Origin of the sequence: Microbacterium sp. No. 7 (assembly GCF_001314225.1) — a bacterium.
In the GTDB taxonomy this organism is placed as follows: Bacteria; Actinomycetota; Actinomycetes; order Actinomycetales; family Microbacteriaceae; genus Microbacterium.
Genome location: NZ_CP012697.1, coordinates 341,958 through 397,747, shown reverse-complemented (window position 1 = coordinate 397,747; position 55,790 = coordinate 341,958). Strand labels below are relative to the sequence as shown.

Annotated in this window: 52 protein-coding genes and 1 pseudogene (2 of these 53 cut by a window edge); 18 read left to right on the top strand and 35 right to left on the bottom strand. The window is 72.7% G+C overall.

Annotation, left to right across the window (positions count from 1 at the left end; genetic code table 11):
* Positions 1-701: the 3' end of an FAD-dependent oxidoreductase gene (locus AOA12_RS01725; RefSeq protein ID WP_054679289.1), read on the top strand. 940 nt of this gene lie to the left of the window's left edge; the window shows 701 of its 1,641 coding nt (coding positions 941-1,641); the start codon falls outside the window, past its left edge; it ends in the stop codon at positions 699-701.
* Positions 702-842: 141 nt separating this feature from the next.
* Here the strand turns inward: AOA12_RS01725 and AOA12_RS01720 are convergent, their stop codons facing one another.
* The 4 genes from AOA12_RS01720 to AOA12_RS01705 all read right to left on the bottom strand — a co-directional run bounded on the left by AOA12_RS01720 (position 843) and on the right by AOA12_RS01705 (position 4,988).
* Positions 843-1,631 (bottom strand): alpha/beta fold hydrolase, encoded by a 789-nt coding sequence (locus AOA12_RS01720; protein ID WP_054679286.1) that lies wholly within the window; start codon positions 1,629-1,631, stop codon positions 843-845.
* 147 nt (positions 1,632-1,778) lie between these two features.
* Complete coding sequence (locus AOA12_RS01715) at positions 1,779-3,071, bottom strand: hypothetical protein (protein ID WP_054679283.1); 1,293 nt, start codon at positions 3,069-3,071, stop codon at positions 1,779-1,781.
* A 181-nt stretch (positions 3,072-3,252) separates the two neighbouring features.
* A complete protein-coding gene (locus tag AOA12_RS01710; protein ID WP_054679280.1) occupies positions 3,253-3,816 on the bottom strand; it encodes a TetR/AcrR family transcriptional regulator in 564 nt (187 codons plus the stop codon).
* Positions 3,813-4,988, bottom strand: coding sequence for a DUF998 domain-containing protein (locus AOA12_RS01705; protein WP_156366356.1), 1,176 nt, complete (start codon positions 4,986-4,988; stop codon positions 3,813-3,815). The genes AOA12_RS01710 and AOA12_RS01705 overlap by 4 nt, the downstream gene beginning before the upstream one ends.
* Positions 4,989-5,092: 104 nt before the next feature.
* On the opposite strand from AOA12_RS01705, the gene AOA12_RS01700 reads away from it, so the two are divergent.
* Together AOA12_RS01700 and AOA12_RS01695 are read left to right on the top strand one after the other, a co-directional pair.
* Positions 5,093-6,637: an MFS transporter gene (locus AOA12_RS01700; RefSeq protein WP_054679276.1), complete on the top strand. Its 1,545-nt coding sequence runs from the start codon at positions 5,093-5,095 to the stop codon at positions 6,635-6,637.
* Positions 6,638-6,954: 317 nt separating this feature from the next.
* The gene (locus tag AOA12_RS01695) at positions 6,955-7,701 is read left to right on the top strand and encodes a class I SAM-dependent methyltransferase (protein ID WP_054679273.1); all 747 of its coding nucleotides are present in this window, start codon (positions 6,955-6,957) and stop codon (positions 7,699-7,701) included.
* A 473-nt stretch (positions 7,702-8,174) separates the two neighbouring features.
* Here the strand turns inward: AOA12_RS01695 and AOA12_RS01690 are convergent, their stop codons facing one another.
* The 3 genes from AOA12_RS01690 to AOA12_RS01680 all read right to left on the bottom strand — a co-directional run bounded on the left by AOA12_RS01690 (position 8,175) and on the right by AOA12_RS01680 (position 12,741).
* Positions 8,175-9,344 carry a WxL protein peptidoglycan domain-containing protein gene (locus AOA12_RS01690; protein WP_054679271.1) on the bottom strand — a complete coding sequence of 390 codons (1,170 nt, stop codon included), beginning with the start codon at positions 9,342-9,344 and terminating at the stop codon, positions 8,175-8,177.
* A gap of 85 nt (positions 9,345-9,429) precedes the next feature.
* The gene (locus tag AOA12_RS01685; RefSeq protein WP_054679268.1) at positions 9,430-10,902 is read right to left on the bottom strand and encodes a choice-of-anchor M domain-containing protein; all 1,473 of its coding nucleotides are present in this window, start codon (positions 10,900-10,902) and stop codon (positions 9,430-9,432) included.
* A 72-nt stretch (positions 10,903-10,974) separates the two neighbouring features.
* A complete protein-coding gene (locus AOA12_RS01680) occupies positions 10,975-12,741 on the bottom strand; it encodes a TIGR03773 family transporter-associated surface protein (protein WP_082405855.1) in 1,767 nt (588 codons plus the stop codon).
* A gap of 111 nt (positions 12,742-12,852) precedes the next feature.
* Here AOA12_RS01680 and AOA12_RS01675 point away from each other — a divergent pair, with 111 nt between their 5' ends.
* From AOA12_RS01675 to AOA12_RS01660, 4 genes are all read left to right on the top strand, one after another.
* Complete coding sequence (locus AOA12_RS01675) at positions 12,853-14,511, top strand: anchored repeat ABC transporter, substrate-binding protein (protein WP_082405854.1); 1,659 nt, start codon at positions 12,853-12,855, stop codon at positions 14,509-14,511.
* 55 nt (positions 14,512-14,566) lie between these two features.
* Positions 14,567-15,556, top strand: a complete 990-nt coding sequence (locus AOA12_RS01670) for a choice-of-anchor M domain-containing protein (protein WP_054679262.1) — start codon at positions 14,567-14,569, stop codon at positions 15,554-15,556.
* Between the two features lie 505 nt (positions 15,557-16,061).
* Positions 16,062-16,943 carry an anchored repeat-type ABC transporter ATP-binding subunit gene (locus AOA12_RS01665; protein WP_082406455.1) on the top strand — a complete coding sequence of 294 codons (882 nt, stop codon included), beginning with the start codon at positions 16,062-16,064 and terminating at the stop codon, positions 16,941-16,943.
* On the top strand, positions 16,927-17,817 hold the full coding sequence (locus AOA12_RS01660; RefSeq protein ID WP_054679259.1) for an anchored repeat-type ABC transporter permease subunit: 891 nt from the start codon (positions 16,927-16,929) through the stop codon (positions 17,815-17,817). The genes AOA12_RS01665 and AOA12_RS01660 overlap by 17 nt, the downstream gene beginning before the upstream one ends.
* Positions 17,818-17,826: 9 nt before the next feature.
* On the opposite strand, the gene AOA12_RS01655 is transcribed toward AOA12_RS01660, so the two are convergent.
* The 3 genes and pseudogenes from AOA12_RS01655 to AOA12_RS22455 form a co-directional block, all read right to left on the bottom strand.
* Entirely contained in the window at positions 17,827-18,312 is a 486-nt protein-coding gene (locus AOA12_RS01655; protein ID WP_156366355.1) for a hypothetical protein, read from the bottom strand.
* Positions 18,313-18,462: 150 nt separating this feature from the next.
* The gene (locus AOA12_RS01650) at positions 18,463-18,705 is read right to left on the bottom strand and encodes a hypothetical protein (RefSeq protein ID WP_156366354.1); all 243 of its coding nucleotides are present in this window, start codon (positions 18,703-18,705) and stop codon (positions 18,463-18,465) included.
* A 143-nt stretch (positions 18,706-18,848) separates the two neighbouring features.
* Positions 18,849-18,953 (bottom strand): annotated as a pseudogene (locus AOA12_RS22455) (Bax inhibitor-1/YccA family membrane protein); the annotation flags it as partial.
* A gap of 427 nt (positions 18,954-19,380) precedes the next feature.
* On the opposite strand from AOA12_RS22455, the gene AOA12_RS22930 reads away from it, so the two are divergent.
* Complete coding sequence (locus AOA12_RS22930; protein ID WP_156366353.1) at positions 19,381-19,557, top strand: hypothetical protein; 177 nt, start codon at positions 19,381-19,383, stop codon at positions 19,555-19,557.
* Positions 19,558-19,733: 176 nt separating this feature from the next.
* Here the strand turns inward: AOA12_RS22930 and AOA12_RS01645 are convergent, their stop codons facing one another.
* On the bottom strand, positions 19,734-20,324 hold the full coding sequence (locus AOA12_RS01645) for a TetR/AcrR family transcriptional regulator (RefSeq protein WP_054679250.1): 591 nt from the start codon (positions 20,322-20,324) through the stop codon (positions 19,734-19,736).
* An 89-nt stretch (positions 20,325-20,413) separates the two neighbouring features.
* Here AOA12_RS01645 and AOA12_RS01640 point away from each other — a divergent pair, with 89 nt between their 5' ends.
* The gene (locus AOA12_RS01640; RefSeq protein WP_054679247.1) at positions 20,414-21,475 is read left to right on the top strand and encodes a hypothetical protein; all 1,062 of its coding nucleotides are present in this window, start codon (positions 20,414-20,416) and stop codon (positions 21,473-21,475) included.
* Positions 21,476-21,690: 215 nt separating this feature from the next.
* Here the strand turns inward: AOA12_RS01640 and AOA12_RS01635 are convergent, their stop codons facing one another.
* The 3 genes from AOA12_RS01635 to AOA12_RS01625 are packed head-to-tail and all read right to left on the bottom strand — an operon-like array spanning position 21,691 to position 24,477.
* Positions 21,691-22,764, bottom strand: a complete 1,074-nt coding sequence (locus AOA12_RS01635; RefSeq protein WP_156366352.1) for a hypothetical protein — start codon at positions 22,762-22,764, stop codon at positions 21,691-21,693.
* A gap of 58 nt (positions 22,765-22,822) precedes the next feature.
* Positions 22,823-23,443 carry an ATP-binding cassette domain-containing protein gene (locus tag AOA12_RS01630; RefSeq protein WP_054679241.1) on the bottom strand — a complete coding sequence of 207 codons (621 nt, stop codon included), beginning with the start codon at positions 23,441-23,443 and terminating at the stop codon, positions 22,823-22,825.
* Positions 23,434-24,477, bottom strand: coding sequence for a peptidoglycan-binding domain-containing protein (locus tag AOA12_RS01625; protein WP_054679238.1), 1,044 nt, complete (start codon positions 24,475-24,477; stop codon positions 23,434-23,436). The genes AOA12_RS01630 and AOA12_RS01625 overlap by 10 nt, the downstream gene beginning before the upstream one ends.
* Before the next feature lie 310 nt (positions 24,478-24,787).
* On the opposite strand from AOA12_RS01625, the gene AOA12_RS22925 reads away from it, so the two are divergent.
* Together AOA12_RS22925 and AOA12_RS22920 are read left to right on the top strand one after the other, a co-directional pair.
* A complete protein-coding gene (locus AOA12_RS22925; protein ID WP_156366351.1) occupies positions 24,788-24,928 on the top strand; it encodes a hypothetical protein in 141 nt (46 codons plus the stop codon).
* A 68-nt stretch (positions 24,929-24,996) separates the two neighbouring features.
* Entirely contained in the window at positions 24,997-25,572 is a 576-nt protein-coding gene (locus AOA12_RS22920; protein ID WP_156366350.1) for a hypothetical protein, read from the top strand.
* Between the two features lie 192 nt (positions 25,573-25,764).
* Here the strand turns inward: AOA12_RS22920 and AOA12_RS01615 are convergent, their stop codons facing one another.
* From AOA12_RS01615 to AOA12_RS01585, 7 genes are all read right to left on the bottom strand, one after another.
* Positions 25,765-26,436, bottom strand: coding sequence for a hypothetical protein (locus tag AOA12_RS01615; protein ID WP_156366349.1), 672 nt, complete (start codon positions 26,434-26,436; stop codon positions 25,765-25,767).
* 87 nt (positions 26,437-26,523) lie between these two features.
* Positions 26,524-26,829 (bottom strand): lactococcin 972 family bacteriocin, encoded by a 306-nt coding sequence (locus AOA12_RS01610; RefSeq protein WP_054679230.1) that lies wholly within the window; start codon positions 26,827-26,829, stop codon positions 26,524-26,526.
* Positions 26,830-26,934: 105 nt separating this feature from the next.
* Positions 26,935-27,273 (bottom strand): metal-sensitive transcriptional regulator, encoded by a 339-nt coding sequence (locus tag AOA12_RS01605; RefSeq protein WP_054679227.1) that lies wholly within the window; start codon positions 27,271-27,273, stop codon positions 26,935-26,937.
* A complete protein-coding gene (locus AOA12_RS01600; protein ID WP_054686740.1) occupies positions 27,270-29,615 on the bottom strand; it encodes a heavy metal translocating P-type ATPase in 2,346 nt (781 codons plus the stop codon). Before AOA12_RS01600 ends, AOA12_RS01605 begins: the two co-directional genes overlap by 4 nt.
* Before the next feature lie 138 nt (positions 29,616-29,753).
* A complete protein-coding gene (locus AOA12_RS01595) occupies positions 29,754-29,972 on the bottom strand; it encodes a hypothetical protein (RefSeq protein ID WP_156366348.1) in 219 nt (72 codons plus the stop codon).
* A complete protein-coding gene (locus AOA12_RS01590) occupies positions 29,969-30,178 on the bottom strand; it encodes a heavy-metal-associated domain-containing protein (RefSeq protein WP_054679220.1) in 210 nt (69 codons plus the stop codon). Before AOA12_RS01590 ends, AOA12_RS01595 begins: the two co-directional genes overlap by 4 nt.
* A 144-nt stretch (positions 30,179-30,322) precedes the next feature.
* Positions 30,323-31,258 (bottom strand): alcohol dehydrogenase catalytic domain-containing protein, encoded by a 936-nt coding sequence (locus tag AOA12_RS01585; RefSeq protein ID WP_054679217.1) that lies wholly within the window; start codon positions 31,256-31,258, stop codon positions 30,323-30,325.
* Positions 31,259-31,308: 50 nt separating this feature from the next.
* Between AOA12_RS01585 and AOA12_RS01580 the strand changes: the two genes are divergently transcribed.
* Positions 31,309-32,244, top strand: coding sequence for a LacI family DNA-binding transcriptional regulator (locus AOA12_RS01580; protein WP_054679213.1), 936 nt, complete (start codon positions 31,309-31,311; stop codon positions 32,242-32,244).
* A 14-nt stretch (positions 32,245-32,258) separates the two neighbouring features.
* Here AOA12_RS01580 and AOA12_RS01575 read toward each other — a convergent pair whose 3' ends face one another.
* A complete protein-coding gene (locus tag AOA12_RS01575) occupies positions 32,259-34,739 on the bottom strand; it encodes an MMPL family transporter (protein ID WP_054679210.1) in 2,481 nt (826 codons plus the stop codon).
* Between the two features lie 125 nt (positions 34,740-34,864).
* Here AOA12_RS01575 and AOA12_RS01570 point away from each other — a divergent pair, with 125 nt between their 5' ends.
* Positions 34,865-35,443 carry a TetR/AcrR family transcriptional regulator gene (locus AOA12_RS01570; RefSeq protein WP_054679207.1) on the top strand — a complete coding sequence of 193 codons (579 nt, stop codon included), beginning with the start codon at positions 34,865-34,867 and terminating at the stop codon, positions 35,441-35,443.
* Positions 35,440-35,853 carry a cupin domain-containing protein gene (locus tag AOA12_RS01565; RefSeq protein WP_054679204.1) on the top strand — a complete coding sequence of 138 codons (414 nt, stop codon included), beginning with the start codon at positions 35,440-35,442 and terminating at the stop codon, positions 35,851-35,853. Before AOA12_RS01570 ends, AOA12_RS01565 begins: the two co-directional genes overlap by 4 nt.
* A 143-nt stretch (positions 35,854-35,996) precedes the next feature.
* Here AOA12_RS01565 and AOA12_RS01560 read toward each other — a convergent pair whose 3' ends face one another.
* On the bottom strand, positions 35,997-37,244 hold the full coding sequence (locus AOA12_RS01560; RefSeq protein WP_054679200.1) for an NAD(P)/FAD-dependent oxidoreductase: 1,248 nt from the start codon (positions 37,242-37,244) through the stop codon (positions 35,997-35,999).
* A gap of 55 nt (positions 37,245-37,299) precedes the next feature.
* Between AOA12_RS01560 and AOA12_RS01555 the strand changes: the two genes are divergently transcribed.
* The 4 genes from AOA12_RS01555 to AOA12_RS01540 all read left to right on the top strand — a co-directional run bounded on the left by AOA12_RS01555 (position 37,300) and on the right by AOA12_RS01540 (position 39,309).
* A complete protein-coding gene (locus AOA12_RS01555; protein ID WP_082405853.1) occupies positions 37,300-37,896 on the top strand; it encodes an Lrp/AsnC family transcriptional regulator in 597 nt (198 codons plus the stop codon).
* Between the two features lie 238 nt (positions 37,897-38,134).
* Positions 38,135-38,545, top strand: a complete 411-nt coding sequence (locus AOA12_RS01550) for a (R)-mandelonitrile lyase (protein WP_054679196.1) — start codon at positions 38,135-38,137, stop codon at positions 38,543-38,545.
* Between the two features lie 159 nt (positions 38,546-38,704).
* Positions 38,705-39,115, top strand: coding sequence for a hypothetical protein (locus tag AOA12_RS01545; protein ID WP_054679193.1), 411 nt, complete (start codon positions 38,705-38,707; stop codon positions 39,113-39,115).
* Complete coding sequence (locus AOA12_RS01540; protein WP_054679190.1) at positions 39,112-39,309, top strand: hypothetical protein; 198 nt, start codon at positions 39,112-39,114, stop codon at positions 39,307-39,309. Before AOA12_RS01545 ends, AOA12_RS01540 begins: the two co-directional genes overlap by 4 nt.
* Positions 39,310-39,427: 118 nt before the next feature.
* Here AOA12_RS01540 and AOA12_RS01535 read toward each other — a convergent pair whose 3' ends face one another.
* The 12 genes from AOA12_RS01535 to AOA12_RS01480 all read right to left on the bottom strand — a co-directional run.
* Complete coding sequence (locus tag AOA12_RS01535) at positions 39,428-39,940, bottom strand: GNAT family N-acetyltransferase (RefSeq protein ID WP_054679186.1); 513 nt, start codon at positions 39,938-39,940, stop codon at positions 39,428-39,430.
* A gap of 35 nt (positions 39,941-39,975) precedes the next feature.
* Positions 39,976-41,640, bottom strand: coding sequence for an ABC transporter substrate-binding protein (locus AOA12_RS01530; protein ID WP_054679183.1), 1,665 nt, complete (start codon positions 41,638-41,640; stop codon positions 39,976-39,978).
* Between the two features lie 23 nt (positions 41,641-41,663).
* Positions 41,664-43,298, bottom strand: coding sequence for a dipeptide ABC transporter ATP-binding protein (locus tag AOA12_RS01525; RefSeq protein ID WP_054679180.1), 1,635 nt, complete (start codon positions 43,296-43,298; stop codon positions 41,664-41,666).
* Between the two features lie 2 nt (positions 43,299-43,300).
* Entirely contained in the window at positions 43,301-44,326 is a 1,026-nt protein-coding gene (locus AOA12_RS01520; RefSeq protein ID WP_082405852.1) for an ABC transporter permease, read from the bottom strand.
* Positions 44,323-45,255 carry an ABC transporter permease gene (locus AOA12_RS01515; RefSeq protein WP_054679174.1) on the bottom strand — a complete coding sequence of 311 codons (933 nt, stop codon included), beginning with the start codon at positions 45,253-45,255 and terminating at the stop codon, positions 44,323-44,325. Before AOA12_RS01515 ends, AOA12_RS01520 begins: the two co-directional genes overlap by 4 nt.
* A gap of 308 nt (positions 45,256-45,563) precedes the next feature.
* Positions 45,564-47,114, bottom strand: coding sequence for an MFS transporter (locus AOA12_RS01510; protein ID WP_156366346.1), 1,551 nt, complete (start codon positions 47,112-47,114; stop codon positions 45,564-45,566).
* Between the two features lie 187 nt (positions 47,115-47,301).
* The gene (locus AOA12_RS01505) at positions 47,302-48,192 is read right to left on the bottom strand and encodes a DUF1684 domain-containing protein (protein ID WP_054679168.1); all 891 of its coding nucleotides are present in this window, start codon (positions 48,190-48,192) and stop codon (positions 47,302-47,304) included.
* Positions 48,193-48,234: 42 nt separating this feature from the next.
* Complete coding sequence (locus AOA12_RS01500) at positions 48,235-49,614, bottom strand: NtaA/DmoA family FMN-dependent monooxygenase (protein WP_054679165.1); 1,380 nt, start codon at positions 49,612-49,614, stop codon at positions 48,235-48,237.
* 16 nt (positions 49,615-49,630) lie between these two features.
* The gene (locus AOA12_RS01495) at positions 49,631-50,920 is read right to left on the bottom strand and encodes an LLM class flavin-dependent oxidoreductase (RefSeq protein ID WP_054679162.1); all 1,290 of its coding nucleotides are present in this window, start codon (positions 50,918-50,920) and stop codon (positions 49,631-49,633) included.
* 460 nt (positions 50,921-51,380) lie between these two features.
* Positions 51,381-52,511 carry an LLM class flavin-dependent oxidoreductase gene (locus AOA12_RS01490; protein WP_054679159.1) on the bottom strand — a complete coding sequence of 377 codons (1,131 nt, stop codon included), beginning with the start codon at positions 52,509-52,511 and terminating at the stop codon, positions 51,381-51,383.
* Complete coding sequence (locus AOA12_RS01485) at positions 52,508-54,142, bottom strand: ABC transporter substrate-binding protein (RefSeq protein ID WP_054679155.1); 1,635 nt, start codon at positions 54,140-54,142, stop codon at positions 52,508-52,510. Before AOA12_RS01485 ends, AOA12_RS01490 begins: the two co-directional genes overlap by 4 nt.
* Positions 54,143-54,209: 67 nt before the next feature.
* On the bottom strand, positions 54,210-55,790 hold the 3' portion of the coding sequence (locus AOA12_RS01480; RefSeq protein WP_054679151.1) for a dipeptide ABC transporter ATP-binding protein. The gene runs 156 nt beyond the window's last position; only the last 1,581 of its 1,737 coding nucleotides appear in the window; its start codon lies off the right edge, out of view — the gene reads right to left on this strand; its stop codon occupies positions 54,210-54,212.

Sequence of the window (55,790 nt, the reverse complement as noted above, 5' to 3'; positions counted from 1 at the left end):
CGCCGCCCGTCGGCACGGCGATCGTGCGCGTCGGCGAGCTGACGGCGGCGCTGACCGGCGCGAACCGTGCGAGCCTGCGGGCCGCGGGCATCGCGTTCGAGACCATCCACCTGCACCCCAACCAGCACGCCGGCTACTTTCCGGGCGTCGCACGGCTCAGCATGGTGGTGCACTTCGGCGCCGACGACGGCCGCCTGCTGGGCGCGCAGATCGTGGGCACCGAGGGTGTCGACAAGCGCATCGACGTGATCGCGACGGCGATGCGCTTCGGGGCCGTCGTCGACGACCTGATCGACCTCGACCTCGCATACTCGCCGCCCTACGGCCAGGCGAAGGATGCCGTGAACCTCACCGGCCTGGTCGGTCAGAACGTGCGCACGGGCACGCTGCGGCTCTGGTACGCCGACGATCTCGAGGCCGTGCGGGCCGAGGCGCTCGTGCTCGACGTGCGCCGGGCCGACGAGGTCGCGAAGCGGGCGCTGCCCGATGCGCTGCACATCCCGCACACCGAGCTGCGCGAACGCCTCGACGAGGTGCGCGCCGCCGCGGCCGGACGTCCCGTGCGCGTGCTGTGCCAGTCGGGCGTGCGCTCGGCGATCGCGCACCGCGTTCTCACCCAGGCCGGCTTCGACTCCGCCTCGCTCTCGGGCGGCATGCTCACCCTGCACGCCACCCTCGGCGACCACCCCTTCCCCCCGTAGACCGCCCCACCCGTCGCCTCCCACCCGTCGCCCGTCGCCTCCCGCCGAGAGTGCATCCGGCGGCCGAGAGTGCATGCGCCATCCGCATTCTCGGCCGCCGGATGCACTCTCGGCGAACGGGGGCGGGCAGGGGCGGGGCGGCTAGGGCTCGGCGAGGAAGGCGAGGGCCTCGGCGCGGAAGATGCGGGAGCCGGGGGCGTTGAAGTGGTGGCGGTCGGGGATCTCGACGAACCGGCCGCGGGGGCATGCGGCGGCGAGCGCGCGCGATCCCTCGATGATCGCGTCGAGCGATCCTGTCGCGAACAGCACCGGCTGCTGCGGCACGGTGCCGACGGCGGGGTCGGCGGTCTGGCGCATCGCCTCGGCGAGGGCGAGCAGCGCACGCAGGTCGTTGCCCGGCACGCGCTCGACCAGCCGGATGTAGTTCTGCGTCACGGTGTGCTGCACGGGCGTTCCGCTCTCGACGTACGCGCGCACCTGCGCCAGATCGAGCCGGCCGAGCGGGATGCCGTCGGGCACCCCGCCGAGCACGACGCGCTCGAGGCGGTCGCCGAACTGCTGGGCGACCTCCCACCCGACGCGCGCGCCGAGCGAGTAGCCGAGGTAGAACGCCCGGTCGACGAGATACGTGTCGAGCACCGCCTCGACGTCGGCGACGAGCGGACGGATGCCGTAGGCGCGCGCATCGTGCGGCTTGTCGCTGCGGCCGTGGCCGCGCTGGTCCATGCCGATCACGCGGTATCCGGCGCTCGTGAGGTCGCGCACCCAGCCCGTCTCGACCCAGTTGTCGCGCGTGCTCGACGCGAAGCCGTGCACGGCGAGGACGGTGTCGCCCGCGAGGTCACCCCACGCGTACGTCGCGATGCGATGGCCCTCGGCCGACATGACGTACTGCGGCTCGGGGACATCGGTCAGGTGCGACGTGCTCATACATCGATTCTGCGCCCGCTCGCACCCTCCCGCGCCGTCATGACGGCGGCAATGAGCGAACACAACAGCGCCTCGTCGGGCACGCGTGATCGGAATCCGTTCTCGATACCAGAGCGGTGGCTCCGTCGAGTCGGCGCCTTGACACGGTCAGCAGGTTCCGGGGTCGACGAAGTTCACAAAGTCGTCGTGAGTGCCGTCCCTGCCACCGTAGAAGCCAATGGCCGAGCCGGCGTTCGCAGAGATCACGGTGTTCTTGTAGAAGAGAGTGCGCCCGTCGAGGAAGTAGTGGTTGCCGAGCGCGCGAGCAGTCGCCGGCACGGATCCAAAGGTCTCGAAGACATCGCCCTCGCGGTACGTGACCCAGGTGGAGCCGAGGAGCACGTCCGCGTAGTCCTGGTCGGGCGATCGGAAGCCGACCGCTGCGTTCGCATTCGTGGTGACGATGCTGTTCTTGAACCAGAGCGTGGTGCCATCGAGGAAGTACTTGTTGCCGATCGGCGCCGCGCTTGCCGGCACCGCCGGATAGACCTCATAGACCCCCGTTCCCGCGTACGACGCCCACGTCGAGTCGATGAGGACATCGGCGTAGTCGGCATTGCCGCCATGCCAACCCCGCGCCGCAACCACGTTCGTCGAGACGACGGTGTTCTTGAAGTACAGCGTGGTGTCGTCGAGAAAGTAGTTGTTCTCCAGCTTCTGCGCCGACGCGGGGACCGCCCCGTAGGTCGCGTCGACGTCCTTGCCTCGGTAGCTGGTCCAGACGCCTCCGACCAGCACCGAGGCGAAATCCATGTCGTTTCCGTGGAAGGCGATCGTGTCTGTGACACCGGTGGCCACCACGACGCCGCCGACGTGCTGGTCGTTCCCCCAGTACAGCGTGCCGTCGAGGAGGAAGTAGTTGTTGCCCAAAGGGGTGGCCGCCGCCGGGATGTTCGCGTACGTGGTATCGCGATCGAGACTGGTCCTGCGGAAGTTCTGCCACACCGTCGGGGCGCTCGAGGACCCCGTCACCGTCACTGCGGCGGTCGCGGTCGCATTCTCGGCGACGGCATGGAGTGCGTAGATGCCCGAGTTCGCGGGCGTCGCGAGATCCGTGAGCACGATCTGTCCTGCCGAGTCGGAGGTGAACTCCCGCGGTGCTGTGGTGCCGTCTGACCAGATGAGGCCGTCGGGCAGCGATACGGTGACCGGCACCGCGCTTGCGGCGGCATCCCCCCGGTGCACCAGCACGATGACAGGACCGACGGACGCGCACCCAGACGCCGAGTAGTCCGGTGAGGAGAAAACGACTGTGAGGGGAGCACTGGTCGTCGCCGCCGCGGCCGGCAGCGACACGGCTGCGGCGATGACCGGCATCGACCAGGCGGCACCGCGGATCACCGTCCGCCGTCTCATTCCCGGCGTCGGCGGGGTCTTCTCGGTCTCGTCGTGCATCGTCATCCGTCCCTCTCAACTCTGCGGTCGCTGTCGGGCGCTCTGCCGTACTCGCGAAAAGCGAACGCGGCGAACGCACGACTCACAAGCATTCACGGAGGCGGGAACGGGGAACACCTCCAGCATTGGGGGTTCTTCGAGGATTCTGCGGTGCCTTTCCCCCGAAGGCTGGGGAGGCACCCGGGCACTACCGCGCCGTCATGACGGCGGCGATGAGCGCACACAACAGCGCCTCGTCGGGCACGCCCTCGGTCGCGGCCTGCACGGTCGCGCCGTCCATGAGCATGACGATGCCGCGCGCCGCGGTCGCGCCGACGAACTCCGCGAGCAGCGCCGTGACGTCCTCGCCCCAGCGCTGGGCGATGGGGCGCAGAGCCGGGTCGGAGAGCGATGCGCTCACGAGCTCGCACGCGATGCGCACGCTCTCGGCGTCCGCCACGAAGTCGTGCAGATAGCGCGCGAGCACCTCGGGGGTGCATCCCTCGCGCTGCAGCAGCGCGCGCAGGGCGTCGATCTGCTCGACCATGTCGTCGGAGAGCTGCGCGAGCGCGCATTCGATGAGCTCGTCGAGCGTGGCGAAGTAGCGCGTCGTCGAGCCGAGCGACACGCCCGCGCGCTCCGCGACCAGGCGGTGCGTGACGCGGGCGATGCCGGCCTCGGTGATGAGGTCGGCCGCCGCGCGCACGATCTGCCGGCGGCGCCCCTCGGGGTCGTGCCGCCCGGGCGGGACACGGTCGACGGGCGTGCTCATGGCGCGTCCCCGGCATCCTGCGCGGCCCCGGCGTCCTGCGCGTACGCGGGATCCCGCGCAGCCTCGGGATCCCGCGCGGCCCCGGGATCCCGCGCGGCCTCGGGATCCTGCGCGTACGCGGCCGTCGCGCGCACGAAGACGAGCAGCCAGGCGAACAGCAGCCCCGCCGCGATGAACTCCATGCCGGTGAGGTTGTAGTAGCCGATCGGCACCCACAGCACCGCGGCGATCAGGATGCCGACGATCACGAGCACCGAGAAGCTCGCGACCTCCCGCGGCAGCCCCGGGAGGAAGCGCAGCGCGCAGAACACGAAGACGCCGAAGACCACGACCATGCCCGAGGCCGCGCCGACATGGACGACGAAGCTCACGGCATCCGGCACGAACCCGGCGATCGACAGGCAGATGCCGATGCCGGCGAACAGCCACGACAGCAGCGACACCGTGCGTCGCGGGGGCACGCCGCGCGCGACGAGGCCGCGCTCGATGTCGTGGCCGATGTAGCCCGCGAGGGCGGTGAGCACGATGCCCGTGACGATGAGGGCGAGGTTGAAGCGGTACCCGGAGAGGGCGGCGCTGTTGCCCAGCTGCGAGAAGTGCAGCTGCCACCACGACTCGTCGGGGGCGCTGAGCATGCTCGCCATCGTGCCGACGAACAGCACGAGGGTCGCGAGCGTCGCGAGCCCGTCGGACGTGACGCGCGCGCCCGAGAGCGAGGCCGCGTAGGCGAAGGCCGCCGCCGCGGCCCCGGCGAGCACGCCGCCGCCGAGCGGGTCGATCGTGAGGCCGATGAACCCGAGCTGGAACAGGTTCGCCGCCGCGAGCACGATGAAGTACGAGAGCATCACCATCGCGCCCGTCATCGCGATCACGTCGACGACGCGCTTCGCGAGCGGGAGCCGCTGCCGCCAGGCCGCGTGGCCCCGGCTCGTCTCGACCACGAACGTCGTGCCGAAGGCGACGCCCGCCGCGACCGCGGCGCTCCACGCCGCGATGTCGCCGATCGACCCCTCACCCGCGAGCGGACGGCGGTCGCCCCACGTGAGCAGCGCCGTCACGACGAAGGCGAGCGCGAAGGCGACGCCGGCCCAGCGCGTCGCGACCGACTGCAGCCGCGTGTCGTCGGACGCGGCGCGCGGCGCGATCTGGTGCGGGGTGTCCACGGTCATCATTATGTCGCTCCTGGGCACTTTCTCAGCCAGCGGTACAGATGTATCGGTACATTTGTACCGTTCCTTCGGCGGATGCCGTCCGCCGCACGCTCAGAAAGCCCCCCATGTCGACCTCCACTGTGCCCGTACCCTCCGACACCACCCTGTCGCGCCCGCGTCGCTGGGCCGCGCTCGCCGTGCTCACCGCGAGCCTGCTCGTGATCACGATGGACATGACGATCCTCAACATCGCCCTGCCGCAGATGGCGGGCGAGCTGCACCCCACGGCGCAGCAGCAGCTGTGGATCATCGACGTCTACTCGCTCGTGCTCGCGGGCCTGCTCGTCTCGTCGGCCGCGATCGCCGACCGCTGGGGCCGGCGGCGCATGCTGCTGCTCGGCTACTCGATCTTCGCCGTCGCCTCGATCCTCGTGCTGTTCGCCGACTCGGCGGCGATGGTCATCGGCATCCGCGCCCTGCTCGGCGTCGGCGGCGCCATGATCATGCCCACGACCCTCTCGCTCATCCGCGTCATCTTCACCTCGCCGCGCGAGCGCGCGACGGCGCTGAGCATCTGGGCCGCCGTGTCGGGCCTCGGCGCGGCCGTAGGGCCGCTCGTCGGCGGCGTGCTGCTCGAGCACTTCTCGTGGCATGCGGCGTTCCTCGTGAACGTGCCGCTCATGGTGATCGGCATCGTCGCGGGCCTCTTCTTCCTGCCCGAGTCGCGCGTCGCCAACCCGGGCCGCTGGGATGCCGTCGCCGCCGTGCTCTCGCTCGTCGGCATGGTCGCGCTCGTGTGGGGCATCAAGGAGTTCGGCAAGGAGGCGAGCTTCGCCGTCCCCGCCGCCTGGGCCGCCGTCGCCGTGGCCGCCGCCGCGATGAGCTGGTTCGTCGTGCGCTGCCTGCGCCGCGACGACCCGCTGCTCGAGCTGCGCCTGTTCCGCAGCCGCCCGTTCTCGGCGGGCATCATCGCCGCGCTCGGCGCGACGTTCTCGATGATCGCCGCGATGCTGCTCATCGCGCAGTGGCTGCAGCTCGTGAACGGGTCGAGCCCTGTCGAGGCCGGCGTGAGCCTCATCCCCGTCGCCATCGCGGGTGCGATCGCGTCGCTGCTCGCGCCCCCGCTCGCGCGGCTCATCGGTGCGCGCACGGTGCTCGCGGGCGGGCTCGCGCTCGCCGCGGCCGGCATGATCTGGATCGGCGTCGCGGGCGCCGGCCTCACGTTCGGCTCGGTGCTCGTCGCCCTCACCCTGGTGGGCGCCGGCACGGGATCGCTCGCGATCGGCTCGGCGATGATCATGTCGAGCACGCCCGAGGAGAAGGCGGGCAACGCGGGCGCCCTGGAGGAGACCTCGTACGAGCTCGGCGGAACGCTCGGCGTCGCGGTGCTCGGCTCGATCGCCGCGCTCGTCTACCGCGCGGAGTTGCAGGCGGATGCCGTGCTCGACGCACTCGACCCGGCCCTCGCCGAGCAGGCGACCGAGTCGCTCGGCGCGGCCGTCGCGATCGCCGACGGCGTCGGCTCGACCGAGCTCGCCGCGCGCGCCGGCGAGGCCTTCACCGCCTCGCTGCAGATCGCGGGCTACGCGGGCGGCGCGCTCATGCTCGCCGTGGCGGTGCTCGTGTTCGTGCTCACGCCCCGCGGCACCAACGTGACGGGCGGGCACTGAGGGGCGGGCGGCTGCGGCTGCGGCCGCGGCTACGGCTACGGCTGCGGCTGCGGCTGCGGGGCGGATCCTGGGCGCTTGTTGCCGCATCTGCGGCATCCATCCCGCAACAAGCGCCCACCACCCACGCGCGGCGGCGAATCCAGGGCGCCAGCTGCGGCGTCGACGGCACTCACCCCGCAACAAGCGCCCCCGATTCCCGCGACGCCGCGGACGTCCGACCCCGCGGGCCGGATGAGCCGACCGCACCGCCGCGGCGCTGACAGGTGGGCTCGGCGCGAACGGGCACGCTCGGCGAGCGACGTGCTACCTTATTGAGAATGATGTTCAATAAGGCGGATGCCGCCGGCGAATACGGTCCGCTCGCGGAGTTCCACGACCTGTTCATGGCGGAGCCGTGGGCGCGCATCGCGCCGAGCCTGCGGGAGCTGTTCGGCGGACTCGGCGCGACGGCCGTCGTCGCCGACATCGGCGCCGGCTCGGGCGTGGGCCTGCGGCACCTGGCGGCCGCGACGGCCGCGCGCATCGAGGCGTTCGAGCCCGATCTCGTGATGCGGGCGATCCTGCTCGCCCGGCTCGTCGACACGCCCGCCCTCGCGGCGCGCACGACGGTGCACGCCGCGACCGTGCCGCACGATCTCGACCTGCTGCCCGATCGCATCGACGGCTTCGTCTGCGCGCACATGCTCGGCCACCTCTCCGTGCTCGACCGCGTCGACCTGTTCGCGTGGCTCGGCCGGCACCTCGCCCCCGAGGGCGCGGGTCTCGTCACGATCGCACGCGACCGCGACGACGCCGCGGCGAACGGGGCGGCGGCCGGCGAAGCCGAGGTCGTCGAGAGCCTCCGCATCGGCACGCACGAGTACCGCGCGATCCACCGCGGCGACGGCGACACGTCCGTCAGCCGCTACGAGGTGCGCGACGCCGACGCGCTCGTGCGCGCCGCGGAGTTCTCGAGCTCCTGGCATCCGCTCGGCCTCGGCAAGCTCCGCGACGAGCTGCGCCTCAGCGCCCTCCACGCCGCCGAGATCGCCCCCGGCATCGTCGCCATCACCCACGCCCGCTGACCACCTGCACGCCCCACCACATCGGGGCGCTCGTCGCCGCATCCCAGCCGCACACGCGACCACAGCCGCCCACCATCCGCCAACGGCCACGAACGGTGGGCGCTCCTCGCCGGATGCCGCAGGCGCACGCGGCCACAACCGCCCACAAGCTCCGCACCCGACGACCCACCGCAGATCGTGGGCGCTCGCTGCCGCATCCCGCCCACCCACGCGACAACAACCGCCCACCATCCATCAACGGCCACGAACGGTGGGCGCTCCTCGCCGGATGCCACAGGCGCACGCGACCACAACCGCCCACAATTCCGCACCCGACGACCCACCGCAGATCGTGGGCGCTCGCTGCCGCATCCCGCCCACCCAGGCGACCATGGCAGCCCACCATCTGCCGGGCACCGCACATCATGGGCAGTCGTGGCCGCGTCCCCAGACCCCAGGCGGCGACGACTGCCCACGAATGCGACACGCGACGGCTACCGAGGGCCGGCGGGGGTCTTCTCGGGGGCCGGTTCCGCGGCCACCTCCGCCGTGCCAGCCGCCGCCGTGCCAGCCACCGCCCGCCCCGCGCCCGCCGCACCCGCGACGCCCGGCACCGCGACGCCCGGCACCGCGACGCCCGCCTCCGCGGCATCCCGCGCCCGGGCGGCGCGGCGGGCGCGACGGCGCAGCCACAGGTTGCGCAGCGCGATGCCGAGGGCGACGAGCAGCAGGGCGACGGCGCCCAGCAGCACCCACGGCATGGCCCACACGACGACCGTGCGCGTCTCGATCCGGGTCATCCCGGTGATGTCCTGGCCCGCCGATGCGACGGCGGTGACCTCGACGGTCACCCACAGCGGCCCGATCGCGGGCACCTCGTCGAGGACCCCGGCGCCGCTCTGCGCGCCGCCGGGCAGGATCTCCGCGAAGCCGCCGAGCGGCGCCGAGCCGCTCCACCATCCGAACAGGCCCGTCACCTGCACGCGCGCGTCGGGCGCGAGGCGCACGTTGCCCGTGTTCACGAGCGTCGCCGTGACGTCGAGCGGCGCCGCGGCGAACGGCGTCCACCGCGTCTCGTACCGCCCGTCGAGGGTGTCGACGCGCAGGCCGGCCTCGACGTTGCCCGCGACCCGCAGGTGCACGCGCGTGCCGACGCGGTACTGCACCGCCGCGCCCGCGCCGCCCTGGACGCCCGGGCCGGCCGCGTTCACGGCGACGATCCCGCCGACGTGATCGCCCGGCGCCGCGTCCTCGGGCACGACGACCTCGAACGGCACGACGACCCGGTCGCGCGCCGGCACCGTGACGTCGGCGGCGCCCAGCCGCACCCAGGCGCCGATGTGGGCGGCCTCGTCGTCGGGCGTGAGCACCTCGAAGGCGTTCTCGGTGGTCTGCACGGCATCCTGCGCGTACAGCGTCACCGTCAGGGGCCGCTCGCCGAGGTTGCGCACGACGACGTGGTCCTCGTACACGTTGCCGGGCTCCACGATGTAGTCGAAGCTCGCACGGCCGTCGGGCCCGTCGGCGCGCGCGGGCGCGACCGACCACGTCTGCGGTGCGTCGATCTCGTCGGCGAGCGCCGCGGACGGCACGATCAGGGCCGCGAGGATGCCGGCGAGCGCGGCGACCACGGCGAGCGCGCTCGTGCGGGGGTGGGTTCTCATGGGTTCTCCTCGAACGGGACTCGCCCGCACGCATCGGGTGCCGGCCGCCGTCGATCGGCGACCGGCACCCGGGTGCGATCCGGCGTCAGATCACGGTGATGAGCACGACGCCCGTGTAGTCGCCGGCCGGGGTCTCGGTCGGCGCCTCGATGCGGATGTCGGCGCCGAGCACGGCCGTGCCCGTCGACGCGCCCGCGGCGGCCGAGCCGAGTGCGCTCCAGCCCTTGATGCCGTTGCCCTCGGCGAAGCCCGGGGCGACGGGCGCCCCGGCGCTCACGCTCTGGCCGGCGGCCGCCGAGACGACCTTCGGCGTCCAGCCGAGGTACTTGCCGTCGAGGCGCGCGCCGTCGACGGTCACGAGGCCGCGCACGCGACCCGACGCCGCCCAGCCGGGCGCGCCGCTGCGGGTGTCGGTCACGGTGATGCCGGTGATCGCGCCCTCCGACACGTACCGGTCGGCGACCGTGTTGAGCTGCAGGTCGCTCAGCTCGCTGCGGCGGGCGTCGGGCGCGACGCTGATCGTCAGCGCGCCCTCGGCCTCGTCGAGGCTCACGGCCAGCTCGGGGCCGACGCCGGGCGTGTTGCCGTGGTCGTCGACGTGGATGTCGACGGGGTCGGTCTCGGCGATCGCGTTGTGGTCGTGGTCGTAGAGCACGGCCTTGACCTGCTGCTCGCCGGTGACGACGAAGCCGTAGGTCTCGCCGAGGGCTCCCGGCACGACCGTCCACTCGTCGGCCGCGCTCGGGCGCGTGAACCAGTGGAAGTGGTCGGAGACCGGCTCGGGCGACTGCACGGCGGTCAGCGCCGCGACCTCACCCGTGTGGTAGTGCACCGCGGCACCCGTGACGGTGAGCGTCGTCTCCGGGCCGGGGCCCGGGCCGGGGTCCTGCGGCAGCTCCTCGCCCACGTAGAACGTGTACGTCTGCGGCGCCGTGGTCTGCGCCTGGCCGCTCGCGATGTCGGTGACCGTCGCCGCGATGTCGAAGGTGTACGTGCCCTCGGCGGTGAAGCCCCAGTTCGCGTGCTCGTGGAATCCGTAGCTCACGTAGGAGTCGACGGAGGTCGCGGTGCTGAGCAGCGGCGCGCCGCCCTCGCCGTTGTACCAGAGCGCGAACTCGCCCGGTCCGGAGAAGTTCGAGATCGTGCGCTCGATCTCGATCGAGTCGATCGCGAAGGCCTCGGAGTCGTAGCCGAACCCGATGAACAGCTGGCCCGGCGCGAAGCGCTCCGACGCCTGGTAGATCGTGTCGCCCGATGCGACGCCGAGGGCGGCGATCGCGTCGGCGCTCGCGGTGCGCGCCGCGACCGAGGGCTTGAGCTGGAACAGCAGGTCCTCCGAGGGAAGCACGCCGTGCCCGTCGGTGTGCACCGCGAGCGCGGCCTCGCCGGCCGTGTTCTTGGTGACCCAGAACAGGTCGGCGTGCCCCTGCGGAAAGACGGTGCGCCCGTCGAAGGGACCCGCGGCGACGGCGGCGCCCCCGGCGAACAGGGAGGCGACCAGCGCCGTTCCCGCCCCGATGGCGACCGCCGCGCGCGGTCTGGTCAGGAGAGATGTCATGGGAGTGACATCCTTTCTATTTTTCTTGGGTGGCCGTTCGGCCGTGGTGGTGGTCAGCGGCCGCCGGGCCGGTCACGAGGCCCGGCGGGTGCGGGGTGCGAGGGCCGCGGCGCCGACGAAGGCGAGGCCGACGAGCAGGAGGGCGCCGGCCAGGCCCGCGAGGTCGATCGCGAAGCGGTCGCCCTCGGCGCCGGTCTGGGCGAGGGAGAGCCGGCAGTCCGCGCCGTCGGCGGTGCGGCCGACCGACGTCGTGACCTCGCGCTCGCGCACGGCCGAGCGCGGGTCGCCGTCGCCGACGAAGAACGTCAGGGTGGAGGTCGCGCTGCGGCGCTCGCCGTCGATCGTGCCCGAGAAGGCGAGGTCGACGTGGTAGGCGCCGGGCTGCGTGAAGGCCCAGATGCCGTGCACGTGCACGCCGGAGGCGCCCACGTCGATGTTCGTCGAGCGGGGGAAGCCGGCCACGGTGCCGAAGTACTGCTCGCCGAGCTGGCCCCACGAGCCGACGGAGTACACCGCGAGGTCGCCGGGCCCGTCGAAGCCCTCGAGCGTGAGCGCGACCTGTCCCTGCGCGTGGCCGGCGATGCTCGGATGCTGGGTGTTCCAGCCGATCCACGGCACGCCCGACTGCTGCGTCAGCGGGATCTGCCACACCCGGCCCGAGCCGAGGAAGGAGAAGTCGCCGCCCGGGGCCTGCGCGGCCGCGGCATCCGTCAGGTGGAAGACGAGCGTGCCGGGGTCGGTCCACACCGGCGGCGCGGCGCGGTCGTCCTTCACGAGGGCGCGCAGCGTGCCGCCCTCCAGCACGGGCCCGAAGTCGAAGTGCCCGCTGGTGACGACGTCGACGTTGTCGGGGCGCACGGTCGTCGTGACGGGGGTCGCGATGCACTGCTCCTCTGCCTGGGTCGGCGAGGCCGTGGGGGTCTGGGTCCCGGCGCCGCCCGGTGTCGCCCCGCCCGGTGTCGCCCCACCCGGCGCTGCTCCGCCCGGTGCGGGGGATGCCGTGGGCTCGGCCGTCGGCGTCGGGCTCACGGTCGGCGTCGGCGTCGCCGTCGGTGTGGGCGTCGCCGTCGGCGTGGGCGTGGGCGTGCCGCTCGGCGTGGGCGTCGGCTGCGGGTCTCCGCCGGCCGGCCCGACCCAGAACGTGTACTGCTGGGCGGCCGAGCGGATCGTGCCGCCGCCGGCCAGGTCGGCCTCGGCGACGACCGTGAGCACGTACGTGCCGGGTGCCGTGAACGCCCAGTTCGCGTGCGTGTGCGTGCCGACGTACTCGTGGATGGTGCGCAGCGAGGCGTCGCTCGAGCTGATCACGCGGTCGGGCCCCGCCGCCTCGGTGAAGAAGATCTCGACCCGTCCGGGCCCCGTGATGTCGGTCACCGACAGGCGCACGGCATCGCCCGCGAACGTGCCGCGCGGCAGCGTCTCGGTCTCCCAGCCCGCCCACAGGGCGCCCTGCTGGTAGCGCTGCGGGATCATCCACAGCTCGGCGCCCGCCTCGCCGAGGAACCCGTAGCCGGGCAGGTCGGGCACCACGTCCTTCTGCGCGTCGGTGACGTGGAACACGACGTCGTTCGGGTCGAGCACCTGGCCCGCGCCGGTGTCGAGGTCGGCGCGGGTCTTCAGCACGAGCGCGTCGTTCTCGTAGCGCACGCTCACCGCGTCGGTGTGCTGGTGGTCGAGCACGAGCCGGTCGGCCGCCGCGGCGGCCTGGAGCCCGACGAGGGGCGACAGCAGCACGCAGCACGCGCCGATGAGCGCGAGCACGCGGCGGCGCAGCGGGGTCGGGGTCGAGCGGGAGGGCAGGACAGCCGAGCGGGAGGGAAGGACAGAGGGGGCAGTCATGGGTGGGTGCCGTCGCGTTTCACATCGGCGAGGCGCCCGGTACGGCGCTCGGCGGTGGGCAGGGAGTCCGTCGTGGAGGACGTGTTATTGATAATGACTATCATTAGCGGTATGCCAGCCGCAACTCATCCCCGCGAATGCGTCGTCACACACGCACGCACGACGGACATCCCGGGGGCGGGCGGTGCCGACCGCACGCGCCGCCTGCGGCATGCGAGCGGCGCCCTGCTGAGCGGCTGCGCCCTGCTCGCGAGCTGCGCGGGAGGGATGCCGCAGACCCCGTCGCACGACGAGGTGCGCATCGTCACGACGACCGGCATCCTCGCCGACCTCGCCCGGCAGGTCGCGGGCGACCGCGCGACCGTGACGTCGATCGTGCCCGACGGCGCCGACCCGCACGGCTACGAGCCCACGCTGCGCGACGTGCGCGACATCGTCTACGCCGACGTCGCGTTCACGAACTACCTGCTGCTCGAGGAGCAGAGCATCGTCAAGGCGATCGACGCCAACCTGCCGGACGGCGTGCCGAACGTCTCGCTCGCCGAGAGCGCCGTCAAGTACGCGGCCGAGATCATCCCGCTCGTCGAGGACGTGTCGCTCGACACCGTGTGGCTCGGCGTGCGCGTCGCGGGCGACGGCGCGCATCACGGCGCCGACCGCGCGTCGGACGTGCTGCTGAGCGCCACCGGCATCCGCTGCGCCGACGAGCCGTGCGCCGGCGACGTGCACGCCTACCTCACCGGCACGTTCGGCGACGTGACGCACTACGTCGACTCGAGGGACGGCTTCGACGCCGGCACGGGATACGCCGCCGACACGCTGCGGCTGCCGCCGGACGCGCACACGCACCTCAGCTGGGCCTTCACGGCGCCGGGCCTGTACGAGCTCGACGTGCGCGCGAGCCTGCAGGTCGACCCGCGCGCGAAGCCGCTGCCCGTGGCATCCGGCACGCTCCTCTTCGCCGTCGGCGTCGACCCGCACGCGACGGGCCGGGACGTCGTGCTGAACGCCGGGCACTCCGACCTGACGGTCGACCTCGACGCCGGCGCGCTGCGCGTGCTGCTCGATCACGAGCACGGCCGGGGCGAGCGGCACCAGGACCTCTTCGCGCTCGACGACGTCGTCGTCGAGGTGCCCACGAAGGCGCTGCACGAGGTGCCCGGAGACCCCGCGTTCCGCTTTCTCGGGCGGCCCGGCGACCCGGTCTACCAGCTGCCGCAGGCCGTGCTCGGCAAGCACGTGCACGGCGAGATCGACCCGCACCTGTGGCAGAACGTGCGCAACGCGATGGCCTACGTCGAGATCATGCGCGACACGCTCATGCAGGCCGATCCGGCGGGGGCGCGCGAGTACCGCGACAACGCGCACGCGTACCTGCGCGAGCTCGAGCGGCTCGACGCCGACGTGCGGGCGGCGATCGCCGGCATCCCTCCCTCGCGGCGCGTGCTCGTGACGACGCACGACGCCTTCGGCTATCTCGCGGCGGCCTACGACCTGACCGTCGCGGGCTTCGTGAGCCCGAACCCCGCGACCGAGCCGAGCCTCGCCGACCGCAAGCGGCTCACCCAGACGATCCGCGACCTGCGCGTGCCCGCCGTGTTCCTGGAGCCGAATCTCGCGGCGCGGTCGTCGACCCTCGTCGAGGTCGCGCGGGAGCAGGGCGTGCGGGTCTGCCCGCTGTACGGCGACGCGCTGGACGCCGACGCGCCGACCTACGTCGACATGATGCGCGCGAACGCCCGATCGCTCGTCACGTGCCTCGTCCCCTGACCGATCCCCGCCCCCTGACCGATCCCTGCCCCGATCCGTCCCCGAAAGGACGCCCATGCCTCGCCTCGCCTCCGCCCTCCCCCTCGCGCTGATCCTCTCCGGCGGGCTGGTCCTCTCCGGCGGCGCCGCCGTCGCGGCGACCGACGACGGGCAGGTGATCGACCCCGGCCAGCAGCAGGGCACGGGCCGGGTCGTGCTCGAGGCCGGGCACGCCGACGTCGGCGCGACGTTCGGCACGGGCGCGTGGGCGCTGCAGGTGCACGACGACACGACGACGCCGCGCTACTGGCGCGACCCCGACGACGTCGTGCTGCGGGTGACGGATGCCGCGGTGCTCACCGTTCCGGACGACGAGGCCTTCGCGTTCCTCCGGCTGGCGGCGGGCACGCCCGTGCACGTGATCCCGCAGACGGAGCAGGCCGGCGTCGTGTGGGTCGGCTGGAACACGCAGGAGCCGACGCTGCTCGACAGCCTCTCGCTCGGCGCGACGCTGCGCATCCACGCGATCGAAGGGCCCGGCGACGTCGTGACCTATCTGCAGGGCGGCAACTTCGGGGCGCCGCAGGTGCTGTGGTCGACGCACGAGCCGTTCCCGCAGGAGGCGTGGGTCGAGCTGAACACGCACACGCACGCCAACTGGGTGTTCAGCGAGCCGGGCGTGTACCTCGTCGACGCGGAGTTCGCGGGCGACCTCGTCACGGGCGAGGAGCTGAGCGCACGCGGCACGCTGCGCTTCGCCGTCGGCGACGCGACCGACCCGGCCGCCGCCTTCGCGGCGACGCTGAGCAGGGGCGACGGGACGGGGAGCCCGGGCGGCGCGGGGGCCGGGACGGATGCCGGCGACTCCGGCGGGGGGACGGATGCCGGCGGCGGCACCGGCACGGAGGACGGCACCACCGGCGACGGGGACGCCGGCGGTGCCGCGATCGGCGCGTGGCCGTTCGTGGCGGGCGGCGCGGTCGTGCTCGCGGTCGCCGTCGTCGCGGTGTCGACCGCGTCGGCCCGCGCGCGCCGCCGCGCCCGCACGACGGGCGGCGCCGCATGACCGCCGCGCAGGCCGTCGGGGCCGTCGGAGCCGTCGACCAGGCTTGTGGGCACTTCTGGTCGCCTGCACCCTCGGCATCCGGCAACAACCGCCCACGAGTCCGGCATCCGCTCACGATCGTGGGCGCTCGTCGTCGCATCGCGCCCCGGTATCCGACGACAAGCGCCCACAATCCCGGCCGAACGGATGCCGCCTGTCCTGCGCGCCCCACGGCGCCCAATGCCACCCGCCCCGCATCCTCTGCACGAATGCTGGACGCTTCTGGCGGCCTCGCGTCCCGCTATCCGACAACGAGCGCCCATGAACCCGGCCGAACGGATGCCGCCCGCTCCGCCCGGCCCACAGCGCCCGCCCGGCACACAGCGCCCGCCCGACCAACGGCCACCGCCCACCCCCCAGCCTCCGCGCGAATGCGGGGCGCTCGTGGTCGCCTCGCACCCCCGCATCCGGCCACAGGCGCCCACGAACCCGGCCGAAGCGCCGCGCGGCCCGCCGGGTGGCGGCGATGAGCCGGCGGGGGACGGATGCCGGGGTGCCGGGCACGGAGCCCGGCATCCGCGTCGCGGGGCTCTCGGTGGACCTCGGCGGGCGGCGCGTGCTGACGGGCGTCGATCTGCGGGTGGCGTCCGGCGAGCTCGTGGGGCTGCTCGGCCCCAACGGGGCGGGCAAGACGACGCTGCTGCGCGCCGTGCTCGGGCTCGTGCGGCCGCACGCCGGCACCGTGCGCATCGACGGACGGCGGCCGGCCGAGGCGCGCGCCCTCGTCGGCTACGTGCCGCAGCGGCACGAGTTCGCGTGGGACTTCCCGATCACCGTCGAGGAGGCCGTGCTCACGGGCCGTACGGCCCGCATCGGATGGATGCGGCGGGCGGGCGCCGCCGACTACCGGGCCGCCGACGAGGCGCTCGGCCGCGTGGGCATGGGCGACCTGCGGCGCCGTCCCGTCGGCGAGCTCTCGGGCGGGCAGCGCCAGCGGGTGCTCGTCGCCCGCGCGCTCGCGCTCGCGCCGTCGGCGCTGCTGCTCGACGAGCCCTTCACCGGCCTCGACATGCCCAGCCAGGAGCTGCTCACCGACCTGTTCGCGCGTCTCGCGCGCGAGGGGCACGCCGTGCTCATGACGACGCACGACATCGCCGGGGCGCTGCACGCATGCACGCGCGTGTGCCTGCTGGGCGCGGGCGGGGTCGTCGCCGACGGCGAGCCCGCCGCGCTCGACGACCCCGCGCTGTGGATGCGGGCGTTCGACGTGCGCGCCGACAATCCGGTGCTGCGCGTCGTCGCGGCATCCGCCCGGCGATCCGCCGCACAGGCCTCCGCCCGACCCGCTGAACACCCCGCCGCACAACGAAGCGCACGAGAAGAGGACGCCGATGCTCTCGCCCGCTGACTTCCTGGCCGACCTGCTCAACCCCGACCTCGCGTTCCTGCCGAAGGCCCTCGCGGTCGCGATGATGTCGAGCCTCGTGTGCGGCGTGATCGGGGGCTATGTCGTGCTGCGCGGCATGGCGTTCATCGGGGATGCCGTGGCGCACGCCGTCTTCCCGGGTCTCGCCGTCGCGTTCGTGCTGCAGGGCAGCCTCGTGCTCGGCGGTGCCGTCGCAGGCGTGCTGACGGCCGTGCTCGTCGCCGTGTTCGCGCAGAACCGGCGGCTGAAGGAGGACAGCATCATCGGCGTCTTCTTCGTCGCGGCGTTCGCGCTCGGCATCGTGATCATCAGCCGTGCGCCCGGATACGCCGGGTCGCTGCAGCAGTTCCTGTTCGGCTCGATCACCGGCATCCCCGACGAGGACGTGCTCGTGGTCGCCGGGTCGGGTCTCGTGCTGCTGACGGTCGTGTTCCTGCTGCACAAGGAGTTCGTGCTCGTCACGCTCGACCGCGAGATGGCGCGCGCCGCGGGGCTGCCCGTGTTCGCGCTCGACGTCGTGCTCTACGTGTGCGTCGCGGTCGCGATCGTCATCTCGGTGCAGACGATCGGCAACATCCTGGTGCTCGCGCTGCTCATCACGCCGGCCGCCGCGGCCCGGCTGCTCACCGACCGGCTCGGCGTCATGATGCTGCTCGCGCCCGTGATCGGCTCGGCGTCCGCGCTCGTGGGCCTGTACCTGTCGTGGAGCGCCGACCTGCCGGTGGGCGGGATGATCGTGCTCGTCGCGACCGCCGTGTTCCTGCTCGCGTGGTTCTTCGCCCCGCGCCACGGCCTCGTGCCCCGGCGCCTGACACGCGAACGGGTGCGCGAGCAGCCGGCGGGTCAGCGCCGGTAGGCCGGTCGCCTACCCCGTCGGCGCGACCATGCCGCACATGAGGCTGCGGATCCGCCGCCATTCGCCGCCCACGCGCACCGCCTGGACATCCGGCGCGACGTCGCAGTAGACGGGCTCGCCGCCCTCCTCGACCACCGCCTTGAACGGAAGGGGAGGGCCATCGACCGCCATCGCCTCGATGACCCCATCAGACAGCCATGCCTCCGCCGCCGTCGGCGACTCCCCTGCGCACAGGGGTACGGCGCTGTCGCGATAGGCCTGGAGATCGGCCCGCGTGGCCTGTTGCGACACATCAGCGACACGCGGGCATTCGACGGTATCCGGCCGCACGGTTTCGGCAGGCCTCTCGGTCGCGTCGACCGGCACGTCGGTGGTTTCGACGGGCTTCTCGATGGTGTCGACCGCGTGGCATCCCGCGAGCAAGGAGACCGCCAAGAGCACTGACCCGACGCCGCGGAAACGCCGCGACATCAGAAAGAGATCGACGCGTTCCACGCCCGTACGCCCGTCAGTCCGAACGACAACACCCCGGCTACGAACACACGCAATCTACGCACAACGCCCCCCGGCAAGAGATGTGAATGCCGATGCTCTCGCGACTCTGCCAACGGAAATCCGATCGGCACGACGAACACATCAGCGTGCTCAGCCAAGCACGCCCTCACTTCGTCCGTCAACCGCGCCCATATCTCCTCTGCGGAATCCGGCGATGATGATGTCGCCAGAAAACTCCTGCCCAGTCTGGGTTTTCCTACACACTCGGAAACGACTGAGGCCGCCCTCTCTGAGGGCCTCATAGGCGTCGATCCGCATTTTCGACAAGAGCAACCGGGCAGATGCAGCAAGGATCAAACGAAGGTCGGTTTTTCGTTGGTCGGGCGCGGTCACGATCTGCACCGCCCGGTGAGCCCGCCATCCGTGGCCGGTGTCCACGTACCGGCCCGCGGGGATCTGAGCCCAGGGCAGGGCTGACAGAGAAAACCACATCGGGTGACCGCATTTCGGCTGGGCGGCCCCTCTCGTGTGTCGCGTCAGTCGTTGCCGCGGAGGATGACGAGGATGCGCAGGATCTCGACGTAGAGCCACACGACCGTGAGCATGATGCCGAAGGCGCCGAGCCAGCCGAACTCTCGCGGGGGTGCTTTCGCCGTGAGCACGAAAGCACCCCCGCGAGAACAAGTAGCACCCTCGCGAAGATAAGTAGCACCCCCGCAAGAACTACTGGCACCCTCGCGAGGATCATGAGACCGGGCCGTGGCCCACGGGCTGCGCCTCCCCCACCGGCTGCGCCTCCGGCACCGGCCGAGGGCGTGGAGCCGTCGCGATCGCACACAGGGCCGTCAAGATGCGGCCCGAAGGCGCTTGCTCGCCCCGGGCACCGTGAGCATGGCATACGAAGAGGCACCGCCTGTCGGACCACCGGCTCACATCCTTCTCGATGGCGGATGCGCCCCCGCGGGTGCGAACCGGCGCCTGCACGCAGGAAGCCACACGCGGACCATCCCGAGCACGATGTGCCGCCCCAGACCGAGACACGCAGACACGCAGACACAGAAGACAGGCATGAGCAACCGACATCGCACGAGCAAGCACACCCGGAGACAGCGTCCCGTACGGGACGCCTACCGGACTCCCTGGTACCTCCACGAGATCGGCGGGATGCACGTCTGGATGATCCTCGTCCTCCTCACCGTCATGGGCGCGGTCGTCGCCTACGCCACGCTCACCGCACTCGTCTGAGGCCGGCGTCCGCCGCCGGCTCCTCGACGACCGAGCTGCTCGGCCGGGCGGTTCTGCCGGCCCCTTTCCTGCCGACCCGCCGCCTGCGCACACGACACCGAAGCCGGCATCAGGGACACGGCCGGCGAACCCGAACCGCGATCCGGCGCCCCGACCCGGCGCGCCATGCCGGGCGGTCAGCGCCGGTAGGCCTCCGCGAGCGCGGCGATGTAGGCGTCCTCGTCGAAGTCGGGCAGCACGGCGCGCTGCACGACGAATCCCGGCACGGCGGCGAGCAGCGCGGGCACGACGCGCTCGGCCCACGCGGCGGGGTCGCCGTCGACCCGTCCCGGCACGGCCGACGCCCACGCCACGAGCTCGGCGCACACGATGCCGCGGACCCGGCCGAGGATGCGCTGCGCGACGGCGCGGATCTCGTCGTCGACGGCGGCCTCGGCCCACACCTGCGGCATCGCCACCGAGACCTTCTCGTCGCGCAGTCCGCGTACGACGGTGGCCATGATCTCCCCCGGTGACAGGGGCTCACCGTCGCGATGCGCGGCGGCGAGATCGGCCGCGCGCGCGTCGAGCACGCGCTCGGCGACCGCGACGAGCAGTTCCTGCTTGCCGGAGAAGTGGCCGTAGATCGCGCCGGCCGACAGCCCCGACTCCTGGATCACGGCGGCGATCGACGTGCCGCGGTAGCCGTCGCGCGCCACGCAGCGCAGCGCGGCGTCGATGATCTCGTCGCGGCGAGCGGCGCGGTGCGCGTCGGAGACCTTCGGCATGCACCCAGCGTAGGCGGTTGGCGTCACGCGGATACCGTGATAAAAAGAACGAACATTCTCTTTTTATTCTCCGCGAAAGGTCGCCCGCCATGGCTCCCGCGCCCGCATCCCGGCACACGCCGCACACCCCGCTCGGCCGCGTCGCCGGCATCGCCGTGCTCCTCGCGGCCCTCGTCTCCGTCGTCGTGCTCGCCTTCTCGTGGCCCGCGATCACGGCCGAGCCCCGCGACATCCCCGTCGCGATCGCCGGCCCCGAGCAGGCGGTGACCGCCCTGTCGGCGCAGCTGGGCGAGAGGTCGGACGACCTGTTCGGCCTGCAGCCCGTCGCCGACCGGGATGCCGCCGTCGACGCCATCCGCACGCGCGACGCCGTCGGGGCGATCGTGCTGGGCGAGAGCCCCGAGCTGCTCACCGCCTCGGCGGCGGGCGCGTCGGCGGCGGTCGTGCGGCAGCTCGCCGAGCCCCTGCAGGGGGCGCTCGCAGCGCAGGCGCAGGCGGCGTCCGCGGCATCCGGTCAGCCCGTCGCGCCCCCGACGCTCGTCGTGACCGACGTCGTGCCGTTCGCCGAGAACGACGCCAACGGGCTCGGCATGAACGCCGCGTTCTTCCCGCTGCTGCTGGGCGGCATGATCGGCGGCATCGCGATCTCGCTGCTCGTCGTCGGGTCGTTCCGCCGGGTGCTCGGCGTGGTCGTGTACGCCGTGGTCGGCGGGGTCGCGCTCACCGGCATCCTGCAGGGCTGGTTCGGCGCGCTGCAGGGCGACTACTGGCTCAACACCGCCGCGTTCACGCTCGCTCTCGCAGCGATCGCCGCCCCCATCGTGGGCTTCGTTGCGCTCATCGGGCGCGCGGGCATCGCCGTGGGACCCGTCGTCATGATGCTGTTCGCGAACCCGATCTCGGGGGCCGCGCTGCCCGCCTCCTACCTGCCGGGCTCGTGGGGCGCGATCGGCCAGTGGTTCCCGCCCGGAGCCTCCGCGACGCTCGTGCGGAACCTGTCGTACTTCCCGGATGCCGATGCCTCCGGCCCCTGGCTCGTCCTCGCCGCCTGGGCCGTCGGCGGCCTGCTGCTCGCCGTGATCGGCCACTTCCGCACCGCCGGCGGCGCGGAGCCCGACGCCGAAGCCGCGCGCCTGCCCGCAGCCGCGTAACGCCCCCCGGCGGCATCCGCCCGCCGAGACCGCACCTCCCGGACGAGACCGCACCCGCCGGACGAGACCGCACCCGCCGGACGAGACCGCACCCGCGCGCCGAGAATGCATCCGCCGGACGAGACGGCATCCGCCAGACGAGAGTGCGGGTCCCGGATGCCGTCTCGGCCGCCAGATGCACTCTCGGGGTGACGGACGCGGGTGGAGCCTAGCCCTCAACGCCCCTTGAAGTACCGGAAGAGGTGTCGTTCGCGGGTGAGCAGCCACGCGGTGAGGGCGCCCGCCGTGGCGCCGACGACGGCGGCGAAGACCGCACGCTGCGCGATGAGCAGCAGGGCGGCACGGTCGGCGGCCGGGTCGGCGGCGATCGTCACGACGATCGCGGATTCCGCGAGCAGCACGGCGACGGCGATCCAGGCCGCCGTCTCGACGGCGAGGATGCCGCGCTGGTCGGCGCGGGCGATGCCGGCGTGCAGGTTCGAGGCGATCTCCAGGCGGCGCAGCCGGAGCGCGAGGAATCCGAGCGCGAGGGCGACGAGCCCGGCGGCGAGCGGCGCGAACCTCGTGAGACGCCCCTCGAAGTCGGCCGCGCCGCTGAACCGCGTGCCCAGCGTGGCGTTCAGCTGCCCCAGCGACACCTGCACGTCGGCGCCCGCGGCGATGGGCGACAGGGCGGTGTAGAGCAGCGAGGGGATGCCGTCGGACTGCGGCCAGACGTCGGCCCAGCACGCGTCGAACGGGCCGCCGTCGTTCACCGGGACGAGGGCCATGTAGCCGTAGCCGGGCATGCGGCCGTCGCTCGGGTACGCGTACACGCCCACGACGCGCACCGGTCCGTCGTGCGTGGCGATCTCTCCGCCGGGCGCGGCCTGGATGGCCTCGGCGACCTGGTCGGACAGGTAGACGCCCGCGCCGGGGTCGACGTCGGCGCCGAGCAGCTCCGCGAAGCCGGCGGTCACCGACGAGACCGGCACGGGCGCGCCCGGCAGAGCCGAGAGCGTCAGCCGCCTCTCCTCCGCCCGCACGGCGCCGGCTGCGCGCACGCCCTCGATGTCGGCGAGCGCCTGACACGCGGCGCCGTCGATGTGCTGCGGCGCCTCGAGCACGGCGATCGACGCGCCGGAGCGCTGATAGGCCTGCGCCGCGTCGGTGAACGTGCGGATCTGCAGCAGGTCCACGACCACGAGGGAGCCGACCGCGAGGCCCAGGAGCGTCGCGAACAGCACGAGGCGCGTCGTGCCCGAGACGATGTTGCGGCACGCCTCGCGCCAGATGCCGGCGGGCCTCATCGCACCGCGCCCCTCGCGTCCGCGCCCCTCGCGTCCGCGCTCATGGCCCCTGCCGCCCTCATCGCCCCGCATCGACGTGCTGCGCGCGGGCGAGGTCGATGACGTCCGTGCACGCGTCCCGCGTCCCCTCGTCGTGCGTCGCGACGACGACGATCGTGGCCGGCCCGGCGAGTGCCGTGATCGACCTGTTCACCTCGCGACTCGTGCGGATGTCGAGCTGCGCCGTCGGCTCGTCGATGAGGAACAGGTCGGGCTTCGCGGCGATGCCGCGCGCGAGCATGAGCCGCTGACCCTCACCGCCCGACAGCGACATGAACGACTGGTCCCTGACGGCGGCGAGGCCGAAGGTCTCCAGCAGCGCGACCGCCTCGAGCTCGGCATCCCGCGGGGCGAGGCCACGCCCCAGGAACGGCAGCGCGACATGGTCGACGACGCTGCGGCGGGCCACGCCGTGGGGGTTCTGGAACACCCAGCCGACCCGCTTCACCGCGCCCGTGCGCACGTCGCCCTCGACGGGCGAGACCCAGCCCGCCAGGATGCTCAGCAGCGTGCTCTTGCCCGAGCCCGAGGGGCCGATGAGCGCGTAGACCCGGCCGCTCGACAACGTGACGTCGAGTCCGCGGAAGAGCCACGGCCCGCCCGCGAACCGGTGCCCCACGTTCGCCAGCTCTACCTGCACGGCAGCTCTTCCGCGGGAGAGACGACGACGGATGCCGGCGCCGGCTCACCGTCGTCGAAGGTGACGAGCGTCTGGCCGAGCTGCGACGAGACGACCGAGACGGCGCGCACCCCGGCATCCGTGCGCACGCAGCCCGCCGCACCGTCGAGGCCGTAGACGGCGGAGGGCGGGAGCGACGACGCCTCCACCTGCGCGGCGAGGACGTAGGCGGCGGTCAGCGGCTGCGTGCGATCGGAGGCGTCGCGCCACGTCGCGAACGTGCGCGTCGCCTGGAGCGCGGCCCGCGCCTCGTCGCCGGCGACCTCGCCTTCCTCGTCCACGGCGATCGTCCGGTCGTCGAGGACGAGCACGCGCGGGCCCGGCACCGCATCGGTCGGCACGGTCGCGATCCGCGCGCTGGTCAGGGCGTCGTCGAGGGTGTAGAGCGCCGAGCCGGCGTCGACCCGTGAGGTGAGGCCCGCCTCGCACGTGCGCACGGCGACGCTCGGAGCCGGGAGCCACAGGAACGACGCGGCCCGGATGGTCGCGTACTCCCGCGCGCTCGCACCGGTCAGCCCGAGCAGGTCGGCGGCCGAGGCGAGCGTCACGGGGCCCATCACGCCATCGGCCGTGACGGGGTACCCCAGCCGGCTCAGCTCCGTCTGCAGGGCGGCGACGTCATCGCCCCGGTCGGTGATGGTGAGGTCTCGCCACAGCGGCACGGAGGTCGCCAGGCTCACGATCCGGGCACCGTCGACGCTCAGGCTCGACTCCCCCGACGTGAGCGCGGCGCCCGGCCCGCATGTCGTGGCCGTGACCGTCCCGGATGCCGGAGACAGCAGCGGCAGCGGCGTCTCGACCTCCAGGACGAGCTCGACGGTGCGCCGGTCGTCGACGGTCCGGCTGGTCACGGGCGCCGTGCCGCCGACGGCATCCGACGATGCGAGCTGGCCCGGGACGACCGGCGCGAAGAGCCAGGCGCCGACGGCCACGCCCGCGGCGCACACGGCCAGCACGACGAGCGCCCCGGCCGTCCATCGCGAGAACGCGCGCATTTCTGAATCCCCCCGGGTTCTTTAACACCACATCCTGCCCGCCGCTCGCGACAAGCGTTGACTTGCCCTTCCGCAACATATCGATGTACGCTCGCATCAGCTTAGCGGGAAATCGCGCTAAGGATAAATAAATGGGGGGATAATGACGAGGCTCGTCAAGAAATCTGCGTACACGCTGCTGGCCGCAACCTTGCTCGCGGGGTTTATCACCGCAAGCGCTGCCACGACAGGAGCCGGCGCTTCTGAAGCTCATGCGGCTGCATGCAAAGTGGAGGCCAGTACCAGGGGTACCGGAGGCTACTCCAAGGCTGTGACATGTTCACGCAGCCAGTACTATGAGAAGGTCGGCGACAAGATCATCTGGGGCAACAAGGCAGCGACGGGCATGCGGTCACAGTTGACGACGTGCTACACGAACTGGAAGTACAGCGCATACGACTACTGGGCATGAGACGCGCTGGTTCCCCGAGACACCCCACCTCGACACGGTCACGGTGGATCACGACGGGATTCTTCCCGATGATACTGACTGCGGCCCTTTCCGCGTGTACCGCACAAGTTCCCGTCTCGCCGCACGACACATCGAATTCTGCTGCCCAGGGGCCGGAGTTCTCCGGCCCCTGGGCAGCAGAATTCTCTCAGGCATACACGGACGCTCCGTCCGATTTTATCCGGAGCATCCTTGCCCAAGGGGAGATCACGGATGCCAACCTGGCTGAGACTCAGCAGCTCAATAAGGCGTGTCTGGAATCTGCCGGTTTTTCAGACGTAGAGCACTTTATGCGAGGCGGCCTGAGCGTCACACCGCCCAAGGGGAGGAGCGACGCAGATATCCACGATCTAGTGAGGCAATGTTCCGACGATAGCGGACTCACGCAGATCGAGACTCTCTACACCGCCCTACTCATCAACCCTGACAACGCGGATATGGATGAACTGGCCGTGCAGTGCCTGATCACCGAGCAGGTCGTGGAGCCATCCTTCACCGTGGCCGACTTGCAGTCGTGGTACGACAGAGACGACCCACGACTTCTGGCAAGCGGCGTTGCGGCGAACTGCACCTTCGACCCGCTGAAGCGGACGGGTGAATGGTGACCAGAACACCCTCGTCATCCCACGCACACGGCCAGCACGACGAGCGCCCCGGCCGTCCATCGCGAGAACGCCGTCACCTGAGCTTCTCTCGTTCGTTGTTCGTCAGCCGGTCGAGCGGGGCCGGTCGTGTGCTCGGCATTGCGACGACGTGCACCCGAAACGCGATCTGAAAGGCGTTCAATGCGCCCCCCGTCACTCCGCGAAGTCAGACGCCTTCATGCCGAGGAGACCGAGCGGGTCCGCGGAGCAGTAGTCCAGCAGCTCCTCGCCCTTCTCCTCGTCGACGAAGGGGAACGAACCGCGCATGTAGTCGTCGGCCGTGTATCCCTTCTCCACGGCTCCCTGCTCCACCAGGCAGGCGGCGATCAACTCCGCCTCGACGAGCTTCTGCGGATTGCGGTGCGCCTCCACGTAGAGGAATCCCAGCGTCCGCTGTCCCGAGGAGACCGCGCACGCGGTCACGACCTCGTTGCCCTCGTCGGGACTCGTGCCGCCGAGCAACTGGTACTGGAACGATCCGTCGGGATTGAACTCGGTGAAGGCGATGTTCCCCTCCGCGAGGCAGGTGCGAAAGCGCTCCTGCAGCTCGACGTACTCGGCATCCGAGATCTCGCCGTCCTCAAGGGCCGCCCGCTCGAAATCGGACGTCGACTTCCGGTAGGACGACGCGAACTCGTCGGCCCACGGGCCTGAGAACTCGGGAACCGGTCCGTCATATCCGCTGACGGGAGACGCCTCGGCATCCGGCACCTGTGCGGCCGGCGCCGGATCGCCGGATGCGCAGGCGACGAGCATCCCGCCCAGAACGACGACGGCAATGACGGCGAGGGCTTTTCGCCCCCGAGAGGGGACGGCCCTAGCCATCTGCCTGCCCCCTCATCGGGTCACGCAGCCGGTCACGCGCGCGAGCCGCAGCGCGGCATCCTGTCCGTTCGACGAGACGGGGCGTGCTCACCACCAGGCGTTCCAGTAGGCACTGGTGTTTCCCGAGAAGGGAACCTTGCCGATGACCGCGTTGGCCCAGACGGACGGCCGCTTCTCGGAATACGCGCAGATGCCCATCCCGTTGCAGGCGGTGGCGCTGTGCGACTTGGAGAAGTGGTTGTACTTCGAATACACCGTGTTCCAGTCCGTGCCGTAGTCCCACTCGCCGCCACCGACGGAGACCGCCGCGTTCGCGGCTGCCGCACCGCCGAGCACCAGCCCGAACGACAGCAGACCGGCCGCAGCCACACCGTATCGACGCTTCATGTTCATCCCCCCATCGCCGCGTTCAGCGGCATGTCAACACTAACGCCTCTTAGACTAGGCCTCTTCCATCACGCAGTCAAAACCTGTCGTCGGCAGGTCGTCGACGCCGTCCTACGACCGCACCAGCCGCGCGATCGCGGCCGACGCCTCGGCGAGCTTCGCCTCGGCGTCGGGGCCGCCCGAGCGCGCGGCATCCAGCACGCAGTGCTTGAGGTGGTCGTCGAGCAGGCCCAGGGCGACGGCCTCGAGCGCGCTCGTGAGGGCGCTGATCTGGGTGAGGATGTCGATGCAGTACTTCTCCTCGTCGACCATGCGCGAGATGCCGCGCGCCTGACCCTCGATGCGCCTCAGCCGCGCGAGGTACCGCTCCTTGTCGCTGATGTACCCGTGGTGCGCGTGCTCCTCCGCCCGCTCAGCCACGCGATCCGCCACGTGCTCGTGCTCGCTCATGCCCGACCTCCCGTCACGCTCCGGAACCCGCGCAGCCGCAGGCTGTTGCCCACCACGAACACGCTCGAGAACGCCATCGCCGCGCCCGCGAGCATGGGGTTCAGCAGTCCCAGCGCCGCGATCGGGATCGCCGCGACGTTGTATGCGAACGCCCAGAAGAGATTGCCCTTGATCGTGCCGAGGGTGCGGCGCGACAGGCGGATGGCGTCCACGGCGCCGCGCAGGTCGCCGCGCACGAGCGTGATGTCGCTCGCCTCGATCGCCACGTCGGTGCCCGTGCCCATCGCGATGCCGAGGTCGGCGCGGGCGAGCGCCGGCGCGTCGTTCACGCCGTCGCCGATCATCGCGACGACGCGTCCCTCGGCCTGCAGCCCGGCGACGACGTCGACCTTGTCGTGCGGCAGCACCTCGGCGATCACGCGCTCGATCCCTACCTCGGCCGCGATCTGCTGCGCGACGGCGGCGTTGTCGCCCGTCAGCAGCACGGGCGTCAGCCCGAGGCCCCTGAGCTCGGCGATCGCCTGCGCGCTCGTCGGCTTGACGGTGTCGGCGACGACGAGGATGCCGCGGGCCGCGCCGTCCCATCCCACGGCGACGACGGTCTTGCCCTCGCCCTCGGCGCGTGCCTTCGCGGCCGCGACCTCGGGGCTCAGACGCAGCGCCCAATCGGCGAGCAGCGACTCGCGGCCGACGACGACCGCGTGGCCGTCCACGACGCCCGTGACGCCCTTGCCCTCGACGTTCTGGAAGCCCTCGGGGGCGGGAAGGGCACCCTCGCGGGCGGACGTGGCACCGTCGCGAGCGGAAGTGGCACCCTCGCGGGCGGAAGTGGCACCCTCGCGGGCAGAACTAGCACCCTCGCGAGAATAACCAGCACCCTCGCGAGCGGAAGTGCCACCCTCGCGAGAATGACCAGCGCCCTCGGGCGAGGGGGCCGCCGCGGCGCGGGCGATGGCCTGGGCGATGGGGTGCTCCGAGGCGTTCTCCAGGGCGCCGGCGAGGCGCAGCAGGTCGGCGGCATCCGTGCCGGGCTCGGCGACGACGTCGACGAGCGTCATGCGGCCCGTCGTGACCGTGCCCGTCTTGTCGAGCACGACCGTGTCGATGCGGCGCGTCGACTCCAGTACCTCGGGCCCCTTGATGAGGACGCCGAGCTGCGCGCCCCGGCCCGTGCCGACCAGCAGGGCCGTGGGCGTCGCGAGGCCCAGCGCGCACGGGCACGCGATCACGAGCACCGCGACGGCGGCCGTGAACGCGGCGGATGCCGGGAATCCCGCGCCCAGCCACCCGCCCAGCGTCGCCACCGCGACGAGGATCACGATCGGCACGAACACGCCCGAGATGCGATCGGCGAGCCGCTGCACCTCGGCCTTGCCGGCCTGCGCCTCCTCGACCAGCCGCGCCATCTGCGCGAGCTGCGTGTCGGCGCCGACGCGCGTCGCGCGCACGACGAGCCGGCCGCCCGCGTTGACGGTCGCGCCGGTCACGGCATCTCCCGGGGCGACTTCGACGGGCACCGACTCGCCCGTGATCATCGACGCGTCGATCGCCGACGTGCCCGAGGTCACGACCCCGTCGGTCGCGATCTTCTCGCCGGGCCGCACGACGAACTCGTCACCGACCTTCAACTCGCCCACGGGCACCGAGACCTCGACGCCGTCGCGCAGCACCGACACGTCCTTCGCGCCGAGCTCCAGCAGGGCGCGCAGCGCGGCGCCCGCCTGGCGCTTGGAGCGCTTCTCGAAGTAGCGGCCGGCGAGGATGAACATCGTCACGCCCGCGCCGACCTCGAGGTAGATGTTGGCGGCGCCGTCCGACGCCTGCAGCGTCAGGTCGAACCCGTGCGTCATGCCGGGCATGCCCGCCGTGCCGAGGAACAGCGCGTACAGCGACCACAGGAACGCCGCGAGGGTGCCCATCGAGATGAGCGTGTCCATCGTCGCGGTGCCGTGCCGCAGGTTCGCCCACGCGGCCCGGTGGAACGGCCACGCGCCCCACACGATCACGGGCGCCGCGAGCGTCAGCGACGCCCACTGCCAGTACGTGAACTGCAGCGCGGGGATCATCGCCATCGCGATGACCGGCACCGTGAGCAGCACCGACACGACGAGCCGGGTGCGCAGCGCGTCGAGCTCGGGGTCGCCGGCGGCATCCTCCTTCTCGGCCTGCGGCAGCGCCGCCGTGTAGCCGGTCTTCTCGACCTCGGCGATGAGCAGCGCGGGGTCGTAGCCCGCGGGCACGCTGACCTTCGCCTTCTCGGTCGCGTAGTTGACGGTCGCCTCGACGCCGTCGAGCTTGTTCAGCTTGCGCTCGATGCGGTTCGCGCACGACGCGCACGTCATGCCGCCGATCTCGAGCTCATAGGTGGATGCCGGAGCAGTCACTCCCGCTCACTCCCTCTCATTCGTGGTCCATGCCCGCGCACGCGGGGTCGTTCCCGCTCGGTGGCGTGCCCGTGGCATGTGCTCAGCGGGGCGCGCTCAGTGGCTCGGCGCGTCGTGCGTGCCGGGCTGCGGCGGGGCCGCGGGGCCGCCGGGCGCGACGGCCGAGGCGATGCCGAACGCCGCCCCGAACACCACGATCGCGGCGACGGCGAACGCGCCGAGCCGGGTCGCGGCGTTCCAGTCGCCCGGCCGCAGGATCGCGGGCCGCTGCGTCGAGGGCGACGGCGTCGCGGGGGCCTGCGTCGCGCTCATCATGCCCGCACGGCGGAGTAGCCGGCCTCCTCGACCGCGGCGAGCACGGCGGCGTCGTCGATCTCTGCGGATGCCGTGACGACGAGCTCGCCCGTCTTCGCGCTCACCCGCACGTCGTCGACGCCCTGGATGGCGCCGACCTCTTCGCGCACCGACATCTCGCAGTGCCCGCACGTCATGCCGGTCACGGTGTACTGGGTCGTCGCCATGGTCTCGTCCTCTCGTCTGGATACCCCCGGTGGGTACTCACGACAGCATAACGCCAGTACCCCCTGGGGGTATTCCCAGGGGGTACTGAAAGATGCGCTCGCGTCGCGCTCAGCGCTCCGACCGCGCTCGGCTCCCGCGCGCGGTCAGCCTCCGAACCGCGCCACCAGCCGGCCCGTGACCTTGCCCGCCTCGAGGCGCGCGAGCCCGTCGCCGATCTCCTCGAAGGCGATCTCCGTGTACACGGGCTGCACCTCGCCGCGCAGCAGCAGGTCGAACACCTCCTCGATGTCGCCGACCGTGCCGCCCCGCGACCCGATGATGCTCTTGCCGAGCACCGACGCCGCCTGCACCGTGAAGGTGGGCAGGCCCAGCCCGACCTGCACGTGCACGCCGCCGAGGCGCAACGCGTCGAGCCCCTTCTGCACCGTGTCGAACCCCGCGTAGTCGACGATGAGGTCGAAGCCCTTGCCCGCCCACTCCGCGGCGTCGTGGACGACGTCGACGGCGCCGGCCTCGCGCGCGAGGCCCCAGACGTCCTCCTTGAGCTCGGCGACGTGCACCTCGGCGCCCGCGAGCACCCCGATGCGCGTGCCGATCTGGCCGAGACCGCCGTAGCCGATGACGCCCACCTTCATGCCGGGCCCGGCCTTCCCGGCCTTGGCCATCGCGTGGTACGACGTCATGCCGGCATCCGTCGCGAGCGCCGCGAGCGAGAGGTCGAGCCCCTCGGGCACGCGCGCGAGGTCGACCGCGTCGGCGACCAGCCGGTCGGCGAACCCGCCGTGCGTGAACATGCCCAGCGGAGGGCGCTGACCCGACGAGCACACGCCCACGGCGTCGCCGACCTCCCACCCCGTGACGCCCTCGCCGATCGCACTGATGAGCCCCGCGTTCTCATGCCCCTGGGTCATGGGCAGGAACGGCATCCGCTGCTGGCCGATCTCCATGTACATGATGTCGGAATGGCACAGGCCCGCCGCCTTCACGTCGATGACGACCTCGCCGGGACCGGGCGTCGGATCGGGCACCTCGTTCAGTGCGATGGGTCGCCCCTCGCCCTCGAATTGCCATGCGCGCATCGTTGCTTCCTTTCTAGCTAAATCGAGTTAGTGACATACTATGGCGGACGATGCGCAACCTCGAGAACGAGCCGACGCGAGCCGTGACGATGTCGGACGTCGCCAAGGCCGCGGGCGTCTCCCGCGCGACCGTCAGCTTCGTGCTCAACGACACCGCGGGCCAGACGATCCCCGACTCCACCCGCGAGCGCGTGCGCGAGACGGCGAGCGCCCTCGGCTACCGGCCGCACGCGATCGCCCGCGCGCTGCGCGAGGGCCGGTCGCGCCTCGTCGTGCTCGAGGTCGGCGCGGTGCCGCAGGGGCCGCACCTCGAGCGCTTCATCGACGGGCTCGATCGCGAGCTCAGCGCGGCCGGCCACGGCCTGCTGGTGTCGGTCAGCCGCGCGCAGGACCGCGCGTCCGCACAGCTCGCGATCGACGCGCTGCGCCCGCACGCCGTGCTCGACCTGTCGACCCTGTACCGCGGCGACGCCCCGCTCGCCCCCGACGACGAGTGGAGCATCGGCCTGCTGGCGCCGCTCTCGGCGCAGATCGGCTATCTCGCCGAGCGCGGGCACGACCGTATCGCGCTCGCCGTCCCGGATGCCGGCACGCCCTTCGTCGAGCGGATGACGACGCACCTGCACGAGACCGCGGAACGCGCGGGCGTGCGCGTCACGCGCATCCTCCCGCTCGGCCCGACGACCGACGCGTGCGCCCGCCTGCGCGAGCTGCGCGGCACGGTCACGGCCGTCGCCGCGCTCAGCGACACCCTCGCGCTCACCGTGCTCTCCGCGGCGGCCGACCTCGGCATCCCCGTGCCCGCCGACCTCGCCGTGATCGGCTCGGGCGACGCCCCCGAGGCGGCGCTGTGGCGCCCGGCCCTCACGAGCGTCGCCGTCGACACCTTCGCCCACGGCATCCGCACGGCGCGGCAGCTGCTGGGCCTGCCGGTCGGCGACGCCGCGCCGACGCAGGCCCGCGTCGTGCCGCGCGCGACGGCCTGACGCGGGCCTCCGGGCTACCGCTGCAGCGCCGGCTCCGCGGGCTCGGCGACGGGAGCGTGCACGGGATGGCTGCGCTCGAGCGCGGCGCCCTCGATGTCGACGTTCGGCAGCATCCGGTCGAGCCACCTCGGCAGCCACCACGCCTTCTCCCCCACGAGGTGCATCGCGGCGGGCACGATGAGCATGCGCACGACGAAGGCGTCGAAGAGCACGCCGATCGCGAGCCCGAAGCCGAGCGCGCGCACCGTGCCGAGGTGGGAGAAGATGAAGCCGCCGAACACGGCCGCCATGATGATCGCGGCCGCCGTCACCACCGCCCGGCCCGCACGCAGGCCCGACATGACCGCGGCGCGCGCCGGCACCCCGTGCACGTGCGCCTCGCGCATTCCCGACACGAGGAACAGCTGGTAGTCCATCGCCAGACCGAACAGCACGCCCAGGATGATGACGGGGGCGAAGTTGAGGATCGGCCCCGGGGTGTGCACGTCGAACACCGCACCCAGCCAGCCCCACTGGTACACGGCCGTCACGGCGCCGAGCGCGGCGAAGAGCGACAGCACGAAGCCCGCCGTCGCGATCAGCGGCACCACGATCGAGCGGAACACCAGCACGAGGATCACCAGCGACAGCCCGACGATCACCACGAGGTAGAGGGGCAGCGCCTCGGCGAGCTTCGCGGAGATGTCGATGTTGCCGCTGGCCTGGCCGGCGACGCCGAGCGTCGTGCCGTCGTCGAGCGGCGAGAGGGCGCGCAGGGCGTGCACGAGCTCCTCGGTGCTCTCGCTCGTCGGCCCCTCGCGCGGCACCACCTGGAAGGCCATCATCGCGCCGTCGTCCGAGATCCCCACCGGGGCCGCGGCGGCGACGTCGGCCTGGCCCGCCAGCAGCTCGGCGAGCTCGGCCTGGATCGCGAGCTCGTCGCCGCCCGCGGCGGCGGGCAGCTCGGCGACGACGAGCAGGGGGCCGTTGAGGCCGGCGCCGAACTCCTCCGCGACGGCCGTGTACGCCCGGTGCTGCGTCGAGTCCTGCGCCTCGGTCGAGCCGTCGGGCAGCCCGAGCCGCATCGACAGCGCGGGCGCCGCGACGATGAGCAGGCCGATGATGCCGGCGGCGAGCCCGAGCACCGCGCGCGAGGTGCGCATCGGCTTCAGCGGGACCGGCGCGTGCTCCTCGGCGCCGATCCGGGTGCGCGCGCGACGGCTCAGCACGCGCTGCTTCACCAGGCCGAGGAGCGCCGGCACGAAGGTCACCGCCATGAGCACGGCGACGAGCACGCAGGCCGCGCCGACGGCGCCCATGACGCCGAGGAACGGGATGCCGGTGACGCCCAGCGCGAGCAGCGCGATGATCACGATCGTGCCGGCGAAGACCACGGCGTTGCCCGCCGTGCCGCCCGCGAGGCCGATCGACTCGTGCGTCTCCATGCCGAGCAGCAGCTGGCGGCGGTGACGGTGCACGATGAACAGCGCGTAGTCGATGCCGACGGCGAGGCCGAGCATGACGCCGAGGATCGGGGTGATCGAGGTCATCGTCACGAGGTCGGAGAACGCGAGCGAACCCGCGACGCCGACGCCCACGCCGATCACCGACGAGATGAGCGGCAGCACGGCCGGCAGCAGGGCGCGGAAGGTGATGACGAGCACGAGGCCGGCCAGGAGCACGCCGATGATCTCGCCGGGGCCGATCAGCCCGTCGAGGGCGGCGGCGATCTCCGAGGAGTAGTCGACGGTCACGCCGTCGATCCCGGCGCCCTCGAGCAGCTCGGCGACCGTGTTCTTCACGTCGTCGGAGAGGTTGAACAGGTCGTCCTGGAAGAGCACGGCGGCGAGCGCGGTGCTCTGGTCCTCCGAGACCGTGCGCAGGGTCGCCGACGCGGCGAGCAGGCGCTGGGCGGCGTCGATGGTCGCGGCCTGCTCCTCCAGCTCGGCCGCGCCGTCGTCGAGCGCGGTCCTCGCCTCGTCGAGCTGCGCCTGCTGCGCGTCGAGCGGGGCGAGCGCCTCGGCGATGCCCGCGGCCTCGGCCTGCGCGCGTCCGGCATCCAGCTGCGACTGGGCGTCGTCGAGCTGGGCACGGCCGTCGGCGATCTGCTCGCGGGCGTCGTCGAGCTGCGCCGCGCCGTCGGTCAGCTCCTGCTCCTGCGTCGCCCGGTCGTCGTCGGCGGCGAACGGATCGACGACGTCGGCGACGCGATCGACGTCGCGCACGTCGTCGAGGAGCGCGGAGATCGCGGCGCGCTGCCCGGCGTCGAGCGCGGCGCCGTCGTCGGTGCGGAACACGACCGTGCCGGTGGCCCCGCCGAGATCGGGCAGCTCCGACACGAGGCGGTCGTTGACGCGCTCGGTCTCGGTGCCGGGGATGCTGAGGTTCATCGCCAGCGCGCCGCCGAACGACAGGAACGCGCCGGCGGCCAGCGCGAGGGCGACCAGCCATCCGGTGACGACGGTCCAGGGGCGGCGGGCGCTGAAGCGCGCGAGTCGGTAGAGAAGGTTCGCCATGGTGCGCCTTTCGTCGGTTTCTGCGGCGCATCGTCGAGCCGGAACCCAGTGTAAACGACAAATGTCGGAAAACCGGCACCTGTCGCATAAGTGCGCAGGACGCGCGCGGCTGGAAGGATGCTGCTATGGATCCCCGAGTGGCCCGCACGCGGCGCAGCCTGCAGCTCGCGCTGCTCGAGCTCGCACGGGAGCGTCCGTTCGAGTCGATCACCGTGGGCGACATCGCCGAGCGCGCGGGCGTCAACCGCAGCAGCTTCTACCAGCACTTCTCCGACAAGGAGGTGCTGCTCGCCGACGCGCTCGACGCGATCATCGAGGAGGCCGGGTCGCACGTGCCCGTCGCCCCCGACACGCTCGACGCGCCGCCGGCGGCGCTCTTCGGCTACCTCGAGCACGTGGACGCCAACGCCGCCCTCTACCGGATGGCGCTCGGCGAGCACGGCTCGGCGACCGTCATGAAGCGCCTGCGCGAGCGCATCGGCATCCTCGTGCGCGAGAGGGTGGATGCCACGGGCCCGGGCACGCCCTTCGAGGGCCTGCCCGTCGACATCGTCGCCGCCGGCATCGCCGGCTCCGCGCTCGGCGTCATCCGCGCGTGGCTCGACCGCGATCCGCGCCCGTCGCCCCGCACCGCGGCGGCCTGGGTGTGGCAGATGATGCTGGGCGCCGACGCGACACGCGGCTCGGATACGGTGACAGCATGAGCAACTACGAGATTCTCGACATCGGCGCCATCGGCGCATGGGGCGACTACACGGGCGCGGCCCCGGGCAAGCGGTTCGTCGAGAAGGACCTCGCGGCGCAGTTCCTGGGCATGTCGGCCAACTCGCTCGCGCCGGGCGGCGAGGCGCCGTTCTGGCACACGCACACGCGGCTCGAGGAGCTCTATGTGTTCCTCGGCGGCACGGGTCAGTTCGCGCTCGACGACGAGGTGGTCTCGGTGCACGCGGGCACCGTCGTGCGCGTCGGCGCGGGCGTGTGGCGCGCGTGGCGCGCGGCGCCCTCGAGCGCCGAGCCGCTCACCTGGCTGTGCCTGCGCGCCGGCGGCGACACGCTCGAGGCCATCGGCCGCGACGGCGAGATCGCCCGCGACCGCCCCTTCCCCTGGGCGTAGCGGGCGCCGGCACCAGATCCCGTCGGTCCGAACTCCTCCGATCCGGCGCATGTCGGCCGCCGGTCCCGCGTCATCCTGCGGCACGGGCGGCAGAGACGCGTCGGATTGGAGGAGTTCGGGCAACCGGCTCCGGGCGACCCGCCTCAGCGCAGCGGGTCGAACGGGGCCATCGCGGGGTCGGTGCGGCCGGTGACGATGCGCTCGGCGAGCAGCCGGCCCGTCACGGGGCCGAGCACGATGCCCCACATGCCGTGCCCGCCGGCGACGAACACGCCGGGCGCGCGCGTCGCGCCGACGAGCGGCAGGCCGTCGGGCGTCACGGGGCGCGAGCCGACCCATTCGTCGTGACGCCGGTCGAGGTCGACGCCCTGGAACAGCTCCCGCGCCTGCGCGACGATCGCCTGCACGCGCCGCGGCTGCGCGGGCTCGTCGGGTCCGCGGAACTCCATCGTGCCGGCGATGCGGAAGCGGCCCCGGTAGGGCGTGCACGCGATGCGCTGATACGGCAGGTACACGGGATGCGCCGCGGGATGCGCGGTGTCGACCGTGAACGAGTAGCCGCGGCCCGCCTGCACCGGCACCCGCACGCCCAGCGGACGGGCGAGGCGCGGCAGCCAGGCGCCCGTGGCGATCACGACCGCGTCGGCGTCGAGCCGCTCGCCGCCCGCGAGCACGACCCACGGCGTGCGGTGCGAGCCGACGGTGCGCACGGCATCGCCCGTGCGCAGCTCGCCGCCGCGCGCGACGACCGCGTCGGCGAGCGCGTTCACGAAGGCATCCGGCTCGAGGAAGCGCTGGCCGTCGAGGCGGTACGCGACGCCCACGGCATCCGACAGCACGGGTGCGAGCGCGCGCGGATCGTCGAGCCGCTCGAGCGCGACCCGCTGGCCGTGCCGCTCGACGCCCGCGATCTCGCGCAGGAACCCCTTCGCGTGCGCCTGCTCGCGGAAGCCGATGACGAACGGGCCCTCGCGGGTCCATGCGTCGACGCCGCCGTCGGTCAGCTCGTCGAACGCGGCGAGCGCCATCGTGTCGACGGGGGTGAGCGCGGCCATCGTGCGGTCCCACGCGCGATGCGTGCCGTGCGCGGCGAAACGCGCGAGGAAGCCCCACAGCCGCGCATCGATCCGCGGCGGCACGTGCAGCGCGGCATCCGGGTCGAGCAGGGCGCGCGGACCGTAGGTCCACAGGCTCGGGTCGGCGAGCGGGATCGTCTTCGCGGGCGTCAGCCACCCGGCGTTGCCCCACGACGACCCGGCGGCCACGCCGGCGCGGTCGACGACGACGACCTCCGTGCCGCGCTGCTGCAGGTGCCAGGCGGTCGCGAGCCCGACCATGCCGGCACCGATCACGATCGTGCGCACGACGATCCCCTTCCCCTCGGATGTCACTATTGTGGGGATCCCACGGGCATCGTGGGAGGATCCCGAAGAAATGGATGCCGGAATGCCATCTGCACGAAGAATCCCCTCGTCGCGGGGGGAAGGTGACGCCGCGGAGCCGGTTTCTTCGACGGCGATCCCGGCGGGCGCCGCACCCGCCCCGTCGCGCCCCGCTCTGCCGGACGCCGCGTCCGCGGCATCCGATCCGTTCGCCGATCTGGATGCCGTCGACCTCGCGATCCTCGACGAGCTGGAGCACGACGGCCGCATCTCGAACACCGAGCTCGCCCGCCGCGTGGGCGTCGCGGAGTCGACGTGCCTCAAGCGCGTGCGCGCGCTCGTCGCGAGCGGGGCGATCGTCGGGTTCCACGCCGAGGTCGATCCCGCCGCGCGGGGGCTGCACCTGGAGGCGCTCATCACGATCCGCCTGCACGCGCACGCGCGCGGCGATCTGCGACGGTTCCAGGCCTACCTCGAGCGGCTGCCGGCGACGCGGCGCGTGTACTTCGTCGCGGGCGACCGCGACTTCCTGCTGCACGTCGCGGTGCGCGACACCCGCGCGCTGCGCGAGCTCGTCTCCGACACCCTCAGCCTCCACCCCGAGGTCGCCGCGACGAGCACGAGCCTCATCTTCGAGCACGCCCCCGGCCGCCCTCGCTGACCCGCGCCCGCCCGCCCCGCGCTCGCCCCACACCCCTCGGCGCGCCGGCGCCCTCCGCGCCGAGACGGTGCCCTTTTCGCCGAGACGGTCCCTCACTTCCGCGAGATGGTGGGTTTCTCGCCGAGACGGTGCCCACCATCTCGACGCAGAACCCACCATCTCGACGCAGAACCCACCGTCTCGCGGAAGAATCCACCATCTCGGCGGGGGACGCGGGGCGGGGGCGTAGCGTCGGAGGATGCATCTCGAACCTGCGCAGCCGACCGTGAAGAACCCGCCCGAGCGTTTCGCGGGGGACGTCTGGCTCGACCTCATCGCCGCGCCCCACGGCGAGAGCCAGCGGGTGACCGTGGCATCCGTGCGCTTCGCGCCGTGCGCGCGCACCGCCTGGCACTCGCACGCGAACGGCCAGACGCTGCACATCACCGAGGGCGTCGCCCTGCTGGGCACCCGCGACGGCACGGTGCTGCGCGCGACGCCGGGACAGACGGTCTACACCCCGCCCGGCGAGGAGCACTGGCACGGCGCCGCACCCGACCGGTTCATGCAGCACCTCGCGATCATCGACAACGGCGGCGACCCGTCGGGCGGCACGACCTGGCTCGAGCACGTGACCGACGAGGAGTACCGCCGCGCCGCCGAGGCCTGACCCGCCGCACCCGGGACCCGGCCCCGCGGGTCCTCCCGGGCCGACCCGCCGCACCCGCCCCCGGGACCCGCCGGCTCCGCGACCGCCGAGGGGCGCGGGCCCCGGCATCCGCGGTACCCTGGATCGGTACGCGCGAAGAGCTGATCGGGCTGGTGGTCGATGTCGTCAACGCAGGTGCGCCCCGCACCGTCTCCGGAGCTGCCCACGGTCGCGCCCGCAGATCGCTTCATGCGGCGCCTGCTCGGCATCTCGTCGACCGACAAGAAGGCCGCCCGTGGCGCGCACCGCGCGTTCCGCACGTCGATCATCGTGTCGGCGGTGCGCTGCCTCATCAGCTACGTGGCGATCCCCATCCTCATCCCGATCACGGCGATCAGCGGCGCGGTCGTCGCACCCCTGAGCATCGCGCTGTCGCTGTTCGCGATGGTCAACGGCGTCATCAGCGTGCGCCGCTTCTGGATCTCGAACCATCGGCATCGCTGGATGTACACGTGGTTCATGGTGGTCGTGTTCGCCGTGCTGATCGTCGCCCTCGTCTTCGACATCAACAGATTGGTGACCGGCACATGACCCTCGAGCAGACGTCGCAGGACCTCACCGCCGAGAGCGCCGACGATGCGCTCGAGAGCACGGATGCCGTGGATGCCGACGACGCGGCCCTCGACGAGGAAGAGGGCTCGGCGGGCAGCGTCTGGGTGACGATCGGCCTGTTCGTCGCGTTCATCGTGGGCGTCTCGGGCTGCTTCGCCTTCCAGGTGTTCTGACCCCGCACCCCGGCATCCGGCCCGCGAAGCTCGGAGAACCGCACGAGGCTCGGAGCGATCCGCGGGGATCGTCCGAACCTCGCGCGATTCTCCGAGGTCGGCGAGAGAGGCGCGGCCGCTACACGCCGACGGGCTCCACGTCGCGGACGAACGTGTGCAGCTGCACCGTGCGGTCGCCGTGGGTCACGAGCCGCTGGCGGTCGGACGGCTCGGTGAAGCCCAGCTTGCGGTACAGCGCGTGCGCGCCGCGCATCTGCGGTCCGCTGTTCATCGTGACGCGCACGGCCCCGCGCTCGCGCGCGAGGTCGAAGGCGTGCGCGATGAGCGCCTGCCCCACGCCTGTGCCGCGTGCCGACGGCGCGACCGCGAGGAGCCGGAAGTACAGCTCGTCGCGCTCGATCCAGCCCTCCTCGAACAGGTGCGCGTGCCGGATCGAGATCGCGCCCACGATGCGGCCGTCGCGCTCGGCGAGCCACGTCTCGTACTCGGGCCGCAGGCGCTCGGGATGCCGGAGACCGTCGATGTAGTCGTCGGTGAGGTCGTCGTAGTCGTGCGCGTACGCCGCGTACGTCACCTCGCCGACGGCGGCGAACTCGTCGTCCTGCACCCGCCGGATCACCAGGTCGGTCATCGTGCCGCGGCTCCCTGCTCGATCCACGCGTCCGCTCACTGCTCGAGCCACGCGTCGGCGAGCACGAGCTCCGAGATCGAGCTCTCGCGCAGGCCGTGCAGGCGCGGGTCGGCCGCGAAGTAGCCCGACTCGCTGTTGACGTTGTCGAAGATCGGGATGCGCACGGCGTCGCGCACGATGATCTGCTGCGCCTGGGCGAGCAGGTCGGCGCGCACGTCGACGTCGGTCTCGGTGAACGACTGCGCGATGATCCCGCTGAGGTCCGACCCCGGCTCGGTGACGTCGGCGGCCGTCACGCCCTGCGTCGCGAGGAACGCGTCGGTGTACTGGCCGTAGAGGGCGTGTCCGCCGTCGGCGCGCGTCGCGTTGTTGTAGAGGAAGTCGTACTCGCCGCTGGCCCACGTGGAGCCGCCCGGGGTCTCGACGACGAGCTCGATCTCGATGCCGGCCTTCGCGGCATCCTCCTTGATGAGCTGCAGCGCGTCGATGACGGCCTTCGGCTCCCACCAGTTGACCACGATGAGCGACAGGCGCTGGCCGTCCTTCTCGCGGATGCCGTCGGCGCCCGGCACCCATCCCGCGTCGTCGAGGATCTTCGCGGCGCCTTCCAGATCGAAGCCGATGAGGTCGGACTGGTCGGCGTAGCCGTAGGTCTGCGGCGTCAGCACGCTCGTCGAGGCGGGCTCGATGTCGGTCGTGATGGCCTGCTGGATCGTGTCGCGGTCGATCACCTTCGCGAGCGCGCGACGCACGTCGATGTCCTTCGTGAGCGGCCGTGCGAAGTTGGCGACGAAGCTGTAGGGGTTGCCCGACTGCGCCCGGTAGTACAGGTCGAAGCCCTGTGCGACGAGCTGCTTGGAGCCCTCGACCGTGGGGTTCTGGGCGAGCTGGATCTCGCCGGCCAGCAGCGCGTTCTCGCGCACGCTCTGCTCGTCGACGAAGTTGACCGTGATGCTCTCCAGGCTCGCGGGGCCGTCGTGCTCCGCCGCGCCGGACGCCCACGCGTAGTCCTCGTTGCGCGTGAGGGTGATCTGCTCGTTCGGGGTGTACGAGTCGAGCACGAACGGACCGGTGCCGACGAACTCCCCCGCCTGCCGCTGCTCGAGCGTGTTGTCGAACGATGCGGGCGAGAGGATGGAGAGGAAGCTCGTCGGGATGGTCGGCAGGAACGCCGGGTTCGGCTCGCTGAACCTCACGACCACCTCGGTGTCGCTGACCACGTCGGTGCCCGCGTAGAAGTCGAACAGCCCCTGGATGTACCAGCCGCTGCCCTGCTCGATCTGCGCCTTCGCGCCGTCGAAGTTGGCCTTGACCGCCTCGGCGTCGAAGGGCGTGCCGTCGGTGAAGGTGACGTCGTCGCGCAGCACGAAGGTGAACTCCGTCTGGTCGTCGTTGACGGACCAGTCGGTGGCCAGCCACGGCTTGTACTCGAAGGTCTCGGGGTCGATGTCGAGCAGCGAGTCGGCGAGCGCGCGGCCCACGAACCCGTGGTTCTGACGCGGGTCGATCGTGCGCACGGTCGCGGAGTAGACGGTGATGCTGCCGCCGTCGACGCGCTCGCCGGCCGCCGCGCTCGACGCGGTGCCGGCGTCGCCGCCGGGATCGCCGCCGCTGCCGCTGCTGCACGAGCTGAGCAGCAGCGTCGCCGACAGGGCGACCGCGATGACGGGAACGGTGCGGAGAGAAGAGGTGAGAGACATGTGATTCCGTTCGTGGTGGTGGGTCAGGAGAAGACGGGGATGGATACCAGGAGCCGGCGCGTGTAGTCGTGCGCGGGCCGTGCGAACACGTCGGCCACGGCGCCCTCCTCGACGAGCTCGCCGCGCCGCAGCACGCCGACGCGGTCGGAGAGCTCGCGGATGACGGCGAGGTCGTGCGAGATGAACAGATAGGCGACGCCGAACTCGTGCTGCAGGTCGACGAGCAGCTGCATGATCTGCGCCTGCACCGACACGTCGAGCGACGACACCGGCTCGTCGAGCACGATCAGCTCGGGGCGCAGCACGATCGCCCGCGCGAGGGCGACGCGCTGGCGCTGTCCGCCCGACAGCTCGGTGGGACGGCGGCTCGTCTGCGCGGCGGTCAGGCCCACGGCGTCCGCGGCCTCGGCGACACGGCGGGCGGCCTCGGCGCCCTTCGCGAGGCCGAAGCCGCGCAGCGGCTCGCCGATGATGTCGGCGACCGTGAGCTTCGGATCGAGCGACGAGTACGGGTTCTGGAACACGTACTGGATGCGCGTGCGCTGCGCGCGCCACCGCGATCCGCGGGCGTGCGCGACGTCCTCGCCGTGCAGCAGCACGGTTCCGGCATCCGGGGCGTCGATGCCCGCGACGATGCGCGCGAGGGTCGACTTGCCCGAGCCCGACTCGCCGACGAGGCCGTAGGTCGTGCCCGGCGGGATGGCGAAGCCGACGCCGCGCACGGCGTCGACCGTGGTCTTGCCGCGGCGCGCGTCGCGCACGACGTAGCTCTTGACGATGTCCGCGGCGACCAGACCGTCGCCGTCGGGCGGCGCCTGCACCTGCGCGATGCCGGGGCCCGGCGCGAGCTTGCCGGCGTGCAGCGACGGCACGGCCTCGAGCAGGCGGCGGGTGTAGGGGTCGCTCGGCGCGTCGGTCACGGCGCGGGTGTCTCCCCGCTCGACGATGCACCCGCGGTTCAGCACGAGCAGGCGATCGGACCGCTGCCGCGCCACCGCGAGGTCGTGCGTCACGAGGACGAGCGCGACGCCGGTCGTGCGCACGAGGTCGTCGAGCGCGTCGAGCACGGTCTTCTGCACCGTCACGTCGAGACCCGACGTGGGCTCGTCGGCGACGATGACCCGCGGCTCGCCCGTGAGGGCGATCGCGATGAGCACGCGCTGGCGCTGCCCGCCGCTGAGCTGGTGCGGATACGACGAGAACGCGCGTTCGGCGTCGGCGATGCCCACGCGGCGCAGCAGGGCGAGGGCGTCCTCGCGCAGGCGCAGCCTCTCGACCTTGCCGCGCGCCAGCACGATCGCCTCGGTGATCTGCGCGCCGATCGGCCGCACGGGGTTGAGCGCGATGTTCGGGTCCTGCGGCACGTAGGCGACGCGGGTGCGGCGCAGCCGGTTCCACTGCTTCTCGGTGAGCCCGTCGAGCAGGCCGATGCCGTCGAGCGTGGCCGTGCGTGCCGTGACGTGCGCGGTGCGCGGAAGGATGCCGAGCAGGGCGTGCGTGAGCGTCGACTTGCCCGAGCCCGACTCGCCGATGATCGCGAGCCGCTCGCCGCGGCCCAGCTCGAACGAGACGCGGTCGAGGGCGAGCAGATCGCCGCCGCGCGAGACGTAGCGCACGCTGAGGTCGTCGATGCGCAGGAGGGGGTCGGATGCCGTCATGGTCACCACGCCCGCGAGATGAAGGTGCTCACGCGGTTGGCGGCGAGCACGACGAGCACGATGAAGACGCCGGGCAGGATCGCGAGCCACCACGCCGTCGAGAGGTAGGTGCGCCCCTCCGAGACGAGCAGGCCCCACTCGGGCTCGGGCGGCTGCACGCCGAAGCCGAGGAAGCTGAGCGCCGAGATCGACAGCAGCGCCTCGCCGAACTGCAGCGCGATGAGCGCGACGACCGGCACGATCGAGTGCGGGAAGACGTGCCGCGGCAGGATGCTCCACCAGCGCAGGCCCGAGAGGCGGGCCGCCGTCACGAAGTCGGACTCGCGCACCCGCAGCACCTCGGCGCGCAGGATGCGGGTGAACGCGGCGACCGAGCCGAGCCCCACCGCGATCGCGATGTTGAGGGTGCCGTAGCCGAGCGCCGTGACGATCATGAGCGACACGAGCAGGCCGGGCAGGGCGAGGAAGACGTCGACGAAGCGGCCGATGACCTCGTCGACCCAGCCGCCGAGGTAGCCGGCGAGCACGCCCAGCACGGCGCTCACCGAGAGGCCGAGGACGACGGCGAGCAGCGATGCGATGAGCGTGTTGCTCGTGCCGTGCACGAGACGCGAGAACTGGTCGCGGCCGAGGTTGTCGGTGCCGAGCACGTGCTCCGCCGACGGCGGCTGCAGCTTGCCGACGAGGTCGGTCGCGTACGGGTCGACCGCGGTGAACAGCGCCGGCCAGAACCCCGCGGCGATGACGGCGAGCAGCAGCAGCGCCGAGACGACGAAGGTGGGCTGGATCGCCTGCGCGACCCACTCGCGCCGGATGCGCCAGCGGGGTGCGGCGGTGAGCGCCGCGGCGCCCGGGGGCGCGGCACCCGGCGCCGCGGTGCCGGAGGCGGCGGCGTCCGGCACCGCGGTCCCGGAGGCGGCGGCATCCCGCGTCCCGGCATCCTGTGTCGTCCCGGCATCCTGTGTCGTCCCGGCATCCTGTGTCGGAGGGGTCCCGAGCGGCCGGCGCTCGTCGAGGTGCGTGCTCATGCGGTGACCAATCTGATGCGGGGGTCGATGCGGGGGTACACGAGGTCGACGGCGAGGTTCGCGAGCGCGAACAGCAGCGCCGAGATCGCGACGACGCCCTGCACGACGGGGATGTCCTGGTTCACGACGCCGGCCTGCAGCACGCGTCCGAGGCCCTGGCGCGAGAACACCGTCTCGGTGATGACGGCGCCCGCGAGGATGCCGCCGATCGACATGCCGACGATGGTCGCGGCGGGGATGATCGCGTTGCGCAGGCCGTGCGCGAAGAGGATGCGCGACGTGCCGACCCCGCGCGCCCGCAGGTAGGCGGCCTGGGGTCCGTGCCGGTACTCGTAGAGCGTCTTGGTCGTCACCTGCGCGATCGCGGCGCTCGCGGGGATGCCGGACGTGAGCGCCGGCAGGATCAGCGCACGGAACCCGTCGTTGCCGACCGCGGGCAGCAGGTGCAGCTGGAACGCGAAGATCTGGATGAGGATGAGTCCGGTCAGGAACACCGGCACCGACAGGAACAGCGACGGCAGCGAGAACAGCAGGTTGCGCAGCCACGCGCCGCGCACGGTGTTCGCGAAGATCGCGACGCCGATGCCGAGCACGATGCTGATCGCGAGGGCGAGCGCGCCGAGCGCGAGCGTGTGCGGCAGCGCGCCGCCGATGATCTGCGTGACGGGCACGCCGAGCTGCGTCGAGACGCCGAAGTCGCCCGTGACGGCGCGGAAGAGCAGCGTGACGTACTGCTCGACCGGTGAGCGGTCGAGCCCGTAGCGCTCCTCGAGCGCGGCGCGCAGCGTGTCGTTGGTGCCGAGGCCCGACGTGCCGAGCAGCGTCTCGACGTTGCTGCCGGGCAGCAGGAACAGCAGCAGCCACGTCACGGTGAACGCGGCCCACACCACGAAGATCGCGTAGACGACGCGACGTGCGACGTAGCGCATGCGACCACCTCCTCACTGTTCGGGACCCGCGGCGGACGCCGGCCGGGTTGCGCACTAGAGCACCACGGGGCCCGTGCCGGGCGGACGCGGCGTGGTCACATTGCGCAAAGAGCGGTCACGGAGCGCAAGGGCGCGTCGACGGCATCCGTCGCTGCGGTGGCCTGCGGTGCCCACGGGGTTCGGAGAATCACGCGGAGTTCGGACGATCTCGGCGGCATCCTCCGGACCTCGCGCGATCCTCCGAGGCCGGTGAGGGCGGGGCGGATGCCGCGGGCGCGGGCCTCAGCCCGCGAGCGCGGGCGCGGGGCTCAGCCCGCGGGGGCGAGCGCAGCGGCGGCGCGGCGGAGCGACACGTCGCACGCGACGATCGCCGAGACGGCGACGGCGGCCGCGCACACGAACAGCGCGCGCTGCAGCGACGCGGGGGTCGCGACGCCCGTCGCGCCGAGCAGGATGCCGGTCGCGAGCGCGACGGCATAGGTCGCCGAGAGACGCTGCGTGAGCTGCAGGAAGGATGCCGCGACGCCATGCAGCCCGTGCGTCGCATGGGCGAGGGTGAGGGCGCGCAGGGTCGGCTCGACGAGCCCGCCCGCCGCGCCGAGGCCCGCGTTCGCGACGGCCACGACGACCAGCAGCGCCGCGAGGTCGAGCGCCGGGGCGGCGAGCGCGAGGGTGCCGCTCAGCAGGGTCTCCAGCGCGAGGCCGCCGATCACCGCGAACGCGCCGAACCGCGCGAACATCCGCTGGCTCACGGCCGACGCCGCCATGCGGCCCAGCGCCCCGGGCAGGAAGATCGCCGCGACGAGGATCGCGGGGGCATCCGTCGCCTGCAGCAGATACAGGGTGAGCACGGCGCTCTGCGCGAGCAGCGCGCCGAACCACAGCAGGGCGACGACGTTGCCCGCGAGGAAGCCCCGCGAGCGCAGCAGCAGGGGCGTGAACAGCGCCAGCCCGCCGCGGCGCGTGTACGCGCGCTCCCACAGCACGAGGGCGACGGCTGAGACACCGCACACCGCGAGCACCGCCGTCTGCACGCGCGCGTCGAGCCCCGGCTCGATGACGGGCAGCATGAGCAGCACGACGAGCGTGCCGAGCAGCACGATCGCGGGGAGGTCGAGCGTCACCCGCGCGGCGCGCACGTCGGTGCGGGGCACGCCGCGCCACGCGAGCACGCCCGCGACGACGACGAACGGCAGCGGTGCGGCGAGCACGCACCGCCACGCGACCGCCTCGGGAACGCTCGTGAGCAGGATGCCGGCGACGAGCGGCCCCACGAGCCCCGCCGCCGCGCCCACCGCCGAGTACGCCGCGAACGCGCGGATGCGGTCGGCGCCGCGGTACAGGTCCTGGATGACGCCCAGCACCTGCGCGCTGATGAGCCCCGCGCCGAGGCCCTGCACGAAGCGCCCCGCGACGACGGCGGTGACCTCGGGGCCGAGCGCCGAGAGCATCCCGCCGGCGAGGAACACCGCGAGCCCGGCGAGGAACAGCCGGCGCCGGCCGTAGGCGTCGCCCAGCCGGCCCCCGGGCACGAGTCCGAGGCCGAAGGTGAGCGAGAACGACGCGAGGAACCACTGCACCGCCGACGTCGGCGCGGCGAGCGTCGACGCGAGCGACGGCGCCGTGTAGGCGACCGTCGTCGCGTCGAACAGCGTCGCGAACCCGGCGGCGAGGCACGCCCACAGCGCCGCACGGCGGTCGGACGCCGCGGCGTCGTCCTCCCCCGGGGCGTCGCTCCCGCCCGGGGCGTCCCTCCCACGGGCCACGTCGCTCCCGAGGGAGACGTCGTTCCCGAGGGAGACGTCGTTCCCGAGGGCCACGTCGTTCCCGAGGGAGACGTCGTTCCCGAGGGCCGGCACGCCCGGCATCCGCCCTCGGGAACGCGCGATCTCCTCGGGAACGCCGCGCCCCCGCCCCGGCTCCCGCTTCACGAAGCTCGGAGAAAGTGACGAGCCTCGGATGATCCCCCGGGAATCATCCGAGCTTCGCGCGATTCTCCGAAGCCGGTGGGGGTGGCGGAGGCGCGCGGGATGCCGCGGGGCATCGCTACGCCGCCGATGCGCCGGCGGGCGCGACGAGCGGCGCGTCGGCGCGCACGCGCTGCGTCGGGGTCTTCTCGCCGGCCTCGACGGGGATCGGCAGGCGGTTCTCGACCGGGGGCAGCGGACACGTCGCGAAGTCGGTGTACGCGCACGGCAGGTTCACGGCGCGGTTGAAGTCGATGACCGTGCGGCCCTCGGCGTCCGGCTCGGCGACGCTCACCGTGCGGTTCGCGGCATACGTCGTGACGCCGCTCGTCGCGTCGGTGAACAGCACCGTGAAGCCCTCCGTGTGGCCCGGGAAGGCGGTGAGCCGGTACTCCTCGCCGTCCACCGCGAACTCGAGCACGCCCGGCGCGTCGTACACGTGCGTGAGCCCGTCGACCGCGGCGCCGACCTCGGTCGGCCGCGGTGCATCGAACGCGACGAACCGCGCGGGCACGCGCCACCGCGGCTGCGGCTCGAAGGCGTCCGTTCCCCGATAGGCGGAGAGGAAGGGGTGGTCGGGGCGCCGCGGGCGCAGGATGTCGTGGCCGCTGCGCTTGGCGATCTCGATCACCCCCTCCTCGAACGAGACCGTCAGGCCGCCGCGCTCGGCCAGCACTCCGAACGCGCGCCTGCCCGTGGCGGCCTCGCCGTCGACCATCAGCGTCTCGCCCTCGGCGAGGTCGACGATCGGTCCTTCCGCACCCGTCGACCACGTGCCGGGGATGCCGTCGAACCGCGTGGGCTCGGGAGTCAGCCAGTGCAGGCCCGTGACGGCGAAGAACCCGTGCGGGTCGGTGCGACGCTCCTCGTGCGCGCCGTGCCACTGCCGCCACTCGTCGGCGAAGGCCGCCTGCGCGTCGGCGCTGCTCTCGGCGCCGTCCTCGGTGCGGCTCTCGGTCGCGATGCTCATTGCTCGATGTCCTCTCGGTCAGACTGCGGGTCGGGGTGCGGGTCAGGCCGTGGCGGCCAGGTCGGCGTGGGCGGGTCGTCGCGCGGGCACCGGGAGGCCCAGGTTCTCGCGCAGCGTGGTGCCCTCGTACTCCGAGCGCAGCGAGCCGCGCTCCTGCAGCAGCGGCACGACCTTCTCGACGAACTCGTCGAGGCCGTGCGGGGTGTGGTGGCCGCCGATCACGACCCCGTCGGCGCCGTCGGCCTGCACGAACGCGTCGAGCGCGTCGGCGACCTGCTCGGGCGTGCCGACGAACTGCTCGCGCGTCGAGACCTCGGCGGCGAGCCCGCGGATGCTCAGCCCCTTCGCCTCGGCGAGCGCGCGCCACTGACGCACCGTCTCGAAGCGGTCCTGGTGGATGAACGCACGGCCCTGGATGATCGGCGGCGCCTCGGGGTCGGGGTCGACGTCGGGCAGCGGGCCGTCGAGGTCGTAGGCCGACAGGTCGCGGTTCCAGAGCTGCTCGAACTGCACGAGCACGGCGCGGTCGCTGAGCTGCTGCTCACGGATGTGCGCGGCCCTCTCCTCGGCATCCTCTCGCGAGTCGCCGAGCACGAAGCCGGCGCCGGGGACGATCTTGATGTCGTCGGGATGCCGGCCGTGCGCCACCGCGCGCTTCTTGATGTCGTCGTAGAAGTCGCGCGCCTCGGGCAGCCGCGAGTAGGGCGAGAAGATGAGGTCGGAGTTCGCGGCGGCGAAGTCGCGGCCCTGCGGCGAGACGCCCGCCTGCACGATCACCGGGTGGCCCTGCGGCGAACGCGGCACCGTGAACCGGCCCTCGATGTCGAACTGGTCGCCGTGGTGCGCGAACACGCCCGCCGACGCGTCGCGCAGGAAGCGTCCCGACTGCTTGTCGGCGGCGAGCGCGTCGCCCGCCCACGAGTCCCACAGCTCGCGCACGGTGCGCACGAACTCCTCGGCGCGCGCGTAGCGCTGCTCGCGGGGGAGGAAACCGCCGCGGCGGAAGTTCTGACCGGTGAACGCGTCCCAGCTGGTCACGACGTTCCAGCCCGCGCGGCCGCCGGAGAGGTGGTCGAGGCTCGCGAGCTGGCGGGCGAGCTCGTAGGGCTCGTTGAACGTCGAGTTGAGGGTGCCGACGAGGCCGATGTGCTCGGTCACGGCGGCGAGCGCCGCGAGCACGGGGAGCGTGTCGGGGCGTCCCGCGATGTCGTGCTCGAACACGCGGCCCGCGCGCTCGCGCAGCGCGAGGCCCTCGGCGAGGAAGAAGTAGTCGAACCTTCCGCGCTCCGCGGTCTGCGCGACGTGGCGGAACGTGTCGAACGCGATCTGGCTGCCGGCCTGCGGGTGCTCCCACAGGGTGTGCTCGTTGACCCCGCCGACGTACGCGGCGAGGATGATCTGCTTGCGCTTTCTCGTGGTCATCTCGGTCTCCTGCGGATCAGCCGGCGAGCGCCGGGGCGTAGCGGTTGGGGGCCTGGGCGGTGAGACCCAGGCGGGCGCGCAGCGACACGGGCGCCCCGTCGTCGTCGCTCGCGAGCAGGCCGCGGCGGCGCAGCTCGGGCACGAGGTCATCGGCGATGCGGGGCAGGTCGTCGGTCGCGACGCCCGGGCGCAGCCGCACGCCGTCGTAGCCGGCGGCGTGCAGTGCGGCGATCTCGTCGGCGAGCTGCGCGGCCGAGCCCGCGAACACGCGCGCGTCGGAGGAGAGCGGGCCGCCGAGCGCGTCGAGGCGGGCCAGGCGCGCGGATGCCGGCTCGCCGGCATCCGTCTCGGGAGTGGCCGTCTCGGGGGTGGCCGTCTCCGTGGCATCCGGTCCCGCGGCTGCCGGCCGTGCGGCATCCAGGAACACGACGAGATCGGCGAAGACGCGCAGGCGCTCGGAGCGCTCGGCCTCGGCCTCGATCGCGCGGACCTCGGCGAGGATGCCGGCCGCGTCGGCCGCATCGCGCGGGGTCACGAACACGACGTCGGCCGAGGTCGCCGCGAGACGGTAGGGCTCGGCGGAGTGCGCGAGCACCGTGACGACCGGCTGCCCCTGCGGCGGGCGAGGCGTGATCGACGGGCCGCGCACACGGAACCGCTCGCTCTCGAAGTCGATCGTGTGCAGCCTGTCGGCGTCGAGGAAGCGGTCGGTCTGCACGTCGCGGATCTCGGCGTCGTCCTCCCAGCTGTCCCAGAGCCGCCGCACGATCTCGACGACGTCGGCGGCCTCGGCGAACAGCTCCTCGACGAACCGCCGGGTCCGCTCGTCGGCGAGGTCGAGGGGGATCGCGAGGTCGACGGTCTCGCGGCGGCCGAAGTGACGCGCCGCGTCGGGACGCGCCGAGACCTTCGCGCGCCAGCCCGCCCGGCCCTCGCTGACGTGGTCCAGCGTCGCGACCGCCTTCGACACGTGGAACGGCTCGGTGTGCGTCGTGGTGACCGTCGGCACGAGGCCGATGCGCTCGGTGACCGGCGCGACGCGCGCCGCGATGAGCAGGGCGTCGAGGCGGCCGCGCACCTCGTCGGTGCGGTCGTCGGGCGCGAGGGCGTCGCTCGACTGCAGGGCGAGCTCGTCCTCGATCGTTGCGAAGTCGATGCCCGCGCGGTCGGCGATGCCGATGAGGTCGGCCCAATAGGCGGCGGTGAACAGCTCGTGCGGACGCGACGACGGCTCGCGCCACGCCGACGGATGCCACCCGGCACCCTCCAGCGCGACCCCGAGGCGCAGCGGTTCGATCGTGGTCATCGTGGACTCCTGTTCGTGGTGGACGGCCGTTCGGCGATGTCGTGGTGGGTGGCCGTTTCGGCGGTGTCGCCAGCCTCCCCCGCCCGCGCCCCGCGCGCCCGCCACCCCGACCCCCACCGTCACGCACGGTCACCCGCCGTCACATACGCGCCCGCGGCCCGCGCCCCCGCACCACCCACCCCCGCATACTCCCGCTGGTTGAGTAGCCCGCGTCAGCGGGCGTATCGAAACCCGTGTAACGGGCCGCGGGAAGGGTCTCGATACACTCGCGGCTCCGCCGCGAGCACTCGACCAGCGGGGGTGGATGCACCCGCACACCTTCACCCCCGCATACTCCCGCTGGTTGAGTAGCCCGCGTCAGCGGGCGTATCGAAACCCATGTAACGGACCGTGGCAAGGGTCTCGATACACTCGCGGCTCCGCCGCGAGCACTCGACCAGCGGGTTGGGGGTGGGGCGGCTCAGCCGGCGGGGTTCAGCAGTCCCGCGTCCGGGTTCAGCAGTGCCGCGTCCGGGTTCAGCGGTGGCGCGTCCGGGTTCAGCGGTGGCGCGGCGGGGTTCAGCAGTGGTGCGGCGGCGGGCACGGCGCGGGCGGGTCGCCAGCCGAGGGCGGGGAGCACGGCGTGTCGGATGTCGGCGAGGATCTGGCGGTACTCCTCGTCGGCGAACCCGTAGGGCAGCGCGACCCGCAGCTCCGTGCGGCCGTCGATCGACGGGTCGTCCCGCAACCGCTCGATGATCTCCTCCGACGAGCCGATCAGGTCGCGCTGGAAGGCCACCCGGCGCGAGCCGAACACGGCCGGCGCGACCGTGCGCTCGTGGCGCGACGCCGCATACTCCGCATAGTGCGCGCGCTGCTCGGCGGTCGCCGAGTCGGTCGGCACGATCACCCGCTCCACGCCGACCACGGGCTCGCCGTCGCCGGCGAACTCCGCGTAGTACTGGTCGATGTGATCGCGCTGCGCGGGCTCGAACGCGTCGTGCGCGCCCGCATCCGTCAGGTTGCCGAGCAGCAGCTTGAGCCCGTGCCGCGCCGCCCACGACACCGACCGCGTCGATCCGCCGCCGAGCCACACGCGGTCGCGCAGCCCCGGCACGTGCGGCTCGATGCGCGGCACCTGCGGACCGTACGGCGTCGACAGCGGATCGTCGGCGAGCGCACGGCCCTCCAGCGCCTCCAGGAAGCGCTCGATGAGCGCGTAGGGGTCCACGGCGGCATCCGACCGGCCGAGCGCGGCGAGCAGATCGCCGTGCGGCGACGACGTGCTGATGCCCACGTTCAGCCGCCCGCCCGACAGGGCGTCGACGGTGCCGAAGTCCTCGGCGAGCCGGAACGGCGTCTCGTAGCCGAGCGGCACGACGTCGCTCTCCAGCCGGATCACGCGCGTGCGCTGCGACGCGGCCGCCAGGAACGGCAGCGCCGATGAGACGCCGCGCTCCAGGTGGCGCTGCCGGATGCCGGCGACGTCGTACCCCAGCTGCTCCGAGAGCTCGAACAGGCGCAGCGCCCGCTCCAGCCCGACGCCCGGCTCGCCCTCGGGGTGGTTGCCCGCGAAGACGAGCCCCGCGCGGGGGATCGACGGCACGGTCACTGCGCGTCCTTCCACGCCGCCACGAGCGAGTCGAGACGCGAGTCGGCGCCCAGGCTCACGCCGTGCACGTCCTCCTGCACGCCGAGGATCGACGTCAGCTCGTGCACGGGCACCTGGTAGTACTGGCTCGCGATGCGCTCCTGCGCGTCGGCGAGGATCGCGTCGCGCTCGGCCTGGTCGCCCGCGGCGAGCTGCGCCTGCAGCAGCGCCTCCAGCTCGGGGTCGTCGATGCCGTAGCGCGTCGTGCCCTTCGAGAACGTCGTGCGCAGCACGTCGCCGTCGGCGCGCGACAGGTTGCCGAACGCGATGTCGAAGTCACCGGCATCCTGCTTGGCGAGGTAGTCGGGCACGACGCTGCCGGAGAGGACGATCTCCACACCGATCTGCTTGAGCTGCTGCTGCACGAGCTCGAGCGTCGTCTGGTTGGGACCGAAGTTCGTGATCCAGATGAGCTCGAGCGACAGACGCTGGCCGCCCTTCTCGCGGATGCCGTCGGCGCCGGCCTTCCAGCCCGCGTCGTCGAGCAGCTTCTGCGCCTGCTCGGGGTCGAACGCGAAGTACGCGCTCTGGTCGGCCCACGACGGCGTGTTCTTCGCGAGCGCGCTCGTGCCGACGTTGAACAGCTCGTTGAGCGAGGTGTCGCGCACCTCTTCGGCGTCGATGCCGCGCGCGATCGCCTCGCGCACGACCGGGTCGCCGCCGAGCGGGCTGCCCTGGTTGAACGACAGGCCGAAGCTGATGCCGGGGTTCGCGCGGTGGATGAACGGCAGGCCCGCGGCCTGGATGACGGGCACGTCGCCCGGCTGCACGCCGCCGATGACGTCGAACTGGTCGGACTCGAGCCCGCCCGTGCGCACGCCGGCCTCGGGCACGACCTGGAAGGTCACGCCGTCGAGGTGGGCGGCGCCGTCGTTGCCGAGCGCCGCGGGCGCCCACGCGTAGTCGTCGCGCTTCGTGAGCACGGTCGCGACGTCCTTCGTGTAGCTCTCGAGGGTGAACGGACCGGTGCCGACGACGGCCTCGCCGTCGGCGCGCTCCTCGAACGGCACCTCGAGCGTCGCCGCCCCCACGATGCCGAGGCCGACCGACGCCGTCGCGTTCGGGAACGCCGCGTTCGGGGTCGAGAAGTGCACCTCGACGGTGTCGTCGTCCACGACGACGGTCTCCTCGTAGCCGACGAAGTTGGCGACGGCCTGGCTCAGCGCGCCCGCCGCGATGATGTCGTCGAAGGTCGCCTTGACGGATGCCGCGGTGAACGCCGTGCCGTCGGAGAACGTGACGTCGTCGCGCAGCTCGAACGTGAAGACCGTCGCGTCGTCGTTCGCCTCGAACGACTCGGCGAGCCACGGCTCCAGCTGGTTGGTCTCGGGGTTCTGGTAGAGCAGGGAGTCGACGAGCTGGCGGGTCACGTACCACGTGTCGTTGCCCGAGCCGATGCCCGCCGGGTTGAGCGAGATGGGGTCGTTGCCGATCGCGAAGACGAGCTCGCCGCCCGCGACGGGGCCGCCGGCCGTCGTCTCGGACGGGCTCTCGCTCGACGCGGCGGGCGTCGAGCCGCCGCTCGCGCACGACGTGAGGGTGAGGGCGGTCGCGAGCGCGGCCGCGGCGAGGAGGGGGATGCGGGATCTCATGGTGTGTGTCCTTACTGGTGTGCTGTGGTGTGAGGGTTCGGAGGGCGGCGCCGCGCAGCGCGGCCGTTCATACGGCGGCGCCGCGCAGCGCGGCGCCGGGGATCGCGTCGATCAGGTCGCGCGTGTAGGGGTCGACCGGGTCGCCGAACACGGCATCCGCCGTGCCCGTCTCGACGATGCGACCCGACCGCATGACGGCCACGCGATGGGCGATCTGGCGCACGACGGCGAGGTCGTGCGAGATGAACAGGTAGGTGAGGCCGTAGTGGTGCTGCAGGTCGACGAGCAGGCTCAGGATCTGGTGCTGGATCGACACGTCGAGCGCCGACACCGGCTCGTCGAGCACGAGCAGCTCGGGCGAGATCGCGAGCGCCCGGGCGATCGCGACGCGCTGCCGCTGTCCGCCCGACAGCTCCGCGGGACGCCGCGCGAGCGCCGAGGCGGGAAGCGCGACGACGTCGAGCAGCTCGGCCGCGCGCCGCGCACGGCTGCGACGGTCGCCCTCGCCGAACGCGCGCAGCGGGTCGGCGATGAGCTGCGCGACCGTCCAGCGCGGGTTGAGGGTCGCGTAGGGGTTCTGCTGCACGAGCTGCACGCGGCGGCGCAGGTGCCGCAGCGGCGCGCCGCGCACGGCCGTGACGTCCTCGCCGTCGACGAGCACGGTCCCCGACGTCGCGTCGGCGAGGCGCAGCGCGAGGCGGGCGGTGGTCGTCTTGCCCGAGCCCGACTCGCCGACGATCGCGAGCGTCGTGCCGCGGTCGATGCGGAACGACACGCCGTCGACGGCGCGCTGCACGCCGCCGCCCGCCGCGCGCGGCAGCGCGAACTCCTTCACGAGGTCGCGCACCTCCAGCACGGGCGCGGCGGTGCCGGATGCCGGCTCCGACGCGGGCGCAGCCCCCGATCCCTCCGCAGCCCCCGCGCTTTCCGCACGTCCCGCGCCTCCCGCACCCCAGGCGAGCGCGGGCCCGTCGGCGCTCCGCGGCGCGGAGAGCAGCGTCGCGGCACCGCGGTGCGCGCTGAGGCTCGGCGCCGCGGCGATGAGCCGGCGCGTGTACGCGTCGCGCGGGTCGCCGATCACCTGCGCGGGCGTGCCCGACTCGACGAGCCGCCCGCGGTGCATCACGAGCACGCGATCGGCGCGGTCGGCCGCGACGCCCAGGTCGTGCGTGATGAGGAGGATGCCGGTGCCGCGCTGCGCGCGCAGCTCGTCGAGCTGGTCGAGGATCTGCCGCTGCACCGTGACGTCGAGCGCGCTCGTGGGCTCGTCGGCGACGATCAGCTCGGGCCCGGCGATCATCGCGATCGCGATGAGCACGCGCTGGCGCATGCCGCCCGACAGCTCGTGCGGGTACTGCCGCGCCCGCACGTCGGGGTCGGGCAGGCCCGCGAGCGCGAGCGCCTCGACGGCCCGCTGCGCCGCGGTCGCACGGTCGGCGAGCCGGTGCACGAGCAGCGCCTCGGCCACCTGCGCGCCGATGCGCGCGACGGGGTTGAGACTCACCGTGGGGTCCTGCGGCACGAGGCCGATGCGACGGCCGCGGATGGACGCGAGCTCGGCGCCCGACGCCGTGACGAGGTCGACGTCGCCGAGCAGCGCGCGCCCCGACGAGAGCGACGCGGATGCCGGCAGCAGGCGCGCCACGGC

Excerpts from the sequence above, each read along its gene's own strand:
- AOA12_RS01715 (WP_054679283.1), bottom strand. The coding sequence starts at position 3,071 with ATGACGATGCACGACGAGACCGAGAAGACCCCGCCGACGCCGGGAATG.
- AOA12_RS01540 (WP_054679190.1), top strand. The coding sequence starts at position 39,112 with ATGACCCTCGAGCAGACGTCGCAGGACCTCACCGCCGAGAGCGCCGAC.
- AOA12_RS01535 (WP_054679186.1), bottom strand. The coding sequence starts at position 39,940 with ATGACCGACCTGGTGATCCGGCGGGTGCAGGACGACGAGTTCGCCGCC.
- AOA12_RS01645 (WP_054679250.1), bottom strand. The coding sequence starts at position 20,324 with ATGCCGAAGGTCTCCGACGCGCACCGCGCCGCTCGCCGCGACGAGATC.
- AOA12_RS01615 (WP_156366349.1), bottom strand. The coding sequence starts at position 26,436 with ATGGCTAGGGCCGTCCCCTCTCGGGGGCGAAAAGCCCTCGCCGTCATT.
- AOA12_RS01670 (WP_054679262.1), top strand. The coding sequence starts at position 14,567 with ATGCCTCGCCTCGCCTCCGCCCTCCCCCTCGCGCTGATCCTCTCCGGC.
- AOA12_RS01595 (WP_156366348.1), bottom strand. The coding sequence starts at position 29,972 with ATGATGAGCGCGACGCAGGCCCCCGCGACGCCGTCGCCCTCGACGCAG.
- AOA12_RS01575 (WP_054679210.1), bottom strand. The coding sequence starts at position 34,739 with ATGGCGAACCTTCTCTACCGACTCGCGCGCTTCAGCGCCCGCCGCCCC.
- AOA12_RS01720 (WP_054679286.1), bottom strand. The coding sequence starts at position 1,631 with ATGAGCACGTCGCACCTGACCGATGTCCCCGAGCCGCAGTACGTCATG.
- AOA12_RS22930 (WP_156366353.1), top strand. The coding sequence starts at position 19,381 with ATGAGCAACCGACATCGCACGAGCAAGCACACCCGGAGACAGCGTCCC.
- AOA12_RS22920 (WP_156366350.1), top strand. The coding sequence starts at position 24,997 with ATGATACTGACTGCGGCCCTTTCCGCGTGTACCGCACAAGTTCCCGTC.
- AOA12_RS01605 (WP_054679227.1), bottom strand. The coding sequence starts at position 27,273 with ATGAGCGAGCACGAGCACGTGGCGGATCGCGTGGCTGAGCGGGCGGAG.
- AOA12_RS01545 (WP_054679193.1), top strand. The coding sequence starts at position 38,705 with ATGTCGTCAACGCAGGTGCGCCCCGCACCGTCTCCGGAGCTGCCCACG.
- AOA12_RS01680 (WP_082405855.1), bottom strand. The coding sequence starts at position 12,741 with ATGACTGCCCCCTCTGTCCTTCCCTCCCGCTCGGCTGTCCTGCCCTCC.
- AOA12_RS01555 (WP_082405853.1), top strand. The coding sequence starts at position 37,300 with ATGCCATCTGCACGAAGAATCCCCTCGTCGCGGGGGGAAGGTGACGCC.
- AOA12_RS01635 (WP_156366352.1), bottom strand. The coding sequence starts at position 22,764 with ATGAGGCCCGCCGGCATCTGGCGCGAGGCGTGCCGCAACATCGTCTCG.
- AOA12_RS01505 (WP_054679168.1), bottom strand. The coding sequence starts at position 48,192 with ATGAGCATCGCGACCGAGAGCCGCACCGAGGACGGCGCCGAGAGCAGC.
- AOA12_RS01600 (WP_054686740.1), bottom strand. The coding sequence starts at position 29,615 with ATGACGTGCGCGTCGTGCGCGAACCGCATCGAGCGCAAGCTGAACAAG.
- AOA12_RS01640 (WP_054679247.1), top strand. The coding sequence starts at position 20,414 with ATGGCTCCCGCGCCCGCATCCCGGCACACGCCGCACACCCCGCTCGGC.
- AOA12_RS01525 (WP_054679180.1), bottom strand. The coding sequence starts at position 43,298 with ATGACGGCATCCGACCCCCTCCTGCGCATCGACGACCTCAGCGTGCGC.
- AOA12_RS01580 (WP_054679213.1), top strand. The coding sequence starts at position 31,309 with ATGCGCAACCTCGAGAACGAGCCGACGCGAGCCGTGACGATGTCGGAC.
- AOA12_RS01500 (WP_054679165.1), bottom strand. The coding sequence starts at position 49,614 with ATGACCACGAGAAAGCGCAAGCAGATCATCCTCGCCGCGTACGTCGGC.
- AOA12_RS01515 (WP_054679174.1), bottom strand. The coding sequence starts at position 45,255 with ATGCGCTACGTCGCACGTCGCGTCGTCTACGCGATCTTCGTGGTGTGG.
- AOA12_RS01610 (WP_054679230.1), bottom strand. The coding sequence starts at position 26,829 with ATGAACATGAAGCGTCGATACGGTGTGGCTGCGGCCGGTCTGCTGTCG.
- AOA12_RS01665 (WP_082406455.1), top strand. The coding sequence starts at position 16,062 with ATGAGCCGGCGGGGGACGGATGCCGGGGTGCCGGGCACGGAGCCCGGC.
- AOA12_RS01520 (WP_082405852.1), bottom strand. The coding sequence starts at position 44,326 with ATGAGCACGCACCTCGACGAGCGCCGGCCGCTCGGGACCCCTCCGACA.
- AOA12_RS01695 (WP_054679273.1), top strand. The coding sequence starts at position 6,955 with ATGATGTTCAATAAGGCGGATGCCGCCGGCGAATACGGTCCGCTCGCG.
- AOA12_RS01660 (WP_054679259.1), top strand. The coding sequence starts at position 16,927 with ATGCTCTCGCCCGCTGACTTCCTGGCCGACCTGCTCAACCCCGACCTC.
- AOA12_RS01550 (WP_054679196.1), top strand. The coding sequence starts at position 38,135 with ATGCATCTCGAACCTGCGCAGCCGACCGTGAAGAACCCGCCCGAGCGT.
- AOA12_RS01625 (WP_054679238.1), bottom strand. The coding sequence starts at position 24,477 with ATGCGCGCGTTCTCGCGATGGACGGCCGGGGCGCTCGTCGTGCTGGCC.
- AOA12_RS01590 (WP_054679220.1), bottom strand. The coding sequence starts at position 30,178 with ATGGCGACGACCCAGTACACCGTGACCGGCATGACGTGCGGGCACTGC.
- AOA12_RS01675 (WP_082405854.1), top strand. The coding sequence starts at position 12,853 with ATGCCAGCCGCAACTCATCCCCGCGAATGCGTCGTCACACACGCACGC.
- AOA12_RS01705 (WP_156366356.1), bottom strand. The coding sequence starts at position 4,988 with ATGATGACCGTGGACACCCCGCACCAGATCGCGCCGCGCGCCGCGTCC.
- AOA12_RS01570 (WP_054679207.1), top strand. The coding sequence starts at position 34,865 with ATGGATCCCCGAGTGGCCCGCACGCGGCGCAGCCTGCAGCTCGCGCTG.
- AOA12_RS01710 (WP_054679280.1), bottom strand. The coding sequence starts at position 3,816 with ATGAGCACGCCCGTCGACCGTGTCCCGCCCGGGCGGCACGACCCCGAG.
- AOA12_RS01700 (WP_054679276.1), top strand. The coding sequence starts at position 5,093 with ATGTCGACCTCCACTGTGCCCGTACCCTCCGACACCACCCTGTCGCGC.
- AOA12_RS01565 (WP_054679204.1), top strand. The coding sequence starts at position 35,440 with ATGAGCAACTACGAGATTCTCGACATCGGCGCCATCGGCGCATGGGGC.
- AOA12_RS01495 (WP_054679162.1), bottom strand. The coding sequence starts at position 50,920 with ATGACCACGATCGAACCGCTGCGCCTCGGGGTCGCGCTGGAGGGTGCC.
- AOA12_RS01485 (WP_054679155.1), bottom strand. The coding sequence starts at position 54,142 with ATGAGATCCCGCATCCCCCTCCTCGCCGCGGCCGCGCTCGCGACCGCC.
- AOA12_RS01690 (WP_054679271.1), bottom strand. The coding sequence starts at position 9,344 with ATGAGAACCCACCCCCGCACGAGCGCGCTCGCCGTGGTCGCCGCGCTC.
- AOA12_RS01585 (WP_054679217.1), bottom strand. The coding sequence starts at position 31,258 with ATGCGCGCATGGCAATTCGAGGGCGAGGGGCGACCCATCGCACTGAAC.
- AOA12_RS01685 (WP_054679268.1), bottom strand. The coding sequence starts at position 10,902 with ATGACATCTCTCCTGACCAGACCGCGCGCGGCGGTCGCCATCGGGGCG.
- AOA12_RS01530 (WP_054679183.1), bottom strand. The coding sequence starts at position 41,640 with ATGTCTCTCACCTCTTCTCTCCGCACCGTTCCCGTCATCGCGGTCGCC.